Source organism: Cytobacillus purgationiresistens (genome assembly GCF_030813235.1).
Classification (GTDB): domain Bacteria; phylum Bacillota; class Bacilli; order Bacillales; family Cytobacillaceae; genus Cytobacillus; species Cytobacillus purgationiresistens.
Genome location: NZ_JAUSUB010000004.1, coordinates 115,344 through 173,014, shown reverse-complemented (window position 1 = coordinate 173,014; position 57,671 = coordinate 115,344). Strand labels below are relative to the sequence as shown.

Annotated in this window: 61 protein-coding genes, 2 pseudogenes and 1 riboswitch (2 of these 64 cut by a window edge); of the genes and pseudogenes, 48 read left to right on the top strand and 15 right to left on the bottom strand. The window is 38.3% G+C overall.

The window, feature by feature from the left end:
• Positions 1-730, top strand: partial view of a DEAD/DEAH box helicase gene (locus tag J2S17_RS06500; RefSeq protein WP_307473056.1) — the 3' portion only. The gene continues 581 nt to the left of window position 1, outside the view; only the last 730 of its 1,311 coding nucleotides appear in the window; its start codon lies beyond the left edge, outside the window; it ends in the stop codon at positions 728-730.
• Between the two features lie 70 nt (positions 731-800).
• Positions 801-1,694, top strand: a complete 894-nt coding sequence (locus tag J2S17_RS06495; RefSeq protein ID WP_307473054.1) for a deoxyribonuclease IV — start codon at positions 801-803, stop codon at positions 1,692-1,694.
• A gap of 72 nt (positions 1,695-1,766) precedes the next feature.
• On the opposite strand, the gene J2S17_RS06490 is transcribed toward J2S17_RS06495, so the two are convergent.
• On the bottom strand, positions 1,767-2,021 hold the full coding sequence (locus J2S17_RS06490) for a DUF2624 domain-containing protein (RefSeq protein WP_307473052.1): 255 nt from the start codon (positions 2,019-2,021) through the stop codon (positions 1,767-1,769).
• A gap of 262 nt (positions 2,022-2,283) precedes the next feature.
• On the opposite strand from J2S17_RS06490, the gene J2S17_RS06485 reads away from it, so the two are divergent.
• Genes J2S17_RS06485 through J2S17_RS06475 form a run of 3 tightly spaced genes read left to right on the top strand, consistent with a single transcriptional unit; the run spans position 2,284 to position 4,372 of the window.
• On the top strand, positions 2,284-3,072 hold the full coding sequence (locus J2S17_RS06485; protein WP_307473262.1) for a metal ABC transporter ATP-binding protein: 789 nt from the start codon (positions 2,284-2,286) through the stop codon (positions 3,070-3,072).
• On the top strand, positions 3,069-3,920 hold the full coding sequence (locus tag J2S17_RS06480; protein WP_307473050.1) for a metal ABC transporter permease: 852 nt from the start codon (positions 3,069-3,071) through the stop codon (positions 3,918-3,920). The genes J2S17_RS06485 and J2S17_RS06480 overlap by 4 nt, the downstream gene beginning before the upstream one ends.
• Positions 3,921-3,961: 41 nt before the next feature.
• Positions 3,962-4,372, top strand: coding sequence for a Fur family transcriptional regulator (locus J2S17_RS06475; RefSeq protein ID WP_307473048.1), 411 nt, complete (start codon positions 3,962-3,964; stop codon positions 4,370-4,372).
• Positions 4,373-4,443: 71 nt separating this feature from the next.
• On the opposite strand, the gene J2S17_RS06470 is transcribed toward J2S17_RS06475, so the two are convergent.
• A complete protein-coding gene (locus J2S17_RS06470; RefSeq protein ID WP_307473046.1) occupies positions 4,444-5,019 on the bottom strand; it encodes a 5' nucleotidase, NT5C type in 576 nt (191 codons plus the stop codon).
• A 211-nt stretch (positions 5,020-5,230) separates the two neighbouring features.
• Between J2S17_RS06470 and J2S17_RS06465 the strand changes: the two genes are divergently transcribed.
• Entirely contained in the window at positions 5,231-5,608 is a 378-nt protein-coding gene (locus J2S17_RS06465) for a DUF4190 domain-containing protein (RefSeq protein ID WP_307473045.1), read from the top strand.
• Between the two features lie 221 nt (positions 5,609-5,829).
• Here J2S17_RS06465 and ispG read toward each other — a convergent pair whose 3' ends face one another.
• Positions 5,830-6,945 carry a flavodoxin-dependent (E)-4-hydroxy-3-methylbut-2-enyl-diphosphate synthase gene (gene ispG, locus J2S17_RS06460; protein ID WP_307473260.1) on the bottom strand — a complete coding sequence of 372 codons (1,116 nt, stop codon included), beginning with the start codon at positions 6,943-6,945 and terminating at the stop codon, positions 5,830-5,832.
• 124 nt (positions 6,946-7,069) lie between these two features.
• Positions 7,070-7,411 (bottom strand): protein YqfZ, encoded by a 342-nt coding sequence (gene yqfZ, locus J2S17_RS06455; RefSeq protein WP_307473043.1) that lies wholly within the window; start codon positions 7,409-7,411, stop codon positions 7,070-7,072.
• Between the two features lie 190 nt (positions 7,412-7,601).
• Here yqfZ and J2S17_RS06450 point away from each other — a divergent pair, with 190 nt between their 5' ends.
• The gene (locus J2S17_RS06450; protein WP_307473040.1) at positions 7,602-9,290 is read left to right on the top strand and encodes a methyl-accepting chemotaxis protein; all 1,689 of its coding nucleotides are present in this window, start codon (positions 7,602-7,604) and stop codon (positions 9,288-9,290) included.
• 146 nt (positions 9,291-9,436) lie between these two features.
• On the opposite strand, the gene J2S17_RS06445 is transcribed toward J2S17_RS06450, so the two are convergent.
• Entirely contained in the window at positions 9,437-10,204 is a 768-nt protein-coding gene (locus J2S17_RS06445; RefSeq protein WP_307473039.1) for a DUF1189 domain-containing protein, read from the bottom strand.
• A 243-nt stretch (positions 10,205-10,447) separates the two neighbouring features.
• On the opposite strand from J2S17_RS06445, the gene J2S17_RS06440 reads away from it, so the two are divergent.
• The 10 genes from J2S17_RS06440 to phoU all read left to right on the top strand — a co-directional run bounded on the left by J2S17_RS06440 (position 10,448) and on the right by phoU (position 21,902).
• Positions 10,448-12,076 (top strand): Na/Pi cotransporter family protein, encoded by a 1,629-nt coding sequence (locus J2S17_RS06440; protein ID WP_307473037.1) that lies wholly within the window; start codon positions 10,448-10,450, stop codon positions 12,074-12,076.
• A 59-nt stretch (positions 12,077-12,135) separates the two neighbouring features.
• The gene (locus J2S17_RS06435; protein ID WP_307473035.1) at positions 12,136-12,618 is read left to right on the top strand and encodes a DUF456 domain-containing protein; all 483 of its coding nucleotides are present in this window, start codon (positions 12,136-12,138) and stop codon (positions 12,616-12,618) included.
• A 187-nt stretch (positions 12,619-12,805) separates the two neighbouring features.
• Positions 12,806-13,414, top strand: coding sequence for a superoxide dismutase (locus tag J2S17_RS06430; RefSeq protein WP_307473033.1), 609 nt, complete (start codon positions 12,806-12,808; stop codon positions 13,412-13,414).
• A 243-nt stretch (positions 13,415-13,657) separates the two neighbouring features.
• Positions 13,658-14,869 carry an MFS transporter gene (locus J2S17_RS06425; RefSeq protein WP_307473031.1) on the top strand — a complete coding sequence of 404 codons (1,212 nt, stop codon included), beginning with the start codon at positions 13,658-13,660 and terminating at the stop codon, positions 14,867-14,869.
• A 164-nt stretch (positions 14,870-15,033) separates the two neighbouring features.
• A complete protein-coding gene (locus J2S17_RS06420) occupies positions 15,034-17,115 on the top strand; it encodes a peptidoglycan D,D-transpeptidase FtsI family protein (protein WP_307473029.1) in 2,082 nt (693 codons plus the stop codon).
• A gap of 213 nt (positions 17,116-17,328) precedes the next feature.
• On the top strand, positions 17,329-18,321 hold the full coding sequence (locus tag J2S17_RS06415; RefSeq protein WP_307473027.1) for a PstS family phosphate ABC transporter substrate-binding protein: 993 nt from the start codon (positions 17,329-17,331) through the stop codon (positions 18,319-18,321).
• 88 nt (positions 18,322-18,409) lie between these two features.
• On the top strand, positions 18,410-19,360 hold the full coding sequence (pstC, locus tag J2S17_RS06410) for a phosphate ABC transporter permease subunit PstC (RefSeq protein ID WP_307473025.1): 951 nt from the start codon (positions 18,410-18,412) through the stop codon (positions 19,358-19,360).
• A gap of 1 nt (position 19,361) precedes the next feature.
• Complete coding sequence (pstA, locus tag J2S17_RS06405; protein WP_307473023.1) at positions 19,362-20,240, top strand: phosphate ABC transporter permease PstA; 879 nt, start codon at positions 19,362-19,364, stop codon at positions 20,238-20,240.
• Between the two features lie 193 nt (positions 20,241-20,433).
• Complete coding sequence (gene pstB, locus J2S17_RS06400; RefSeq protein WP_307473258.1) at positions 20,434-21,207, top strand: phosphate ABC transporter ATP-binding protein PstB; 774 nt, start codon at positions 20,434-20,436, stop codon at positions 21,205-21,207.
• A gap of 35 nt (positions 21,208-21,242) precedes the next feature.
• Positions 21,243-21,902 (top strand): phosphate signaling complex protein PhoU, encoded by a 660-nt coding sequence (phoU, locus tag J2S17_RS06395; protein ID WP_307473021.1) that lies wholly within the window; start codon positions 21,243-21,245, stop codon positions 21,900-21,902.
• 66 nt (positions 21,903-21,968) lie between these two features.
• On the opposite strand, the gene J2S17_RS06390 is transcribed toward phoU, so the two are convergent.
• The 3 genes from J2S17_RS06390 to J2S17_RS06380 all read right to left on the bottom strand — a co-directional run bounded on the left by J2S17_RS06390 (position 21,969) and on the right by J2S17_RS06380 (position 23,813).
• Entirely contained in the window at positions 21,969-22,478 is a 510-nt protein-coding gene (locus J2S17_RS06390; protein WP_307473019.1) for an LURP-one-related/scramblase family protein, read from the bottom strand.
• 475 nt (positions 22,479-22,953) lie between these two features.
• Entirely contained in the window at positions 22,954-23,418 is a 465-nt protein-coding gene (locus J2S17_RS06385; protein WP_307473017.1) for a hypothetical protein, read from the bottom strand.
• A complete protein-coding gene (locus J2S17_RS06380; RefSeq protein WP_307473015.1) occupies positions 23,415-23,813 on the bottom strand; it encodes a hypothetical protein in 399 nt (132 codons plus the stop codon). The genes J2S17_RS06385 and J2S17_RS06380 overlap by 4 nt, the downstream gene beginning before the upstream one ends.
• 370 nt (positions 23,814-24,183) lie before the next feature.
• Here J2S17_RS06380 and J2S17_RS06375 point away from each other — a divergent pair, with 370 nt between their 5' ends.
• From J2S17_RS06375 to J2S17_RS06310, 14 genes are all read left to right on the top strand, one after another.
• Positions 24,184-24,672 (top strand): DUF4912 domain-containing protein, encoded by a 489-nt coding sequence (locus J2S17_RS06375; protein ID WP_307473013.1) that lies wholly within the window; start codon positions 24,184-24,186, stop codon positions 24,670-24,672.
• On the top strand, positions 24,673-25,869 hold the full coding sequence (locus J2S17_RS06370) for a glycosyltransferase family 4 protein (RefSeq protein WP_307473011.1): 1,197 nt from the start codon (positions 24,673-24,675) through the stop codon (positions 25,867-25,869). It begins immediately after the preceding gene.
• 17 nt (positions 25,870-25,886) lie between these two features.
• Positions 25,887-26,522, top strand: a complete 636-nt coding sequence (locus J2S17_RS06365; protein WP_307473009.1) for a hypothetical protein — start codon at positions 25,887-25,889, stop codon at positions 26,520-26,522.
• Between the two features lie 57 nt (positions 26,523-26,579).
• Positions 26,580-26,729 (top strand): 50S ribosomal protein L33, encoded by a 150-nt coding sequence (rpmG, locus tag J2S17_RS06360; protein ID WP_057771568.1) that lies wholly within the window; start codon positions 26,580-26,582, stop codon positions 26,727-26,729.
• Between the two features lie 89 nt (positions 26,730-26,818).
• Entirely contained in the window at positions 26,819-27,385 is a 567-nt protein-coding gene (locus J2S17_RS06355) for a 5-formyltetrahydrofolate cyclo-ligase (RefSeq protein WP_307473007.1), read from the top strand.
• Positions 27,382-28,173 (top strand): DUF92 domain-containing protein, encoded by a 792-nt coding sequence (locus J2S17_RS06350; protein WP_307473005.1) that lies wholly within the window; start codon positions 27,382-27,384, stop codon positions 28,171-28,173. The genes J2S17_RS06355 and J2S17_RS06350 overlap by 4 nt, the downstream gene beginning before the upstream one ends.
• A 69-nt stretch (positions 28,174-28,242) precedes the next feature.
• A complete protein-coding gene (yqgO, locus tag J2S17_RS06345; protein ID WP_307473003.1) occupies positions 28,243-28,416 on the top strand; it encodes a protein YqgO in 174 nt (57 codons plus the stop codon).
• 152 nt (positions 28,417-28,568) lie between these two features.
• A complete protein-coding gene (locus tag J2S17_RS06340; RefSeq protein WP_307473001.1) occupies positions 28,569-30,113 on the top strand; it encodes a rhomboid family protein in 1,545 nt (514 codons plus the stop codon).
• A 247-nt stretch (positions 30,114-30,360) separates the two neighbouring features.
• On the top strand, positions 30,361-31,821 hold the full coding sequence (locus J2S17_RS06335) for a spore germination protein (RefSeq protein WP_307472999.1): 1,461 nt from the start codon (positions 30,361-30,363) through the stop codon (positions 31,819-31,821).
• 494 nt (positions 31,822-32,315) lie between these two features.
• Complete coding sequence (locus J2S17_RS06330; RefSeq protein WP_307472997.1) at positions 32,316-32,522, top strand: YqgQ family protein; 207 nt, start codon at positions 32,316-32,318, stop codon at positions 32,520-32,522.
• Between the two features lie 60 nt (positions 32,523-32,582).
• Positions 32,583-33,563 (top strand): ROK family glucokinase, encoded by a 981-nt coding sequence (locus J2S17_RS06325; RefSeq protein WP_307473256.1) that lies wholly within the window; start codon positions 32,583-32,585, stop codon positions 33,561-33,563.
• A gap of 117 nt (positions 33,564-33,680) precedes the next feature.
• The gene (locus tag J2S17_RS06320) at positions 33,681-34,865 is read left to right on the top strand and encodes a M14 family metallopeptidase (RefSeq protein WP_307472995.1); all 1,185 of its coding nucleotides are present in this window, start codon (positions 33,681-33,683) and stop codon (positions 34,863-34,865) included.
• Between the two features lie 295 nt (positions 34,866-35,160).
• Positions 35,161-36,291, top strand: a complete 1,131-nt coding sequence (locus J2S17_RS06315; RefSeq protein ID WP_307472993.1) for a YqgU-like beta propeller domain-containing protein — start codon at positions 35,161-35,163, stop codon at positions 36,289-36,291.
• An 85-nt stretch (positions 36,292-36,376) separates the two neighbouring features.
• Positions 36,377-36,697, top strand: coding sequence for an MTH1187 family thiamine-binding protein (locus J2S17_RS06310; RefSeq protein WP_307472991.1), 321 nt, complete (start codon positions 36,377-36,379; stop codon positions 36,695-36,697).
• A gap of 44 nt (positions 36,698-36,741) precedes the next feature.
• Here J2S17_RS06310 and J2S17_RS06305 read toward each other — a convergent pair whose 3' ends face one another.
• On the bottom strand, positions 36,742-36,915 hold the full coding sequence (locus J2S17_RS06305) for a DUF2759 domain-containing protein (protein WP_307472989.1): 174 nt from the start codon (positions 36,913-36,915) through the stop codon (positions 36,742-36,744).
• Between the two features lie 98 nt (positions 36,916-37,013).
• Positions 37,014-37,508 carry a hypothetical protein gene (locus tag J2S17_RS06300; RefSeq protein WP_307472988.1) on the bottom strand — a complete coding sequence of 165 codons (495 nt, stop codon included), beginning with the start codon at positions 37,506-37,508 and terminating at the stop codon, positions 37,014-37,016.
• A gap of 94 nt (positions 37,509-37,602) precedes the next feature.
• Between J2S17_RS06300 and J2S17_RS06295 the strand changes: the two genes are divergently transcribed.
• Complete coding sequence (locus J2S17_RS06295; RefSeq protein WP_307472987.1) at positions 37,603-38,238, top strand: MBL fold metallo-hydrolase; 636 nt, start codon at positions 37,603-37,605, stop codon at positions 38,236-38,238.
• Between the two features lie 10 nt (positions 38,239-38,248).
• Positions 38,249-39,307: a class I SAM-dependent methyltransferase gene (locus J2S17_RS06290; protein WP_307472985.1), complete on the top strand. Its 1,059-nt coding sequence runs from the start codon at positions 38,249-38,251 to the stop codon at positions 39,305-39,307.
• A gap of 87 nt (positions 39,308-39,394) precedes the next feature.
• Here J2S17_RS06290 and J2S17_RS06285 read toward each other — a convergent pair whose 3' ends face one another.
• Both J2S17_RS06285 and J2S17_RS06280 read right to left on the bottom strand, forming a co-directional pair.
• On the bottom strand, positions 39,395-39,640 hold the full coding sequence (locus J2S17_RS06285; protein WP_307472983.1) for a DUF2626 domain-containing protein: 246 nt from the start codon (positions 39,638-39,640) through the stop codon (positions 39,395-39,397).
• Positions 39,641-39,722: 82 nt separating this feature from the next.
• A complete protein-coding gene (locus tag J2S17_RS06280) occupies positions 39,723-40,418 on the bottom strand; it encodes a helix-turn-helix transcriptional regulator (protein ID WP_307472981.1) in 696 nt (231 codons plus the stop codon).
• A 190-nt stretch (positions 40,419-40,608) separates the two neighbouring features.
• Between J2S17_RS06280 and comGA the strand changes: the two genes are divergently transcribed.
• From comGA to J2S17_RS06240, 8 genes are all read left to right on the top strand, one after another.
• The gene (comGA, locus tag J2S17_RS06275) at positions 40,609-41,676 is read left to right on the top strand and encodes a competence type IV pilus ATPase ComGA (RefSeq protein WP_307472979.1); all 1,068 of its coding nucleotides are present in this window, start codon (positions 40,609-40,611) and stop codon (positions 41,674-41,676) included.
• Positions 41,663-42,694 carry a competence type IV pilus assembly protein ComGB gene (gene comGB, locus J2S17_RS06270; RefSeq protein ID WP_307472977.1) on the top strand — a complete coding sequence of 344 codons (1,032 nt, stop codon included), beginning with the start codon at positions 41,663-41,665 and terminating at the stop codon, positions 42,692-42,694. Before comGA ends, comGB begins: the two co-directional genes overlap by 14 nt.
• A gap of 1 nt (position 42,695) precedes the next feature.
• Positions 42,696-43,010, top strand: a complete 315-nt coding sequence (gene comGC, locus J2S17_RS06265; protein ID WP_307472975.1) for a competence type IV pilus major pilin ComGC — start codon at positions 42,696-42,698, stop codon at positions 43,008-43,010.
• Positions 42,947-43,444: a competence type IV pilus minor pilin ComGD gene (gene comGD / locus J2S17_RS06260; protein WP_307472974.1), complete on the top strand. Its 498-nt coding sequence runs from the start codon at positions 42,947-42,949 to the stop codon at positions 43,442-43,444. The genes comGC and comGD overlap by 64 nt, the downstream gene beginning before the upstream one ends.
• Positions 43,428-43,760: a hypothetical protein gene (locus J2S17_RS06255; RefSeq protein ID WP_307472972.1), complete on the top strand. Its 333-nt coding sequence runs from the start codon at positions 43,428-43,430 to the stop codon at positions 43,758-43,760. Before comGD ends, J2S17_RS06255 begins: the two co-directional genes overlap by 17 nt.
• The gene (gene comGF / locus J2S17_RS06250) at positions 43,753-44,196 is read left to right on the top strand and encodes a competence type IV pilus minor pilin ComGF (protein ID WP_307473253.1); all 444 of its coding nucleotides are present in this window, start codon (positions 43,753-43,755) and stop codon (positions 44,194-44,196) included. The genes J2S17_RS06255 and comGF overlap by 8 nt, the downstream gene beginning before the upstream one ends.
• Positions 44,186-44,569: a competence type IV pilus minor pilin ComGG gene (comGG, locus tag J2S17_RS06245; RefSeq protein WP_307472971.1), complete on the top strand. Its 384-nt coding sequence runs from the start codon at positions 44,186-44,188 to the stop codon at positions 44,567-44,569. Before comGF ends, comGG begins: the two co-directional genes overlap by 11 nt.
• Before the next feature lie 69 nt (positions 44,570-44,638).
• Complete coding sequence (locus J2S17_RS06240) at positions 44,639-44,824, top strand: YqzE family protein (protein WP_307472970.1); 186 nt, start codon at positions 44,639-44,641, stop codon at positions 44,822-44,824.
• 433 nt (positions 44,825-45,257) lie between these two features.
• Here J2S17_RS06240 and J2S17_RS06235 read toward each other — a convergent pair whose 3' ends face one another.
• Positions 45,258-46,052, bottom strand: coding sequence for a YqhG family protein (locus tag J2S17_RS06235; RefSeq protein ID WP_307472969.1), 795 nt, complete (start codon positions 46,050-46,052; stop codon positions 45,258-45,260).
• Complete coding sequence (locus J2S17_RS06230) at positions 46,030-47,718, bottom strand: DEAD/DEAH box helicase (protein ID WP_307472968.1); 1,689 nt, start codon at positions 47,716-47,718, stop codon at positions 46,030-46,032. Before J2S17_RS06230 ends, J2S17_RS06235 begins: the two co-directional genes overlap by 23 nt.
• A 325-nt stretch (positions 47,719-48,043) precedes the next feature.
• Positions 48,044-48,141: riboswitch (glycine riboswitch) on the top strand.
• Between the two features lie 181 nt (positions 48,142-48,322).
• On the opposite strand from J2S17_RS06230, the gene gcvT reads away from it, so the two are divergent.
• The 3 genes from gcvT to gcvPB are packed head-to-tail and all read left to right on the top strand — an operon-like array spanning position 48,323 to position 52,243.
• Positions 48,323-49,426: a glycine cleavage system aminomethyltransferase GcvT gene (gcvT, locus tag J2S17_RS06225; protein ID WP_307472967.1), complete on the top strand. Its 1,104-nt coding sequence runs from the start codon at positions 48,323-48,325 to the stop codon at positions 49,424-49,426.
• A 17-nt stretch (positions 49,427-49,443) separates the two neighbouring features.
• Positions 49,444-50,790, top strand: a complete 1,347-nt coding sequence (gcvPA, locus tag J2S17_RS06220; protein ID WP_307472966.1) for an aminomethyl-transferring glycine dehydrogenase subunit GcvPA — start codon at positions 49,444-49,446, stop codon at positions 50,788-50,790.
• On the top strand, positions 50,783-52,243 hold the full coding sequence (gene gcvPB, locus J2S17_RS06215) for an aminomethyl-transferring glycine dehydrogenase subunit GcvPB (RefSeq protein WP_307472965.1): 1,461 nt from the start codon (positions 50,783-50,785) through the stop codon (positions 52,241-52,243). The genes gcvPA and gcvPB overlap by 8 nt, the downstream gene beginning before the upstream one ends.
• Before the next feature lie 197 nt (positions 52,244-52,440).
• On the opposite strand, the gene J2S17_RS06210 is transcribed toward gcvPB, so the two are convergent.
• Positions 52,441-52,824: a rhodanese-like domain-containing protein gene (locus tag J2S17_RS06210; protein ID WP_307472964.1), complete on the bottom strand. Its 384-nt coding sequence runs from the start codon at positions 52,822-52,824 to the stop codon at positions 52,441-52,443.
• A gap of 182 nt (positions 52,825-53,006) precedes the next feature.
• Here J2S17_RS06210 and lipM point away from each other — a divergent pair, with 182 nt between their 5' ends.
• From lipM to J2S17_RS06190, 4 genes and pseudogenes are all read left to right on the top strand, one after another.
• Positions 53,007-53,843: an octanoyltransferase LipM gene (gene lipM, locus J2S17_RS06205; protein ID WP_307472963.1), complete on the top strand. Its 837-nt coding sequence runs from the start codon at positions 53,007-53,009 to the stop codon at positions 53,841-53,843.
• Between the two features lie 458 nt (positions 53,844-54,301).
• A pseudogene (locus tag J2S17_RS06200) lies at positions 54,302-55,120 on the top strand (ribonucleotide reductase barrel domain-containing protein); the annotation flags it as partial.
• Between the two features lie 321 nt (positions 55,121-55,441).
• A pseudogene (locus J2S17_RS06195) lies at positions 55,442-57,181 on the top strand (vitamin B12-dependent ribonucleotide reductase); the annotation flags it as partial.
• Positions 57,182-57,424: 243 nt separating this feature from the next.
• Positions 57,425-57,671: the beginning of a patatin-like phospholipase family protein gene (locus J2S17_RS06190; protein ID WP_307472962.1), read on the top strand. It continues 641 nt past the right edge of the window; 247 of the gene's 888 nt are visible here — the first part of the coding sequence; its start codon is at positions 57,425-57,427; its stop codon lies off the right edge, out of view.

Genomic DNA, 57,671 nt, shown 5'->3' with positions numbered 1-57,671 from the left:
ACTAAAGCCATTCCTTAAGAAATATATGGAAAATCCAAAATATGTTCACATAGAGCCGAGACAAGCAACAGCAGCAAAAATAGATCATCAGTTGCTTCCTTCAAGACATAGAAATAAAGTGAATCTCGTTCATGATGCACTTACTTTATTCAATCCCTATTTAGCTATTGTGTTTACAAATACGAAGAAAAAAGCAGATGAAGTGGCAGATGGATTGATGAGCAAAGGCATGAAGGTTGGTCGTATCCATGGGGATCTAAACCCTCGTGAACGGAAGAAGATGATGAAACAGATCCTGGACTTAGAATTCCAATATATTGTGGCGACTGATCTTGCAGCAAGAGGTATTGATATTCAAGGCATTAGCCATGTCATCAATTATGAGCTGCCTACTGATTTAGATTTCTATATCCATCGTGTTGGAAGAACCGCAAGAGCTGGACATTCAGGTATTGCCTTAACAATTTATGATCCTGCTAATGAAGATGCACTGAATCGTCTGGAGAAGATGGGAATTGAGTTCAACCATGTTGATCTCCATAAAGGTGAATGGTCTGAACTTGATGAGCGTAACAAGCGGAAAAACAGAATAAGACAGACGGATGAAATTGATAAAAAAGCGCAATCACTTGTGCAGAAACCTCGCAAAGTTAAGCCAGGTTATAAAAAGAAGATGAAATGGAAAATGGATAAAATCAAACAAAGAGAAAGAAGAATTAAACGGAAATAATCATGCTGTATAGCCCACTGCGGCTAGCTCGACTTCAGCCTGCTTATTTCTTTAAAAGGGAGAGGGTAATGTGCTTAAAATTGGTTCTCACGTATCAATGAGCGGAAAAAATATGCTGCTAGCGGCAAGTGAAGAAGCAGCATCTTATGGGGCAAACACTTTTATGATATATACAGGTGCACCTCAAAATACGCGCAGAAAGAAAATTGAGGATTTAAATATTGAAGCCGGCATAAAGCATATGCAGGAAAATGGAATGACTGATATAGTTGTCCATGCACCGTATATCATTAATATTGGCAATACAACTAACCCATCCACCTTTGAACTTGGAGTGAATTTCTTAAGATCAGAAATTGATCGTACAGAAGCGATTGGTGCGCGGCAAATTGTTCTTCACCCAGGTGCTCACGTAGGTGCCGGTGCAGATGCAGGTATTGCTAAAATTATTGAAGGATTAAACGAAGTATTAAATGGTGAAGAGCGAGTGCAAATTGCATTGGAGACAATGGCTGGCAAGGGATCTGAATGTGGCAGGACCTTCGAAGAACTTGCAATGATTATCGATGGTGTCCATCATAATGAGCATCTTTCTGTTTGTTTTGATACTTGTCATACAAATGATGCTGGCTATAATATCGTAGAGGATTTTGATGGCGTGTTAGAAAGCTTCGATAAAATGGTTGGTCTAGACCGTCTCAAAGTCTTGCATATTAACGATAGTAAAAATGAGCGGGGAATGAGAAAAGACCGTCATGAGAATATAGGCTACGGCCATATCGGCTTTAAGGCACTTGATTATATTGTGCATCATCCACAGCTGCAGGACGTTCCAAAAATATTGGAAACACCCTATGTGGGAGAAGATAAAAAAAATAAGAAAGCGCCATATAAGCATGAAATCGCGATGCTTCGTTCAAGAGCATTCAATGAAAATCTTTTGGATGAAATTCAAGAAGGATAAAATAAAAGCGAGAAAACAGTTAGGGCTGTTTCTCGCTTTTATTTATGCCTTGTTAACCTAGTAAGTACAATATTACTTAGTAAACATTAAAAATAGCTTATTTACTGATTTAGCTGTATCTGCACCGGCAACCTTCGCGATTTCCTTAATCAGTTTTGTACGCTCGCTATCATTAAATATGTTTACTTTCTTCCCACGAAGATATTGGGCAATTTGTTCTGCCTCTGCTTTTTTAACAGAGATATTGAATTGCTTAGCATACTTCAGTAACTCATCTGCGGTAATATTACTCACCTTATGATTAATGATGTTTTCGAAAATATTCATCTGCATCACTCCTACATCTTACCTTATGATGGGAGGGCTTGGAATGTGACTATTTTATTCCATTAAAATTGCATGATAAAAGGGGGAGCATCGAGCATCGGGTAATCGATTAAGCCCTTAGTGCTGATTTAGTTGCGTTTTGAAAATCCGGCTTTATTTAGCTGACGTCTCTCAATCCACCATTCTTTACAATAAACGTGACATACGGTATACTACCTTTTGTGGTAAATCGTAATGATTCTTAATTTTGAAGGTGAAAGAAATGAAGGAAAGCAATCATCCAATGATTCAAATGCAGGATGTGTCTTATAGATATGAAAAGGAAAATGTGCTTGAGCATATTAACATGACCATTAATGAGGGTGTTTTTTTAGGAATTGTAGGTCCTAATGGCTCTGGGAAATCAACGATGCTTAAATTAATGTTAGGTTTATTAAAAGTTCAGTCGGGTCAAATTAAGCTCTTTGGTCAAGAAATAGGTAAATTTAAAGATTGGCAAAAAATTGGCTTTGTTTCGCAAAAAGCGAATTCTTTTAACACAGGTTTCCCAGCCACTGTATTTGAAGTTGTTGCAAGTGGATTAACAAAAAAAATTGGCCTGTTTAAATTCATGAAAAAAGAAGATAAACAGAAGGTTCTAGAGGCGATTGGATCTGTAGGACTGATTCAATTTAAAAACCGAAATATCGGGGAACTGTCAGGTGGTCAGCAGCAGCGTGTCTTTATTGCGAGGGCGTTAGTAAGTGATCCCAAGCTACTAATACTCGACGAACCAACAGTTGGTGTAGATGCCAGACACGTTCTATCATTCTATGGCATGCTTGAAAACTTGAATAAAGAACGTGGCATCACATTATTATTAGTTACTCATGATATTGGGACGATTTCGGACAAAGTTACACATGTGGCCTGCATGAATAAATCGCTTCATTTTCATGGAGAAACTGCAGAGTTTGAGAATCTTGATACAAATGAAATGTCGGCATTTTATGGCCATGATGTCCATATCTTATCGCATGAGCATCATCATCATGGAGGTACAGGGCAATGATATCAGCCATATTTCAATATGAATTTTTACAAAACGCTTTTTTAACAGGAATGATTATCGGTGTTGTTGCGCCATTATTAGGCGTATATATTGTGGTTCGAAGGTTATCATTGATCGCTGACGCACTCAGTCATGTCACTTTAGCAGGAATAGCTGCTAGCCTTTTGCTTGAAAAGAAGATTCTAGGATTAAGCGGGTTAAACCCAATTTATTTAGGAATGGCCTTCTCTGTAACAGGGTCATTGTTTATTGAAAAGTTGCGAAGCGTATATAAGCATTATCAAGAACTGGCTATTCCGATTATATTATCGGGAGGAACAGGCTTAAGTGTAATCTTTATCTCTTTGGCAGACGGATTCAATACAGACCTCTTTGGCTACTTATTTGGCAGTGTGAGTGCGGTGAGCCGCGCGGATTTATGGTTAATATTAATTATTAGTATCATTATTATCGCTACAATCATTATCTTATATAAGGAATTATTTTTATTATCATTTGATGAAGAACATGCAAAAGCTTCAGGTATAGCTGCTAGAAGCGTTCATTTTATTTTTATCGTAATGGTTGCGCTTGTGATCGCAGCTTCGATGCGAATAGTTGGAATTCTCCTTGTCTCAGCACTTATGACTTTGCCGGTTGCAGCGAGCATGCGGATAGCGAAAGGTTTTAAACAAACGATTTTTTATTCGATTGTATTCGGTGAGGTTTCTGTCTTAGGCGGTTTAATGCTTGCATACTATCTTGATCTTGCGCCTGGTGGAACCATTGTTTTGATAGCTGTGTTAATATTAATAATAACGATTCTAATTAAAAAGTTAACTTCATCAAGACCAGCAAGAGCACATTAGTCATTTTTTGTAAAAACGCAAAAGGCAAAGGGTGGGTAAAAATGAATGTAAGTGAAGCATTGGTATTATTGAAAGATCAAGGCTACAAACATACAGGAAAGAGAGAGGAATTGCTTGAATTATTTGCGGACAGCAATAAATATTTAACTGCAAGAGATGTCCTTGAAAAGATGAAAGGCAATTATCCAGGTTTAAGCTTTGATACGATTTATCGGAATCTTTCCTTGTTTGTAGACTTAAATATATTTGAGATGACAGAGTTGTCTGGAGAAAAGCATTTCCGTTTTACTTGTTCTCATGAACATCATCACCATCATTTCATTTGTCTTGATTGCGGAAAGACAAAGGAAATTGGCACTTGCCCAATGAACAGTTTAAAAGAAAATTTATTAGGCTATGATGTATCTGGTCATAAATTTGAAATATACGGTAAATGTCCAGAATGTTGTTAAAGTATTGAAAAAGTCCCAGCTATTGTTAGCTGGGACTTTTAATGATGCTCGCTACATATTATTTGCGTTAGTTACTTACTTTTAACCTTTAGCCAATCTTCAACCCATGCGGACGCTTCAGACCAATTGCTTACACGAATGACACCTTCTGGAATCGGGTCACGATTATATGGCGTATCAAATAGTATGACTGGAATTTGGCATTCCTCATGGATCATCACGGCATTATCATGCTTGTCCTCGAAGAAAATATCGACTTTATAGTCTTTCGCGGCCTGGACTTTATGATGGGTGCCAATTAGATCGATGTGGTGGAATCCGAGCGTATGTTCTAAGAACCACTTTTCTGTTACTTCCATTAGCTCCGCATTTCGTGCACTAATAAAAAATAATTCATGTTCTTGTTCCCATCTATTCAATACAGCTTTTGCTCCTTCAGCTATCGTAGATTCACGATAGATAGATGGTTCATTTTCTTTAAACCATTTATCAAAATCTGAGGGTGTTAAGTCTACAAGTGGATATAAGTCGTATTGCTTTACGTCATTAAGTGTTAATTCCAATTGAAAGGCTTTATTTAAAAAAGGAATCATCGAGGTGGGGCTCGTTACAGTTCCATCAATGTCTATTCCAAATCGTTTCTTCATATGATGTTCGCTCCTTTTATGACAAAATAAAAACGACGATTAAAAATCATGCGCCTCAATTAATTTTAGCGTATATGGTGAAGCAGATAAACCCTTTCATGTTAATACATTGTAAAATAAAGATGTTAAACATTAACATCTTTAAATCAGTAAAAGTCGTAAACAATAATAAATGCTCCAATACAGTAGTTGAAAATGAAAGCGAGGGATCATGATGGCAGATCAAGAGCGAAGATATGATGAAGATTATGATCTTCTTCATAATAAGCAAATTGACGAAAACCAATATGAAGTCTCAAGCGATTATTCAGAGGAAACTGCGGCAGAAATTGCCCCTCCTGTCTCTTATGATGATGATAGGGGAAGAGAGGGTGTAAGGGAAAATCAGGGGGAAGGCAGAGGGATAGGTATTACGGCTCTCGTTTTATCTATTATTTCTCTCTTTGTCATGCCGATTATACTTGGTGCTGCAGGAATTATACTCGGATTCATAGCCAACCGCAGAGGAGCAACAGGCTTTGGCAGTTGGGCGATTGGTATAGGTGCCATCTCCATAATTGTCGGTTTGTTTATATTGCCATTCTTTTAAAAGAGGGCAAAAAGAAAAGCCTGGCATCATTGCCAGGCTTTTTTTGAAAGATAAGAAAGTATAAATTTTCAAAAAGAAAGATGTCTAGCGCAAGCGTCCTACCCCCTCGAGGTCTTAAGTCACACAGGAATTGAAGGTAAAGATCGGCCTTCATTTCTCCTGTGCGACTTAAGCTATGCCTGAGGGTGAGCAAGGCGCCCCGTGCTTTTCTTATATAATCATTAGACAGTCTCTGCTGCTTCAGCTGCTTTCTTTTCTTCTTCCTGTTTTGCAAAATATTCTTCTGCAATCTTATCTATTTCAATTTTTAACTCCTCAACCATCGTGTCTTCAGGGACTTTTCTTACGATTTTTCCTTTGCGGAATAATAATCCCTCACCGCGTGCTCCAGCAATCCCAATATCAGCTTCACGGGCTTCTCCTGGTCCATTTACAGCACACCCTAACACGGCAACCTTGATAGGTGCTTTAATTGTTGAAATATATTCTTCGACTTCATTAGCAATGCTTATTAAATCAATCTCTATTCGACCGCATGTAGGGCAAGAAATTAATGTAGCAGCATTGGAAGAAAGGCCAAATACTTTTAACATTTCACGGGCAACTTTAATTTCTTCTACTGGATCAGCGCTTAAGGAGATCCTTAAGGTATTGCCGATTCCTTTGCTGAGAATCGCGCCTAAGCCTGCAGCACTTTTAACTGTTCCGGCAAATAATGTACCAGACTCTGTAATACCTAAGTGCAACGGATAATCGAATGCTTTTGATGCCTTTTCATAGGCCTCAATCGCAAGGTTTACATCAGAAGCTTTCATGGATACGATAATATCGTGAAAGTCCAGATCTTCAAGTATTTTTATGTGATGAAGTGCACTTTCAACCATCCCGTCAGCCGTAGGGTAGCCGTATTTTTCCAATATGCGTTTTTCTAATGAACCGGCATTAACCCCGATTCGAATCGGAATGCCTTTTTCCTTTGCTGCTTTAACGACAGCTTCAACTTTTTCGCGTCGGCCGATATTTCCAGGGTTAATCCTGATTTTATCTGCGCCGCCTTCAATTGCTTTAAGGGCAAGCTTATAATCAAAATGGATATCGACAACAAGCGGAATGTTTATTTGCTTTTTAATATCAGCAATGGCGTCGGCTGCTCGTTCATCTGGACAAGCAACACGGACAATTTGACAGCCTGCTTCTTCAAGACGTTTGATTTGGGCAACAGTCGCTTCAACATCATGCGTTTTTGTTGTTGTCATACTTTGGATAAACAACTCATTGCTCCCACCGATAGTTAACGGTCCAACCTTAACTGGACGAGTTTTCGTGCGATGTATAATTTCACTCAATGGAGATTCGCTCCTTTTTTCGTGTTTAGAATCTATATGGAACTTTTTTTAAAAGCTCGCTTTAATCATTGTATCAATGAAATGCTGTAGTTGACAAGAATGTTGATGGCAAACTTTAGTTTTCCACAGTGTAAGTTGGGAATTTATAGACTTTCCCGTATTTTATTTCCTCAGGTTTAATTCCTTCATTTAATTTAATAAAGTCAGAGACAATCTCATTCATTGGTATATTTTCTAATCCTTTATTCTGCTTCTCAACAATAGATAAAACAGTTTCACCAGGACTTACTTCTTTTTCAATAAAAGGCGAGGCAAATTGCGCAACCTCAGCAGAAGTTTGTACGGCAGGTTTTTCATTTGTGGTTTCTTGTGCTGTGGGTAGAGTGCCATTTGCTAAGTCGAAATAAATGGCGTAAGCAACAACAATTAATAGGATAAAGGCTGCGAATCTTCTCATAAAGGCTACCCCCTGTAATAATTAGGTCGATTACCAAATATTTATGCTTGACCATTTGCAATCAGAACAATTAAAGAAAATAAATCATTAATAGGTAATTATTCGTGGGTATAAAGAATTAATTGGAATTTAACCCAATCTTTATACTTTCTTTACAATGAGCCTTCATAATTTTTTTAGGGGGGATATTTTGAGAGTTAGAGCAGAAACAAAGCGATTAACTAGTCATTTATCATTACAAACACGGATATTAGTGCCGGTCATCATTATTTTTCTCATTACTGTTTCTTTTGTTGCTTTGATCTCATTTGGTAAATACAAGGAAACTGTCACTAATTTGATGGAGCAGCGATTGGAAAAGGAAGCAGAATTTATTTATGAAATGTCGCAAAGCTTGATGCTCATCTTTGTTGGTAATGAGGATGGTTTTAGTAAGAAAATAAATCAAGTAATAAAAAGGCAAGATGCAAAGCTGTCTCAAGATGGTTTTAAAGCGGATTTCTTTTTGATAACTGAAAAAGGGCCGCAGCCGTTTGATGTCAGCAAACATTCAGACATCATCATCGATCCATTGGTTTTACAAGAAATACAGAAGAAGCAAAATGGACTGATACATAGTGAAATGAATGGGAATTTATATACAATTTCGTTCCGGAACGTTCAGGAGTTGAGAGGAATATATACGATTGCTATCCCTCAAACTCAATATTTAAGTAATATAAAGCAAATTGCTCAATATATGGTCATTGCCGTGCTTCTCAGTTTGATCACCACGGTAGGGATTATCATTTTATTAGTTCGCAATTTAACTAATCCATTATCAAAGCTTATCGCAATAATGAAGGATGCGAGAAAGGGTAATTTGCAGGGACAGGCAGAAGAGACTTCGACAACACCAGAAATCATTTCATTGGTTAGAAGCTATAATGCAATGATTTCTCATATGCGAAATTTGTTATCGAATATGTCCAGCATGACTAAGGATTTATCAGCAACTGGTGAAGAGCTTACAGGTATATCTGGAAAAGTAATAGAAGATAATGAGGCTTTGATGGAATCCATTGCAATTGTTAAGCAGGGAGCGGAAGAAACGTCATTTAGTTCAGAAGAAAGTATTAGTAAAATTCATGAGATGAAAGAATCATTGAAACACATTATCACAAGTATGGAAAATATGATGTTAAAAGCAACAGAAATGGAAGCAGCAGCAAATGGGGGAGAAAAAGGACTAGGTAATTTAATAGCTGTTATTGATTCTTTTGCAGTTGAATTTGCTAATGTTTCAAATACAGTAAGAGAAGTAAAACAACATTCCACCTTAATTGAAGAAGTTGTTTCCATCATTCAGCAAATAGCTGGTCAGACAAAACTGCTTGCTTTAAATGCTGCCATTGAAGCAGCCAGGGCTGGTGAAGCTGGAAAAGGTTTTGCGGTTGTGGCAAACGAGGTAGGACTCCTTGCAGAAAAATCAGGAAATGCAGCTGAAGAAATTAAAGCAACGATTGGACAAATGAAATCCATTTCAACGAAAGCGGCAAATCAATTTGATCAAATAGGTACGCATTTTCAAGAGCAAATGAAAACCGTAATCGAGAGTAGAACCGGCTTTGACATTTTGATGAGGGAAGTAGCCAATGTGTCTCTTCTAATAGAACTGTCACAAGAAGAGCTTGCTGAATTAATCAGCATCGTTCCACTTATAGAAAAAAACGCGGATCATTACGTATCCATATCTCAAGAGACGCTTGCGAGCACAGAACAGATGGATGCAGCTTCTAAAGTATTGAAGAATAAAATGCTGCAAAGTCACCATGCTGGGGAAAGGTTACATAGCATATCGAAAGTATTAGATGAGCTTCATGGTGAATATAAAGTGTAAAGCAAGTTATATGAGGAAAGGCAATCTAGGTCAAAACCTTTATTTTTACATAGGTGAGCAGTTTCTTGTCTCTTTAGAATGAAATAAACAAAAAAAGCTCCTAAATTAGGGAAGCTTTTTTTGTTTATTTCTATTTAATATAGTTGTTATTCCTTATTATGAGGTATTTCTTTAATAGAAAGCATGAGTATAATTACTCCAACGAGCCAGCTGATAAATGCCCCGTTTGGTACAATCGTTTGCAATGCCCCCATAATCGTAAAGAAAACAGTAGGTAGCGTAACGCTATAGGCTGACATTCTCCATAAGTAACGGTATTCGAGCTTTCTTTGCATTATTTTCATTAATAAGAGACCAAGAAGAGCAAGAATAGATATTTCAATAAATCTTATCGCTGCTGTAAAAATATAAATAACTACAGCCATGATTGAGATAATAATAACTAGCCAAGAGTCTGCTGATGAGAGGAGATCGCTAATCATCGCTTTATCGATAGACTTGTCACCTAATAAGGAATAAGCATAAGTCTGCTGTTGTCCGCCTGCATTAAAAACAAATTCATCTTGCAGAAAGGCGATTGTATTTTCTGAATTCAGCAGTTCATCTTTTTTTACAATGCCATTTGAGTCAAAAACAATTGAAAGGTCCTCATGATTGATTGTAAGAGGGACTTCGTCCTCAGAGATGAGTTCACCATCTTTTATTTCAAAGGCAGGAAAGTCATTTTTTATTGTTGTTTCTAAAGTGTTTAAACTGCCAAAAATGGTAGAGCCTAGCAAGTAAATTGTTGGTATGACTGAAAGAAGAGTAAGAAGAAAAACATATAAAATTGTTTTTCCAATTCCTTGTGTTCTATAGGAAGCAATGTCCTTCGGTGAATACAAACTTTTTATTAATTGTTTAAATACATTCATTATTTACATAACACACCCTTAAATGTTTTCAGCATCTATTTTAACTTGATTACAAATGATGTACAAGTCGTGCGATTGAACGACTTTTCTGAAAGTTTTTGTAATCAAATTGTAATATAAAAGACTTTTGTTAAGGCTTTGTAAATTTATGCGGAGAAACGTTTACTTTTAAAACAAAAATCATTAATAATTGTGTGGGGTTTTAAAAATAATGTCGAAATATATTTTTAGGGGTTGAATAGTTTGGAACTGAATGTTCAGCAAATTATTTTTGAATTTATCGGTGGTCTCGGTATTTTCCTATATGGTATTAAAACCATGGGAGAAGGACTGCAAAGGTCAGCAGGGGATCGTCTTAGAGATATATTAGATCGTTTTACAACGAATCCGTTTATGGGTGTTTTAGCTGGTATCCTCGTTACAGTGTTAATCCAAAGTAGTACAGCAACTACAGTTATTACTGTAGGCTTGGTAAGCGCTGGCTTTATGACGCTTAGACAAGCAATTGGTGTTATTATGGGTGCAAACATTGGTACAACCTTCACTGCTTTTATCATTGGACTTAATGTAGGTGAGTACGCATTACCGATGATTGCTGTCGGTGTAGTATTATTAATATTCGTTAAAAATGCGAAAGTAAATAATATAGGTTCAATCGTGTTCGGACTAGGTGCATTATTCTTCGGACTTGGATTGATGACTGGTGCAATGAAACCACTAAGCGGTTTACAATCGTTCCATGACTTAACACTTAGCATGAGTGATAATCCTATTTTAGGTCTTGTAGTAGGTACTGTGCTAACCGTTGTTGTCCAAAGTTCAACTGCGACAATTGGAATTTTACAAGGTTTATATGCTGGAGGTTTAGTTGATTTAAATGCTGCATTACCTATTCTTTTTGGGGATAATGTCGGTACTACAATCACAGCTGTTTTAGCTGCAATTGGAGCGTCTGTTGCTGCGAAAAGAGCTGCTGCAGTCCATGTTGTATTTAATGTCATTGGGGCTACAATTTTCCTTATCCTATTGAAACCTTTTACATTTGTTATAAGTTATCTTGAGCAAAGCTTAGCGTTAAATCCTGAAATGACAGTCGCGTTTGCCCATGGGATTTACAATGTGTCAAACACCATTATTCAATTTCCATTCATTGCGGTACTAGCATGGATTGTTACTAAGCTGGTTCCAGGTGAAGACTCGATTAAGGATTATAAGGCTAAGCATCTTGATCCTATGTTTATTCAACAATCACCATCGATAGCATTAGGACAAGCGAAAGAAGAAGTATTAAGAATGGGCCAATTCGCACTCGATGGTCTAGAGGATACAAATAAGTTCTTAAAAACAGGGGATCAGAAATATTCTGAAAATGCCTACCAACTAGAGGATGCAATTAATGGTTTAGATCGAAATATAACAGAGTATTTAATAAGCCTTTCAAGAAGCTCACTATCCAATCATGAATCAGAAGAGCATACGGTGCTAATGGACACGATTAGAGATATTGAGAGAATCGGTGACCATTTTGAAAATATCATTGAGCTAATGGATTATAAGAAAGCAAATAAAGTGAGTATTACTGAATCGGCTATGGATGATTTAGATGAAATGTTCAAGCTGACCATCTCTACTGTAAAAGAGGCACTCGAGTCACTTGATCATGGAGATAAAGAAGCGGCTATTCATGTCGTGCAAAAAGAAGAACAAATCGATAAAATGGAAAGAAAACTGCGTAAACAGCATATACTTCGTTTAAGTGAAGGAGTTTGCTCCGGACAAGCGGGAATCGTTTATGTAGATATACTCAGCAATCTAGAAAGAATTGGTGACCATGCTGTGAATATTGCAGAGGCGGTTTTAGGAGAAGAATAAGCGGGAAAAGCAAGGGGGGATCCCTTGCTTTTTTCATATACTAAGGAGTGGTGATTATATTGGATATTTTATATTGGAGTATGATCATAATCTTGTTTGTCATTGCTTTTATCGGCTTAGTTTACCCGATTATTCCAAGCGTTTTATTTATTGCTGCTGCTTTTATTCTATACGGCGTATTTTATTCATTTGAGACATTTACTTGGCTATTTTGGTCAGTTCAAGTCTTATTTGTTATCTTACTATTTGGCGCAGATTATATCGCTAACATGATTGGCGTGAAGAAGTATGGCGGCTCTAAAGCGGGTATTTGGGGCAGCACAATCGGCATCATCGTTGGACCGTTTGTTATTCCTGTCTTGGGTATTATTGCAGGTCCATTTATTGGAGCGGTTGTGGCCGAGCTTCTTGTTCATCGAACCAATATAAAAGATGCAATAAAAATTGGTTTTGGTTCAGTTATCGGCTTTATTAGCAGCGTGATTACTAAAGGCATCATTCAAGCCATTATGATTATCTATTTTCTTATCGCTGTTTTTTAACTAGATGTTTGTGTTTTATCAAAAAGGGTATAAGAATATATATAGAGGGAATTTTAAATCTGTTAACAGAGCATATCATTTGCTGGTTGAAGAGATGTTTGATAATGTTAACGTAAAGACCTTTTATATTTAGAATTTTCTATTAAAAAGGTTAAAAATAATCATTTACATAGGGAGGAATTTTATCATGGCTTTTGAATTACCGCAATTACCTTACGCGTACGATGCATTGGAACCTCATGTTGACAAAGAAACTATGAATATTCATCACACAAAGCATCATAACACTTACGTGACTAATTTAAACAATGCTCTAGAGGGTAATGCTGAATTATCATCTAAATCAGTTGAAGAAGTCATCGCTAACCTAGATGCAGTTCCGGAATCTGCACGTACAGCGGTTCGTAATAATGGTGGTGGACATGCTAATCACTCACTATTCTGGCAAATCATTTCACCAAATGGTGGCGGTGCACCTACAGGTGAGCTTGCTGATGCCATTTCAAGCAAATTTGGCAGCTTTGATAGCTTCAAGGAAGAATTTGCTAAAGCAGCAACGACTCGTTTTGGGTCAGGTTGGGCTTGGCTATCTGTAAACAACGGAGAATTAGAACTATCAAGCACACCTAACCAGGACTCTCCAGTAATGGAAGGTAAGACACCAATCCTTGGTCTTGATGTGTGGGAGCATGCTTACTATTTGAATTACCAAAACCGTCGTCCTGATTATATCAGTGCATTCTGGAATGTAGTTAACTGGGAAGAAGTAGCAAAGCGTTATAGCGCAGCGAAATAAGATGAAATCAAAGCATGTGAGCGGACTTTTGCTCACATGTTTTTTACTTTAAGATGCAGATTAAATACATTTAATAAAAGTAGGAAGTTAATTTAAGTGATGAAGGGGATTTTTCATAGTTTTTCAAAGCCCTTTAGTCCAGGAAGCTGCTTTTTTGTACCTGAAGAATTATCCTTTATAAAATTGCATAAGTGAATAGACTTTGTTAGAAACTACCCTTTAGAACCAAAGGGGAGTTTTTTTATGAGTAAAATACAAAAATTCATTGGTGATGTAGAATTAACGAGAGATTTAACATTGCTGCTTGTTATAGGTGGCTTATATTCCTTAAGTATTGCGTTATCAAATACTTTTGTGAATATTTTTTTGTGGAAACAATCGGGCGAGTATTTGGACTTAGGCTTATATAATTTAGCCATTGTTGTTCTTCAGCCTATTACTTTCATCCTTGCAGGAAGATGGGCTAAGAAGGTTGATCGCGTGATCGTTTTCCGTATTGGGGTCATTTTCTTATCGTTCTTTTATGTGATGGTTTTAGTTGCCGGGAGCAGCGCTGCCAAATACCTTCTTTTGCTTGGTGCATTATTAGGAGTGGGGTCGGGATTTTATTGGCTTGCCTTTAATGTACTTACATTTGAAATTACGGAACCAGAAAACCGCGATTTTTTCAATGGATTCCTTGGTTTATTATCTTCAATTGGTGGAATGATTGGACCGATTACTGCTGGATTTGTTATTTCCAGAATGGAACAGTTTACGGGATATACAGTTATTTTTGGTCTTTCATTGGTGTTATTTGCGATTGCTGTTTTTTTAAGTTTTTTCATTAAAAGACGACCAGCAAATGGACGATACTGGTTTAAACAAATAATGAAGGAGCGACAGCGGAATCTTAATTGGAGAAGAATCACGAATGCTCATTTTTTTCAAGGCCTCAGAGAAGGTACCTTTGCATTTGTAGTATCGGTGTTTGTATTTATTTCAACAGGAAGCGAACTTGCATTAGGAACTTTTGGATTGGTTAACTCAGGTATTTCATTTGTTAGTTATTTTCTTGTCTCTAGACTATTGAAAAAGGAGCAACGGAAAGCAGCGATTCTAATTGGTGGCATTCTGCTTTATGCATCCATCTTTTTAATCATTTTTGATGTAACCTATCCAAAGCTTCTTGTTTATGCGGCCATCATTGCCATTGCTTACCCATTAATGCTTGTACCATATGTATCGATGACATATGATGTGATTGGCACTGCCTGGAAGGCTGCTGAAATGAGGATTGAGTATATTGTTGTCAGAGAGCTATTTTTAAATATAGGGCGAATCGTTTCCATTCTGAGTTTTATAATAGCTGTCGTATTTTTTGATGAAAAATATAGTATTCCTCTTCTCTTGCTTATTCTAGGAATTGGGCATAGTGTTATTTACTTTTATATAAGAAAAGTTGACCTTTCTTAATATTGTTAAATGTTTCCTCTACACGACAAATGGTTCCTAATAGAATTATTTGTCGTTTTCTTTTAAAATAGAAATAAGAGACTTTAAAGGAAGTGTGGTTATTACTATTGAATAAGAAGAAAAAGAGGAATCATGTATCGTTGCGGTTAAACATGCTCTTCTTAATGGTTTTTTTACTTTTTTCCGTCCTTATTTTTCGTTTAGGCTTTGTTCAAATTGTTTATGGAGATGATTATAAGCGTGAAATAGAAAGAACAGAGGATATAACGGTCAACAATCCCGTACCCCGTGGGAAGATTTATGATAGCACAGGTAAAATCATCGTTGACAATATGCCGCAAAATGCAATTACATATACGAATAGTGGGGCAAGCCAAGAAGAAATGCTTGAGACTGCAGCAAAACTTGCAAAGCTTATAGATAAAGATACGAGTAAAGTTCGGGAAAGAGATATGAAGGATTACTGGATTATGACAAATCCTGAACGTGCAGAAGAAAAAGTACCTCAAAAAGAACAAGATGTCATGAAAGAAGAATTAGAGGGATCTGTGTTTGATAAGGAAATTTACCAGCTTACTCTCGATCGCATCACAGAAGAAGAATTGGCTGAACTGACAGATGATGATCTTGAAATTTTAGCGATTTATAGCGACTTTACGAGTGGGTATGCACTAACGCCACAAATTGTTAAAAATAAAGAAGTATCAGATGAAGAATTTGCGGTTGTCAGTGAAAACCTGCAGCATCTTCCTGGAGTCGATACAACGACTGACTGGGAACGCCACTATACTTTCAATAGTACGCTGAAATCCGTTCTTGGTTCTGTTTCGAGTTCGGAGGAAGGGATTCCTGCTGAACAGCTGGATTATTATCTAGCACGAGACTACAGCCGTAATGACAGGGTAGGTAAAAGCTATATTGAACTCCAATATGAAGAAGTGCTGCATGGTCAAAAGGCCAAGGTAAAGAATGTAACAAACAAGGCTGGCAGTGTGCTTGAAACGATCCCGATTTCCGAAGGGCAGAGAGGGAAGGATTTAGTATTAAGCGTTGACATGGATCTGCAGCTTGCCACAGAGAAAATCCTAGAAGAAGAATTACGCTCTGCAAAAGGTTCTCCGGGAACAGGGCTGTTAGATCGCGCGTATGTCGTTTTATCTGATCCGTATAGCGGTGAAGTGCTGACGATGGCCGGTCGAAAAATTGTAAAGGATGAAGAAACAGGCGGGAGCAAGATGACGGACGATGCACTTGGGAACATTACTTCTACTTATAATGTAGGATCTGCAGTTAAGGGGGCGACAATCTTAACTGGTTATAATGAAGGTGTAATCAGTCCAGGTACTGTATTTAATGACAGGCCTCTACAAATCAAGGGAACGCCTCCGAAAAAGTCATGGAAGAATTTTGGTCCAATTAACGATGTGAATGCACTGAAGGTTTCCTCAAACGTGTATATGTTTGAAACGGCTATTCGAATTGGCGGAGGAAGGTATGAGCATAATAAATCTTTGCCGCTTAACAAACAAGGTTTTTCTACGATTCGTGATTCGTTTGCCCAATTTGGCTTAGGGGTCAGAACAGGTATCGATTTGCCAAATGAACAAACAGGCTTTAAAGGAGAAAGTACACTGCCAGGTTTCATGCTTGACCTTGTGATTGGCCAATATGATACGTATTCGAATATGCAGCTTGCTCAATATGTCTCAACCATCGCAAATGGCGGGAACCGGATGGAGCCGCATCTTGTAAAGGAAATGCGCGAACCGTTGTTAGATAATGAGCAGCTTGGACCGATTGTTCAAGAAATCGCGCCGAAAGTATTAAATAAAGTGGACGGAAAAGACGAATGGATGGATCGTGTGCAAGAAGGCTTCAGGAAAGTAACACAAGAAACAGGTGGAACAGGCGTTGTTTATTTTGGCAAGAAGGATTATAAGCCGGCTGGTAAAACAGGAACTGCGGAAGCATTTTACGATGGTCCTGAACGCAGTAAATATGATGAGCCGCCAGAAGTGATGAATTTAAGCTTTGTCGGTTATGCACCTCATAAAAACCCTGAAGTCGCTATTTCAGTTCTCGTTCCATGGGCTTTCCAAGGAAGTGTTGATCATAAAGCAAATATGAAGATTGCAGAAAGAGTTCTTGATGCTTATTTTGAAATTAAGAAAGAGCGTCAAGCAGAACAAAAAGATGAGGATATTACTAAACAAGAAGCAATAGATGTGACCAATGACGAAGAGTAAATAGTAAAAGAAGCTAACACATGCAGTTGTTAGCTTCTTTTTTTTTCCTTCTAATAGTAATGGGTATCTCTTAAATCAATCTTATCATTAATGAATTTACATTTCTTCACACTAATTTACAAAATATTCACAACGTATTAAAACCGTGTTAACCTTTCACCTTTATTCTAAACACATAGGACAAAACAACTAATTCTTAGGGGGAATAAAGAAATGAAAAGATTTAAATACATTGCAACAACAGCAATGATTGGAACAGTCTTAACTTTCACTTCAGCTTGTGGCTCTTCAGAAGAAGGAACTGCTAAAGGATCCCAAGCGAATGGATCATCAAACTCGGAGCAACCGGCAAGTGAAGAAAATAAGCAGCTTCAAGGAGAAATTAATATCGATGGTTCTTCAACGGTTTACCCAATTATGGAAGCAGTTGTTGAAGAATTCGGCATGGCACACCCTGGAGTAAGAGTTTCTGTTGCATCCTCTGGTACAGGTGGTGGATTCAAGCAATTTATTGCTGGTACAACAGATATAAGCAATGCATCAAGAGAGATTAAAGATGAAGAAAAAGCCCAGTTGGAAGAAGCTGGAATTGAATATACAGAATTAAAGTTAGCGAATGATGGCTTATCAATTGTTGTAAATAAGGATAATGATTGGATTGATCATTTAACAGTTGAAGAGTTGAAAGAAATGTGGGTTGAGGATGGAGAATCAAAAAAATGGTCTGATATTCGACCTGAATGGCCAGATGAAGAGATCAAGTTTTATTCGCCAGGAACAGACTCAGGTACTTACGATTACTTCAATGAAATTATCTTAGAAGATACGCCTATTGTTGAAAAAGCGACACTATCGGAAGATGATAATATTCTTGTTCAAGGGGTTGCAGGTGATAAAAACGCCATTGGATTCTTTGGATTTGCCTACTACGTTGAAAATAAAGACAAGTTGAAAGTAGTTCCTATCGATGGTGGTGATGGACCGGTTGAACCTACCCATGACACCGTAGAAAGTGGAGAATATGCTCCGCTATCAAGACCGCTGTACATCTATGTGAAGAATGAATCTATAAAAAAGGAAGAAACGGCTGAATTTGTGAAGTTCGTAATGGAGAATGGAGGCACTCTTTCTGAAGATGTCGGCTATGTAAAACTTGTGGATGAAGATTATCAAGATGGACTTAAAACCATCGAGGGGTTAAAGTAACGAGCTCTTAAAAGGTCATAAGCTCTCACAAAGCAACATGGGGTAGAGACTTATGACCTTTATTAAGAGGATTAAGGGGGTTTTCAACATGGCTATACAAGAAACTAGCAAACATGTCTCTATTAAGGAGTTAATAGAAAAAAAGAAGCAAAGCAAGAATAAATATATTCGATCAGAAAAAATAGTTCCATTTATTTTATTGTTAACCGCCATTATTTCTGTTTTAACAACAATAGGGATTGTCGCAACATTATTAGCAGAAACCTTTACATTCTTTACCCATGTATCAATAACAGAATTCTTTACATCGCAGAAGTGGTATCCATTTTCTGAGACGCAAGGGTCATTCGGGATCTTACCTCTTATATCAGGTACATTGAAAGTGGCGTTAATTGCAGCGATTGTTGCTGTTCCAATCGGATTAGCTTCAGCTGTTTTCTTGAGTGAGTACGCGTCAGATCGGACGAGGCGAATTGTAAAGCCAATTTTAGAAGTGCTTGCAGGGATTCCGACGATCGTTTATGGTTTCTTCGCATTAACTTTTGTTACACCAATATTAAGGGATATCATTCCTGCTCTAGAAATTTTTAATGCTTTAAGTCCAGGGATTGTCATTGGCATTATGATCACTCCGATGATTGCTTCATTATCAGAAGATGCGATGTCTTCTGTCCCTAAAGCAATGAGAGAAGGCGCTTATGCATTAGGAGCAACTAAGCTGGAGGTAGCGATGAAGATTGTCATTCCTGCTGCTATTTCAGGCATCATTGCCTCCATCGTCCTTGCAGTATCGAGGGCAATAGGAGAAACGATGATTGTCGCTGTTGCTGGCGGATCTACACCTAATTTAAGCTGGGATGTAACGAGCTCCATTCAAACAATGACAGCTTATATTGTTCAGGTGAGCCAGGGGGATGCTGGTTATGGAACAACGATTTATTACAGCATCTATGCAGTTGGATTCACATTATTCATTTTCACTTTACTCATGAACTTGCTTGCCCAATTCATCTCTAAACGTTTTAGGGAGGAATATTAATATGAAATTCATAGACCATACAAAAGTATTGCAGAAAATGAAACCGCGGTTAGCAGCAAATTTAGTATTCAAATTTGTATTTATGGCCGCTACAGCCTTCGCACTTCTTGTGCTGGGAATATTATTGTACCGTGTCATCACTCAAGGAATTGGCTATCTTGATTGGCAATTCCTTCAAGGGCTGCCTTCCCGTAATCCAGAGCAAGCAGGTGTCAAAACGGCACTCATCGGAACAATCTGGCTGATGGGGGTTGTTACACCTGTTACCTTGCTGTTAGGAGTAGGGACGGCCATTTATTTAGAGGAATATGCTAAGAAAAACAAGTTTACCAGCTTCATTCAAGTGAATATATCCAACCTAGCTGGTGTACCTTCAATTGTATTTGGTTTATTAGGATTAACAGTCTTTGTAAGAGCATTGTCGCTCGGTACCAGTGTTCTTGCTGCTGGATTGACAATGAGTTTGCTCGTCCTTCCGATTATCATCGTATCAGCACAAGAAGCGATTAGAGCAGTTCCTAAAGAGCTGCGGGAAGCTTCGTATGGCATGGGTGCAACAAAATGGCAAACCATCTTAAGAGTAGTTATGCCGGCGGCAATCCCTGGTATTTTAACAGGTGGGATTCTTGCTTTATCCAGAGCGATCGGTGAGACTGCTCCATTAGTAGTACTCGGTTTGCCGCTATTTCTCGCATTTTTGCCAAAGTCAGTGTTTGATATGTTTACAGTATTGCCCATGCAAATTTATAACTGGACTGGAAGACCGCAAGAAGAATTTCACGCAGTCGCAGCAGCCGGTATTATGGTTTTACTGACGATGCTAATCATCATGAACTCTATTGCAGTGTTTATCCGTAATAAATTTACAAGACGCTATTAAATATACACTTTCTAGCTGCGGCGCTTAGCCCCTCGAGGTCATCAGTCAAATCGCCATAAAGGAAAAGAACAACCTTCCTGCCGATTTGCCTTATGCTTGTCGGGGCTGAACAAGGCGCCTCCGCATTTTAAGGAGGAATTGGAAGATGAACACAACGATTGTGAAACCTGAAAATCTAGCTGCAGTTAATGGAATGGGTAATCAAGATGCGAAGGGAATTGTCTACCGCACAAAAGAGTTGAATTTATGGTACGGTGATAATCATGCATTGAAGAATATCAATTTAGATATTAATGAAAATGAAGTGACTGCCATTATTGGACCATCTGGCTGTGGTAAATCCACTTATATTAAGACATTAAATCGTATGATTGAGTTAGTGCCTGATGTGAAAACTTCCGGTGAGATTGAATATCGCGGTCGTAATATCTTTCAAAAGGGTTATGGAGTGGAAGAGTTAAGGACGAAGGTGGGAATGGTGTTCCAAAAACCGAATCCTTTTCCTAAGTCTATCTATGAAAATGTAGCTTATGGTCCTAAAATTCATGGAATTAAAGATAAAAAAATTCTAAATCAGATTGTTGAGAAAAGCTTAAAGGGAGCAGCTATTTGGGATGAAGTTAAGGATCGTCTTCACGAAAATGCTTATGGTCTGTCAGGAGGTCAGCAGCAACGTCTTTGTATTGCGAGATGTCTTGCGATTGAACCAGACGTGATTTTAATGGATGAACCGACTTCAGCACTTGATCCTATATCTACTTTGAAGGTAGAAGAGCTTGTCCAAGAACTTAAAAAAGAATATAGTATTATTATCGTAACGCATAATATGCAGCAAGCAGCGAGAATATCTGATAAAACAGCGTTCTTTCTAAATGGAGAAGTCATTGAGTATACAGAAACTGATAAAATTTTCTCCAATCCAACAGATAAACGTACTGAAGACTATATTACTGGAAGATTCGGCTAAACTTCTCTTAACTGAGAAAGGGGACTATCAAAAAAATGGCTGTTAGGGAAAAATTCGATGAAGAATTAATGGAGCTGCGAGGAAAGTTGTTGGAATTAGGGCACTTTGCTGAAGCAGCACTATCTAAAGCAATCGATGCTTTAGAAAATCATGATATTGATTTGGCTCTAAAGATTATGGACGATGATACTGAGGCAGATATTCTTTATGAGGAAATTAATGACTTTGCCATTCTTCTCATAGCTAAGCAACAGCCTGTTGCCATTGATTTGCGGAGAATTATCGTAGCAATAAAAATTGCAACAGATATAGAAAGAATCGCAGATTTTGCTGTGAATATTGCTAAATCTACGATTAGAATCGGTGCACAAGAGCATGTTAAGCCAATTGTCCATATAAAGCAAATGCATGCAATTACATTGGAAATGCTTAATCTATCATTGGAAGCATTCAATGAAGAAGACATCATGAAAGCGAAAAAAGCAGCGGAAATGGATGATCAGGTCGATGATTTATATGGGCAAACAATTTTGGATTTATTGCAAATAAGCAGAGAAAAGCCTGAGCATCTATCTCAGATTACCCAACTATCTTTTACCTGCCGATATCTTGAAAGAGCGGCAGATCATGTAACAAATATCTCTGAACATATTTTTTATCTCGTAAAGGGTAAGCAATTTGATTTGAATACTTGAGTTATTAAAAGCTAAAGGACGGTGTCCTTTAGCTTTTTGTGTTTCACCCGATTTAGCTCCCTATTTTTAAGTGCTTGAGGCTGCTCCATTATTATTATTTTTTTGAATCGCGTTGACTCCCATAATGACAATGATTAATTCTGCAGTATTTAATGAGTTTGAATGATTTTCTAACTTGAATGCAGGTACTGATAAGAAAGAGCTTACCCGATAGAATCGAGCAATTATTTGATCTGTATCATCATAAATTGTATATTCACGAGAGAAAATGGGGGACTCAATTCGATAATGCTGGCCGTTTGCCTTATGATAATCGAATGCTTTCGAAAAGGTAAACAGCTTTTGCTGAACAAGACCTTGTTCAGTACCATGAGGGTCAACAACCCTCCATTTTCTTGACAAAAAATGAAGGAACATTCCTTTCATTGTTTCCTTGCTTTCTAAATCAAGTACGGATACTTTTCTAGAAAAAGCTGTTTTTAAATCTAGTAATCCTACTTTTATATAATCCTTATTATGAATGTCTGTTAATCCTGATGAGAAAAAATTATCTTGGAAATATATTGTTTTGTCCATATAATTCACCTTTGTTTTTTATTTCCTACGTTTACGTGTTTGATTAGTAAAAAGTTTCAGTAAAAGTTTCCAAAAAATGAAATGTCCCAACTTACGTGTTTTTTACGAAAAGAGAGAGGTTCATAAAAGTGATTAATCTAAGTGAAGCAGATGAAAAGAGATATGGTTTTCTATATCCTGTACAAAAAAAGCTTTGAACTTTATGTTCAAGGCTTCTTCTTTTGGTGGGCCAAGCATGGGTGCAGTCTAAAGGGTTCAAGTCCCGAAATGTGAAGGCAGAGGTAACAGTAGCTACGCAATAATGTCTGCAGTGACTGAAGCAAGCAGGCGGAAACCTGACCCATATGTACGGTGGTGTGAGAGGTCGGGGGTTAATCCCTCACTTTGTACATTAGTCAGTCAGGCGTACTTCAAACTTACTGCACTAAAAGAGGCACTCATTCGAACTTTAGAATAAAAAGCTTTGATACAGAACTTACCTGCTGATTAATTCTGCTATTTCTTTATAAGTCATATCTGCTGATAATTGAAAGGAACCTATCTGTATTTTTTTGCTATATCCAAATTCATCAATATAGGTTTCTAGCGCATGAGCATCTTCGACGATATCAGCCTCGTGGAGCTGGTTAGCGATATCTTGGGGCGTCATGCCGACTTCAATAGTCAATTCATAGACAGCTGGCTTCTGTTCCTGCTCATTTTTCGCTTCCTTGGTTGTTGAATCATCACTGGCTTCAGTTTTATGTGTTTCGAGTGGCTTTGACAGCTGATCATACTCCTCTTGTGTAAGGATGATATATCCGTCTTTTTCAATGCTTGCTGCAGCAGCCTCCAAGTCAATGTTTGTCTTTTTGGAATCCAACTGGACATATGCAATCGCTATAATAAGGACGGATATTAAAACACCTGCAGCAAAGGCTCGTGTATTTCGTTTATTCATAATGATTCGCCTCTAAACATTTTTTCTGTCAAAATTCTTTTAACATCCTCAACAGTTAAAGAGGATTGCACAGCAATTTGTTCCACTGTGCGCCCTTGTTTTGCAAGGAGCAGCACTTGATTCTTAATAATGGCATGCACTTCTTTTTTGTTTGGCTCATTATGAGTGCTTACGGAAGTTGGCAGGGGTGTATCATCTGTGAGAAGCTCTTCCTCAATTATTTTTATCTTTTTCTTTATTCCATACATTTCTTGGATATGTAAAATTGACATTTGTTCAAGTTCGTCCTGCAAAGCTTTATAGGGATCTTTAAGAAATATCGATAATAACAACAATGAAATGGAAAATAAAAGTAAACCTCCTAAAACATATAACAATTTGATCACCTCAATCATTTTTAGTCAACATCAGATATTTTACCATAAAAAAGCGACAATTTTCGTACAGAGGTAATCGTTGGAAAAAGATTTTGTCGTATAACAAAGAAGGAAGGATGTCGAACTTCGTATTTTTTAACGGTTGCTCATCTCTGCTGATTTTTTTACATTGAATTTCCCATATGAAGTATGGGTTTCACAATAACCGACAAAATCCGTTCATTGTGAGACTGGCTATTCAGTGCTAACATTAAAGTAAGAATTATCAGATAAAAAAGCGAGGTGTCGCTGTGTATAAAAATAAAAAAAAGCAAGTTTCTATGAATAGAGGTTCTAGTCACTTGAGAGACTTCAGGCGAATGTTTGTATTCGCTAATGGCAGTAATCTATGAAAAATGTCCTTCATTCATCTTTGGAAAAGAAAGACGGAAATGATTATATAGTGGCCAGTTATCCAAATGAACAGCAGCTTGTAGTTACCTGGGCTGTATCTGAACAAAAATGCACCCTTGTTTCTTCTTATTTCAATCATGCTTTTGCCGAGTTTATAAAAGCTCTAAGAATATATGATGTAACCTCCATAGTATTTAATGGAGCCAATGCTCATACCTGCCATGAAGTATTTGTTCGCGAAGATAGTAAGCAATGGACGATTACAGGATTAAACAAGCATCGCTCTTACTGTGTTGAGTGGGGAATCAAGCTAAATGAAAATAAGTTCTTCCCTATATTGCGATCAAATATTGTACAAGCATTGTTTCCTGAGCATATGAAACCATCTGATAGTGGAGGTCGTTCAGATGGTCAGTCACCTGAATGGAAAGAGTATGTAAGCAGTTATAGTTATTATACAAAAGAAAGTAAAGGAGAAGCATAAATGGGGCGCATCATTCTATTGATATCCTGGGAGTATCCTCCTCATGTGGTAGGCGGCTTAGCGAGACATGTCCATGGTCTGGCTAAAGGATTATTCAAAAGAGGCCATGAGGTCCATGTCCTAACCGCGAATTCAGATGAAGACTTTGGCGAAGATAAGTCTGATAGCATCCATATACACCGTGTAGAGCCCTTAAATGAAAATGATGGACATTTCTTCCATTGGATAGCCGGATTGAATCTAGCGATGGAGGAACGAGCAAGGGAGCTGCACCATATTTATTGCTTTGACATCATTCATGCACATGACTGGCTGGTTGGTGCTTCTGCGATTACTTTGCATAAGTACCTCTATATTCCATTTATCACGACTATCCATGCAACGGAATATGGAAGAAATAATGGAATATTTACCGAACTGCAGAGGTTTGTTCATCATCAAGAGAAAATGCTTGCCGAAAGGTCAAATCACTTAATCGTTTGCAGCCAATCTATGAAGGAAGAATTGTTTCATTTATTCACTCAAAATAGCGATAAAATGACTGTGATTCCTAATGGTACAGAAAAAAACAACCTTCCAGTAAAGGCTCACTACGTTCTTGATTCATTGCCAATCAATTTTGGAAAAAGACTTATTTTTTCTATTGGCAGGATGGTTGAGGAAAAGGGATTTACAACACTTATTGAAGCTGCTGAAACATTAATTGAACAGAATGATCAAGTATATTTTATTGTAGCCGGTAAAGGCCCATTGCTTGAACCATATCGCCAAAAGGTGAGAGAGCGATTATTAGATCATGTATTTTTCTTTCCTGGGTTTATAACCGATCAACAAAGAACTGCACTGCTAAACATCTGTGAAATAGCGGTGTTCCCGAGCAAATATGAACCATTTGGCATTGTAGCACTAGAAGCGATGGCAGCGGAAAGGCCAGTGATTGTTTCAAGAACAGGTGGATTAAAAGGATTGGTTCAGCACCGTCAGACAGGCATGCTTATGGATCCAGGAAACGTGTGTAGCTTGATTGAACAGACCCAATACCTATTAAATCATCCCTTGCACGCAAAAGAAATGGGGAAGAAAGCAAGGCGGATTGTGGACGATATGTATAACTGGGATCGAGTGGCTGAGGAAACTGAAAGTGTTTATGAAGCAGCCCTTTTACAATCGAATTTAACAGAGATAAAAAAAATATAAGAAAATAGGTGTAAAAAATGAAAATAATTGAACCAGCACAATCATTCTCTGAGCAGTTCTCTAATCCAATTCAAAATAGTAAGCTCATCCTTACACCAGGGTTATGGATAGATGGACACACCCATTGGCTTGATTCAGGCATGGAAAAAATCTTTGCGGAAAAAGGAATATCAATCCGAATAAAAGAAATGGATATTCATTCAAAGGTCCGATTTTATAAACTGTATGTTACAAATCACGATCAGAATAATAGAAAGGTCAAGCTTCTTATGGCTCACCGCTATATTTTTCCTGTCAGGGAGCATGTATCATTCATTTCTCCTTCAGAAAACGTAATTTATCATGTAGCAGATAAGAAAACCTTTTTAATCAACGGACATCTTCGTGGTAATATTAAGCAGGAATGTACAGTTCAACCCTATTGGAATGTTTATAATGACCAAATTTGGTCACATAATGATAAAAGTGTGCTTAAATATCATCCGATGGTGAAAGGACATGCTGTTAGCATCTATGCTCATAACGTTGATTTTCAAGGAAAAGAATCGATTGAAGGAGAAGCATGGGTGATAAGTGATATGGATAAAAACGAACTTATAGACATAAATCATGCTCTTTTAAAAAACATACTAGCAATTCAAACTGAAAAGTGATATTATATAAAAGTCGTATGAAACGAACTAGTGCCTAATAGTTTGGAGGGAAATGACATGCGTGTAAATATTACGTTAGCGTGCACAGAATGCGGAGATCGTAACTATATTTCTAAAAAAAATAAACGAAACAATCCAGATCGTCTTGAGCTTAAGAAATATTGCCCAAGAGAAAAGCGTTCTACAACACATCGTGAGACAAAATAAGCAGTAGGTAGATTCCTGCTGCTTTTTTTGTTGCATTTTTTTATAAAATTAAATATGTTTTCATATATGAATATATAGGGGTGAAGCATATGAAAAATCGTAAAGCAGCACTTCGAAAACAAATTGTCACAAATTTGTCAACAATCCCAAAGCATCACTATGAACAATTATCTCAGGATATATCAAACCGGCTATTTCGTGAAGCGGATTGGATTGAAGCAGCAACTATAGGTATAACGATTTCTAAATTCCCTGAGGTGGATACATATCCCATTATTGAAGAAGCATGGAGATTAGGTAAACAGGTGGCTATCCCTAAGTGCTTACCAGCAGCAAGGGATATGGATTTTCGCATTTTTACGGATTTTCAACAACTAGAATCTGTTTATTCAGGGCTTTTGGAACCCATAATTGAGAAAACAAGCGAAACTAGGCCAGAGAAAATCGATTTGCTGATTGTTCCAGGGGTTGCTTTTAATGCAAGAGGGCACCGTCTTGGTTTCGGAGGCGGTTATTATGATCGCTATTTAAACAAGTTTCATGGACAAACAACTTCTCTAGCCTTTCATATGCAGATGATAGACGAATTACCTATTCAAACACATGATCTCCCTGTTAATAAGATTATCACTGATAAAGGAGTCCTTTATTCATGATTGGTTCTATCCTTCTGGTGATCTTTGTCGCGAGTATTTCTTTGGCTGGATATTATTTGCGTCTTTTAACTAAATCAGGAAGCATCGCTGCTTTTTTTGTCGGTGTTTCCGTTAGTTTAGGATTTGGCCTTCAAGGACTGCTCTTACTTGGTTTCTTTTTTGCAAGTTCGAGCTTTTGGTCGAAATTTAAGAGTAAAAAGAAGGAATCAATAGAAGATCGTCATGAAAAGGGTTCAACAAGGGATTGGCAGCAAGTTGTAGCGAACGGGGGACTGGCAGCACTATTTAGCCTATTATATGCTATTCATCCGAGTGATGTATTTCTGCTGGGCTTTCTTATTTCTCTAGCGAGTGCGAATGCTGATACTTGGGCTTCAGAACTCGGTTCATTAAGCAAGAAACCCCCATTATTCATTCGGACCTTAAAACCTATTGAAACAGGAACTTCAGGCGCGGTCAGCCTTTTAGGTACAGCTGCAGCCTTGGCAGGTTCTTTCACACTGGTGCTTTTAGCATGCTTGCTAATGTCCCTTTCACTATCAATTGGATTCATCGTCTTTATTTTTGGTTTTCTCGGAAATATCGTGGATTCATTTTTGGGTGCGTATAGTCAAGTCATCTATCGTTGCCTCGAATGTGGTAAAGATGTAGAGGGCTGGGAGCATTGTGGACAGAGAACAAGCAGGATTAGAGGGATTTCTTTCATGAATAATGATGCGGTGAATTTTTTATCTGCATTGATCGCTGTGATCATAGGGGTTACCTATTATCAATTTCTTCTTTTGTGATTTTTTATCCGTGTGATGGATAAATGCTTCTGTTTTTATTCATAATAAATGTGGACAGGAGGTTAGAAAATGGGAAAATTGATAACTGCATTGATGTTTGTATTAGGTGGCTTTTTCATTTATCAATATCGCTACCGTCTAGTAAGCGTCTTCTTAAATCGGAATCTATTCGTTTCTTCTGTAATGGGATGTCCGTTCCTTAGAGATCGCATGCTTCAAATGGTATTTCCTCGTACTAACTAACACCAGGAAAAGATAAATATGGTTTGCATTTATACATTTTGTGGTAAAAGGCCTCTAAAAGGCCTTTTTGTTTTTGAATCTAAAAAGGTTTGTCTATAATGGAGAGAGAAGATAAACGGTAGAAAGGCTTTGTCTGGGGAGTGGGGGAAACATTGAGTATCAAAGAGGAATATTTGTTCTGGGAATTAGCACATGAATTCATTATTAATCAAGATTATCGAGTGATACAACTTTCTGAAAGCCAAGATGAATTGTGGCTGGAGAAAATGGAGAATAAAGAAGCGCGTATGATTCGGCTGCTTTGTCGGGATATAGATTGGAGCAACTGGATACAGAGAGATATAGAGAACATAGCTGCAAATGGAGAGAGAATCCGAAAACAAACGGCCGGCAGAGATATGAAGATGTTAAATATTTATGTTTCCGGTTATCCGCCAGTGGATGATTATACTGATAAGGTATATCAGCCATACCAACATCCGAAAAATGATAAAACAACCGTAAAAACGATATTAATGGACCGTGCAAAAAGCAACCAGGGTCTGGAAGAAATCAACATGCTTTTTCATAATCAAATCAATATACAACTACATAACAAAGATGCTTACTATGAGAGTGATGTTGCTTCGTTAAAGAATCACGCATTGAAATCCGCATCTGATAAGGCAAAAGAAGAGCAAGCGTTATTTGATCACGGAAAACCATTGTTTACTTATCTTTTTATAGTTATTCAAATCGCAGCTTTTCTTTGGTTAGAATGGAAAGGCGGCAGTACAAATACAGCCATATTAATAGAATATGGCGCCAAGTTTAATCCGCTGATACTTGATGGTGAGTGGTGGAGGTTTTTCACTCCAATCTTTCTTCATATCGGGTTTCTTCACCTCTTAATGAATACACTTGCACTCTTTTATTTAGGCACTGCGGTAGAAAAAATATTTGGGAAAGTAAGATTCCTCTTTATTTATTTACTTGCCGGCTTTGGAGGGACGCTAGCAAGCTTCATTTTTAGTCCAAGTGTTTCAGCAGGTGCGAGCGGAGCGATTTTCGGCTGTTTTGGCGCACTTTTATTTTTCGGTCTCATTTTTCCTAAGCTTTTTTTTAGAACAATTGGATTTAATATATTGGTTGTATTAGGAATTAATTTAGTGTTTGGTTTCACAGTGCCGGGGATAGATAATGCAGGCCATATTGGCGGTTTAATCGGTGGCTTTCTTGCGACTGGTATAGTGTTTTTTCCAAATAAGAAACGCTTGCCTGTTCAATTGCTTTTCTTTGCAGGAACGCTTTGTTTGATTGCAGGGGGACTAATATATGGATTTAGCGGTCCCGAAAGACAAATGAACGAGCAAACTGCAGTAATGATGGCACAAGAATATGTGCAGTCAGAGCAATATGATAAGACGATTGCGATTCTCTCCGATTATGCAGATAACGAGGAAGGGACTCCAGAAACCTATTTCCTTTTATCTTTTGCGGAAATTAAGAAAGGAAAGATGGAAGAGGCGAAGGAGCATTTGCATCTGGTCATAGAAAAGAATGATACATTTCATGAGGCCCATTATAATTTAGCACTCTTATATTTAGATGATTATAATCTCCTTGAAGCGAAGAAACATGCTAGCAGGGCAGCGGAAATTGATCCAGATAGAAAAGAGTATCAGGAATTATTAGACCAAGTAAATTCACTTGAATAGGTGAACGGCGTGAAATCAATACTTATTCCATTCGACAGATAGCGACTATTTCCTAGGAAATTCTGCTCTGGCAATAAGAAAAATAGGGGTATTTTTACTAAGAATCATACTAGAGATAGTATGATTCTTTTTTTGTATGTCTAAGATGTTAGTTAGAAAGATAATAGAACCATTTTATTAAACATATTAGAATTGTTTTCTTATATTAAAATCGTATAAATATGGAAGTTAAGTGGAGGTGAGGAGTATGGAGCAGAAAGAACCAAGAAAAGTGTCTCAAAAACTTGAAGTGAATTCATCCTATTTAAAAGAAGCTTTAGCTGTTGAAAAAAACTTTGATATCTTACAAATTGATGTAGTCTATGCGGAAAGAAAAATGGCCTTATTTATGGTGGATGGCTTTGCTAAAGACGAGGTCATGAATAGACTGATGGAGTTTTTAGCAAGGATTAAGCCGGAACATTTGGAAGATGACGTTCTTTCTAAGTTAGTAAAAAGATATATTCCTTATATAGAAATTGAAACTTCAGATAATCTAGAAGATGTGATTGGTTCTGTGCTATCAGGTCAAACAGCATTAGTAGTGGACGGTATCTCAGATGTCATCTTAATTGATACACGTGAATACCCAGCTAGAGGGCCAGAAGAACCTGATATGGAAAGAGTAGTAAGAGGGTCAAGGGATGGGTATGTTGAAACGCTCGTATTCAACACAGCTTTAACGAGAAGGAGAATCAGAGATCGAACCTTACGAATGGAGTACTTGCAAGTAGGCAGAAGATCGAAAACAGACATCGTTGTTACATATATTGAAGATATTGCTGATCCAAAGCTTGTGGAACAAATAAAGGAAAGCATTTCGAAAATTGATACAGACGGCTTGCCAATGGCCGAGAAAACGATTGAAGAATTTGTCGCCGGCCAGCATTGGAATCCCTATCCAATGGTCAGATACACAGAACGTCCAGATACAGCTGCAGTCCATTTGTATGAAGGTCATGTGTGTATTATTGTCGATGGTTCACCAAGTGTTATCATTACTCCAACAACATTTTGGCATCATCTTCAGCATGCAGAAGAGTATCGCAATAAACCAGTGATTGGTGCTTACTTGAGATTTGTAAGATTTGTCGCAGTTTGGGCTTCTATTTTTTTACTGCCTATGTGGTATTTATTGGTAGTTAATCCTGAATTTCTTCCAGACTCACTTTTCTTTATAGGTCTGAATGAAATGGGCGCTCTTCCACTTATTTTACAATTATTGATCATTGAGGTTGGTTTGGATATGTTAAGGATGGCCTCCATTCATACACCAACCTCCTTGGGAACTGCACTCGGTTTAGTTGCTGCATTAATGATTGGAGAAGTAGCTGTTGAAGTGGGTCTGTTTACAAGTGAAGTAGTTCTGTACTTTGCAATCGTTGCTATTGGAACCTTTGCTACACCAAGCTATGAGATGAGTTTAGCCAATCGATTAATGAGAATGATGCTATTAATCCTAACGAGCATATTCCATGTTTATGGGCTAATAATAGGAACAGCCTTATTGATTATATGGCTTGCAAGTATGAAGTCTTTTGGTGTCCCATATCTATGGCCTTTCATTCCGTTTAATCTAAGAGCCTTTAGAGATGTGGTTTTACGATCGCCAATCCCATTAAAAAATCGCCGGCCTCGCATATTGCATCCAAAAGATCCTGATCGCTAAGAATGGAAGCTAATGACCTCTTGGTTGTTGGCTTTTTTTGTTGTGGCGACGATTGATGACATGCTTGTACTCTGATATCAGACTTGGAAAAGCAGATGAGATCATAAGCTAAATTGGATGAGTGCCATCCAACTCAGCCTTACGCTTGTCCGGGCTGAGCGAGGCGGCTCCACCTTTCTTTGTCTAGCTGCAGGGGCTAGGGGCTCGAGGTCTTAAGTCAAAATAAGCCAAAAGGCAAAGTGCGCCTTTTCTCTTATTTCGCCTTAAGCTTGTCGCCCCTGGGCAAGCCCCTTCCGCATTTCTTTGTCCAGCTGCAGGGGCTAGGGGCTCGAGGTCTTAAGTCAAAATAAGCCAAAAGGCAAAGTGCGCCTTTTCTCTTATTTCGTCTTAAGCTTGTCGCCCCTGAGCAAGCGCCTTCCGCATTTCTTTGTTGAGCATCATTTTTTTTTGATTTATACTTTATTTAAATTCATTTGAAGAAATAGGGGTTATTTATGAAGACGGTATATGATGTACAACAGTTGTTAAAGAGATTTGGTGCGATTATTTATATGGGAAATCGGCTACTTGACCTTGAAATGATGGAAAAAGAAATCATTGAGATTTATCAGGCTCGGCTAATTGAACCAACCGTATACAGAGATGCGATTCTCCTGTTAAGAAGCGAAATGCAAAGGGAGAAAGAAAAGAAAAAACAATAGAGATCATGATGTTCTATATATCTGCTTCATATGATACTGATAAATGGGGGAGTGGATATGATGAATGGGGAGGAAAAATGGGTTGTAGGGATAGACATCGGTGGAACAGCTATAAAGTTGGCGTTTATACGGCCGCAAGGTGAAATGATATATAAATGGGAAATAGAGACAAATCATTTGAATCATGGGGAAGAAATCCCTAATTGCATTGCTAAAGAGATTGAGAAGAAAAGGTTAGAGTTAGGGCTTATTAAAGGGAAGATATTGGCAGTTGGCGCCGGTGCCCCAGGTTCAGTGGATGTAGTTACCGGTATCGTCAATGAAGCAATAAATCTAAGATGGAGCCATCGATATCCATTACAGCAGAAGCTGGAGGATGCATGCCAGCTGCCTGTTGTCATAGATAATGATGCTAATTGTGCTGCGCTAGGAGAAATGTGGCAAGGGGCGGGAATCAGTTCAAGAAATCTCGTTTTTGTCACGATTGGTACAGGTATTGGCAGCGGAATCATTATTAATGGACATATTGTTCATGGTGCAGGTGGAGCGGCCGGAGAAATTGGACATGTTACAGTCATTCCTGTTGGCGGAGCACTGTGTAATTGCGGGAAAATGGGATGCCTAGAAACGGTTGCTTCAGCAACAGGGATTGTTCGCCAAGCGACTGCTCTTGTAAGTGAAGCTAGCGCCAGTGATGATGGACTTTCAACTTTATATAAACAAAATGGAGTATTTTCAGCTCGAGATATCTTTGAATTAGCAAAAACAGGGGATTATAAGGCGAATACTGTCGTTCAGACATCTCTCTCCCATCTAGGTATTGCGCTTGCAAATGTTGCTAACACACTCAATCCTGAGACCATCGTTATTGGCGGGGGTGTTTCTAGGGCTGGAGACTTCCTTCTTAGCCAATTGAATTTGATCTTTCATCAACATGCTTTTCAAAGTGTGAAAGAAACTACCGTTTTAACGCTCGCTTCAAAAGGGAATGATGCGGGTGTATTAGGTGCAGCCTGGTTGGCAAAACAGCAATATATGTAAACGGATGAAAAAGAGCTTGTAAAAGCTCTTTTTTAGTTTGGAGTGATCAGGGCCTTAATCGGTTATCTTTTTCCTTCTTTCATCATATGAATGGAATGATGGAGAGGAGGATGGAAATTGAGAATCCAAGTTCGATCAGGCGATTCCTTATGGTACTATAGCCAGCTTTTCATGGTTCCTGTCAATTTGCTGGTTGATTCAAATCCCAATGTAAATCCAACAGCCCTACAAATCGGTCAGGATGTCCAGATTCCAGGCTTTGATGTACAAAGTTATACAATTAAACAAGGGGACACGCTTTGGAAGCTGGCTACAGCGAGAAATATTACCGTAGACGTTCTTTTGTTAGTTAATCCACAGGTTAACCCTCAAGCATTAATGATAGGTACGAATATATTATTACCAACAAGGATTATCACTCCTTTGATGGATAGAAAAAGGAGTTATAGCTACCAAACGTTATTAAGTGATATTAAAGGCCTGCAGAATATATATTCATTTATTAGAGTGAATGAAATTGGTCAGAGTGTTCTTGGTGTTCCAATCTATGAATTGCGAATAGGAAAGGGCGATAGAAAGGTTCATATGAATGCCTCATTCCATGCAAATGAGTGGATCACCTCGAGTATATTAATGGCTTTAGTTAATAGTTATTTGCTATCCTTAACAAATGAGAGACCTTTAAGAGGGTTAGCGACAATGCCGTTTTATAATGAAACGGAGCTTTCGATTGTTCCAATGGTCAATCCGGATGGAGTCGATTTAGTTCTAGGTGGACCACCATCCGAAGTAAGCGAGCAAGTCTTGGCAATCAATAATGGCAGTGATGAATTTTCTGGTTGGAAAGCGAATATTAGAGGTGTAGATTTAAATAATCAATATCCAGCCAACTGGGAAGTGGAGCAAGCGAGAAAGCCAGTTGTTCCATCTCCGCGTGACTATCCAGGTGAACAGCCACTAACAGAGCCAGAAGCGATTGCCATGGCTGAGCTGGCATCTGACAATCAATTTGATCGCCTTCTTGCTTTTCATACCCAAGGAGAAGAATTCTATTGGGGTTATGAAGGGTTAGAGCCGCCTGAATCAGCGGTGATTGCTGAAGAGTTTGCAAGGGTGAGCGGTTATCGTTCGGTGCAATATGTAGATAGCTATGCTGGTTATAAAGATTGGTTCATACAAGAATTCCGGAAACCTGGATTTACAATGGAGCTAGGAAAGGGAGTCAATCCTCTTCCTTTATCACAGTTTGAAGATATATATGAAGAGATGTTGGGTGTGTTTTTAGCTTCTTTATATATGTAGTTTTTTTTTAACTTCCTAATCATGTCTAATGAATTTACTTTTTCCAATAAAATATTTGATTATCTTAGACTTGTTGCTTGTATTTCAAGGTTTTTCAGTTTAAAATGAACTATTGATTACAATGTTTTTGGTAATTAAATAGGAAAATATATTTATCATTTTCGATAAAGCCGGAAACGGCTTTTTCGTTTGTCAAACATAGCAACAGAAAGCTTGAAACTATTTCAAACAAATAAACGTATAAAATAAACGTATAGATATGGAAATTGGCCGTGGGGGGTGTGGAGAAAAGCTTATGAAGATTCATCAAAAACCAAATAAGCGAGTATTATTATTCATTTTTCTTGTTGTTTTTTCCACACTAGTTTTATTGGGCTGCCAGCCGAAGGACAATGATGATAAAAACAAGCAATCGAATCATCAAACGGCTGCTTCTACTGAAAAGAATATAAAAGCGGAGAAGATTCTCCCGCTCCCAACTGAAGAAGGCGAATTCTCAGATATCCACGGTTGGTTAGATGAACAAACCATTGTATATACAGAAACGAAAGGTTTATCCTCACAAATCTTTACATATAAAATTTTCACCGGCGAAAGAAAGATGATTTTTGACAGTGAGCTTGCTATTAGCAGTCTTACTATAAGCCCTGATCAAAAGTGGATGGTCGTTCAAGCGGCTAATTCGACTAATAAAGGTTTAATTACAGTAATTAACGAAGAAGGCAAGAGTATGTGGAGTGAAAGTTTACCGGGAACTGAACAGTTTATTTCCTGGAACCTCTACCATCCGGAAGAAATGACGATATCATCCTTTTCAGAAGATTGGACTTACAATTCCTATTTATTATCGATTGAAAATGGTTCACTAAAAGAAGTCCAGTTACCGGAACCTTTCGTTCATTGGATCAATAGGGAGGAATTTGTGTTTTTGGATTGGAATGAAGAATCACCATCCCTCTTAGCCTCTCTTAACCAATCATCGTTAGATGGGAATGGAAGTGAACAACTGTTCGAACTCTTTCAAGTCGATACTTTTCAAGATGTGATTATGACGATCGGTGTTAACCCTCAAAATAGGGAAGAGGCAATTTATACCTTTATGACAAATGATTATCAAGAAATGTCCTCATTTGTTATTCCACACTTATCAAGGTTCTCTGATTGGCTCATTCCGCAATATGATTTGGTCCATGACAATCGATTTTTAACTTTTAAACCTCAATATAGTGCCGATGCAGATTCGTATAATGGTACATTCGATTTAATCTCCACTGATGTATCCAGCGGGCAACAAGAAGTATTATTTGAGAACTTGGATAATGAACCTATCTCTTGTGCACCTGAAGGAGAGTATTGCTTATATGGCCATTATCTAGAAAAGCTTCTTCTGTTGGATTCTAAGGAAATAATAACTCTTAAGAAATAAGCTTGATCAGGCAAAATGATTTTGTAAAGCACTGCAATCGGTCATAATAAGAAACGTAGTATTTATACAGAAGGAGATGGACATCTTGGCAATCGTAGACGTAACAGTAATCCCAATTGGAACAGATTCACCCAGCGTATCCAGCTATGTGGCAGACATACAAAAGGTATTAAAACATTTTGAGGCTGATGGAAAAATTCGTTTTCAACTCACCCCAATGAATACGATAATTGAAGGCGAGCTTCCAGTATTATTTGAAGTGATTCAAGCAATGCACGAGGTTCCTTTTGAAAAAGGGCTTGCTCGTGTAGCGACAAATATTCGCATCGATGATCGTCGTGATGTGCATAAAAAAATGGAAGACAAAGTGAAAAGAGTAGAAGATGTGTTAAATGGAGAAAAATAAAAAGACTGCCTGTAGGCAGTCTTTTTATTTTGGCAGTCTCACTTTTAGTGAACTGCTGGATAGCCGCTTTTAAGTAAAGTCATGACAGCGAACCAACCAAAAATAGCTGCTGTACCAAAAGCAAACATAACCCCAAGGAAGTTTTTGTTCTTCAGTGCACTAATTAGACCGAAAATTGCTAAAATAGCTGATAGACCAAAGATAATTACCAGTCCCATTATAATAGCCCCCTTTATATTTTTAATCAGCAGGCAATTGCCTTTTTACGAAGGTTTGGAACCATATGTAATACTTATTTTTACATTCGAATCCTATTTTATACTTTTTTATTGCATTTGTCGAGGTCTAAAAATTCAACTTCGATGTGATAAGCATGGGCAATTCCAGACATCAATTCTTGTAAATGGGATTCTGTATAATATATTGTACCCGACGCTTCAGTCTTATATGTAAATACTAAATGCTCTGAGAGTTGAATCTCAGCCATTTGTCTGTCTATGGCATCTCCTTTTACGATGATAAATGTACAAAGTGCACTCATATCAAGGATGATTCCTTGATCACATTCTACCCCATAATCATAAAAGTTCTCTCCCTTTACGCCGCCTTGCAATAATACACATTGTGTAGCATTTTCAAACAAGCCTACCTCTAGAAGCAGTTTTTCAAGCTCCTTTGCCTCTTGTTGCTGAAGGAAAAAGTATTGCTGTTCTATACAAAGATGCGGATTCATTTCATGATGGATGATTGTCTTCAATTCTGGAACAGAGTCAATGATTGAATTGGCTTCTATGCAAAATAATCGTTTCATTTTACCTCCATATGTCCTGAGCGGCTTTTATTTAATTACGTACTCTTATAGTGTAAGATAAAAGGAAGTTATATATCAAATGGGGGTGCTGTCCGTGAAATATGCCCAAATTCCATTGGGACCACTGCAGACTAATTGTTATGTTTTAACAAAAGAAAATGGCACTTGTTTAATTATTGATCCGGGTGGAGATGGTGAAAAGCTTATTCAAGCTATTAAAGAGAATCAGTTAAAGCCGATTGCTCTCATCTTAACTCATGCGCATTTTGACCATATCGGTGCAGTGGATGAAGTCAGAGAGGAATTTGCAATACCTGTATATATTCATGAGAAGGAAGCTGCATGGCTGCTTGACCCCATTTTAAATGGCTCTCAGTCGTTTCAAATGGGTCAGATGATTCGTGTGAAGCCGGCAGACAAAATCATTGTCAATGAAGAGCAAATGCAAATAGGCGAATTCAAGTTTCAAGTTTTTGAGACACCGGGACACTCGCCAGGAAGCCTTTCCTTTTACTTTAAAGAAGAAGGAATGGTTGTGGCAGGTGATGCTTTGTTTAATGGCAGCATTGGTCGTACAGATTTGCGAGGAGGAAATCATGAGCAGCTTTTAAAAAGCATCCACGAAAAGCTTTTAACACTTCCAGAGGAAACAGTTGTGCTCCCTGGGCATGGTCCTGAAACGACGATTGGTCATGAAATGGACGGGAATCCATTTTTAAATGGGTTTTAAGGGTTAAAAAGTGCTCAAGTTCTTACAAGAGTATATAAATGTAAATAAAGAGAAAATGATTGATTTTGCTGATTTTATGAGTCAGGCCCTCTATCATCCGATATATGGATACTATATGAGGAGCGACGAAAAGATTGGTGCTAAGGGAGATTTTATCACATCCAGCAATATTGCAGATATTTATGGAAGAATAGTTGCAAAATGGTATCAAAGAGAAGCAGAGGAGCATAATCTGCCAGCCTCTGTTTGTGAAATAGGTGCAGGAAATGGCCGGTTTGCAAAAGCGTTTATTGAAGAATGGAATGCCATTTCTAATAAGACGCTTTACTATTATTTAATCGATGAAAGCAAAGACCATCGAAAGCTTCAATCACAGCTACTCCCACAGACAGAACATATTCAACAGATGAATCAGTTAGAAGAGCTGTCTTCATTTTCGGGGCTAATCTTTTCAAACGAGCTGTTTGATGCTTTTCCAGTTCATGTAATTGAAAGGGTCGATGGAGAGCTTGTTGAAGTGATGGTAGCATTCGATAATGGGAAGCTGATCGAGAAAAAAATGCCGGTTAAAAATGTACGTATGATAAATTTTCTAAAGCAAAGCAGTATTCATTTAGTGGATGGACAAAGAATCGAAATTCCGCTTGAAATGGAACCCATGTTAATCAGAATGGCGGGCGTACTTGAACGGGGATTCATTTTGACGGTTGATTATGGCTATAGTGACCAGGAATGGCAAGAGCCTGCGAGAAAGAATGGGAGCCTGCGAGGTTATCGGAAACATCAAATGATTAGCGATGTTCTGCAATATCCTGGTGAAATGGACCTAACTAGTCATGTGCATTTTGATTCGCTTATACGAATAGGTGAAACAGCGGGTCTCAGCTTTGTGAAAAAATGGCGTCAAGATGAGTTTCTATTGGATGCAGGCATATTAGAGGAATTGACAAATCATGCTGACATAGATCCGTTTTCAGAAGCGAGTAAAAGAAACCGTGCGATACGCAGTCTTCTTATGACATCAGGAATCAGCCAGACTTTTCATGTAATCCTGCAGCAAAAACAGTAGTGCTATTCTTTTATAACGGAAAATAAAAAAGCGATGAAGTCATCGCTTTTTTATTACTTATAAAACATCATAATTGCAAGTGATTTCTTAGTGGCCGCCCATTCCTGGTGTCATCATAAATGTTGTCCAGTAAGTGAAACCAACAAAGAAAACGGTTAAGTATGCTCCAAAAACATAAATATACATACGTTCGGAAAGCTTTAAATAGCTAAGAAGCATGAAAAATCCTGTTTGACCCAAGAAGATTAAGGCCGGTGTATACATGTCACCTATATAAAACATGATGGCGAATATGCCCGTCCAGAATCCCATAACTCTGTACATACGATCCATATGTATCCCTCCTTTAACGCATACAAGTCCATTACTACAATATTATAAGGTAAGACTTGGTTAAAAGTAAACAGCATGTTAATTATTTTGCATAGGTAGCTTCGTAGGAACAAGAAGAACATCCATTTAACATATTGCCCAATTCCCGCAATTCTATGTTATTAAATACAGATTCAAACATTCCTCTTAAAAATTCAAAATGCATTTGGCAAACTGTTTCTTGATGATTTTTGGCAGTTTCTTTAAAAGGGCAATTAAACATCTGGAAGAGGATTTTTTCTCCTTCTACCTCGAACTCAGGCTGCAATCCAGACATTTGGGCTGCTTGGATAATCATAGTCACTCTGTGATCAAATGATTGCTCCTCATTCATATAGCCCTCTTTTACCTTTTGCTCATCCATTAATCGTTCACCGTACCTTTTACCGGTGATATAAAGCGCTTTTTGCCCTTCTACTCCAAGGGAAACCATTGTCTCCAGTGCAATGTCTGATAGAAGCTGATAATTTCGATAAGGAAAATGAAGCTGAATGACTGTATCAGACATGCGATATTGCCGGCTTGGTCTGCCGCCTTTTCCTGTTTTGATCGTTTCTGAAATAATCATGTTTACGTCTTCTAGTTTTGAAAGATGAAGTCTGGCAACATTAGGGTGAATCGTAAACAAATCAGCAATCTCTTGAACGGACACTGTCCCGTGCTTATTGGAGATGAATTGGTATATATAGTATCGGGTAGGGTCAGCTAATGTATTCGTGATCTTTAATGTTTCTTCCACTGTTGTTCACCTCAATTCCCCTTTTAATTATATTATAAGCATTTGTTTATCCATTATTAACAATTTTTTAGCAATTTTATAAAATATTCATACTCCCTAGATATTAATGGAATTTTCTAAAAATAAAAAAGGGTTTTTAAAAACATTGTCGAATATGTCTTTATCAAAAGAAAGGTGGTGAAATATAAGTTTGATATCAATCGAAAGACTCGCATTTACCATCATAAAGGATGCAGTCCGAAATCAAGCAACAGATATTCACATTGTCCCCCGCAAGAAAGATACGGTCATTCTATTCCGTTTTGCAAATTATTTATTTCCAAGAAACACCCTTCCAATTGATGAATGTGACAGACTAATCTCCCATTTTAAATTTATTGCATCCATGGACATAGGCGAAAAAAGACGACCGCAGAGCGGAGCTTACTCCTATACAATTAATGGTCAATCAATTGGATTAAGATTCTCTACTTTGCCCTCGCACCATAATGAAAGCCTTGTTATAAGAATTCTCCCTCAAGCTGAACAAATTCCCTTCTACCAAATTTCCTTATTTTCGGACATGACACGAAAAATGCTTGCGCTTTTGAAACATGCACACGGTTTAATTATCTTTACTGGACCAACGGGCAGCGGCAAAACAACCACGCTTTATTCCCTGCTGAATGCGACCTCCCATATTTATCAACGAAGTGTGATCACCCTCGAGGATCCAATTGAAAAAGAAACCGATACCGTTTTGCAAGTACAAGTAAATGAAAAGGCCGGTGTCACCTATGCTTCCGGTTTAAAGGCGATATTGAGACATGACCCGGATATTATTATGGTGGGGGAAATTCGGGATGCCGAGACAGCAAAAATTGCGGTACGTGCGGCGCTCACCGGTCACCTTGTTTTAAGCACGATGCACTCGCGTGATGCCAAAGGGGCTATTTACAGGCTGGCTGAATTCGGTGTGAATTGGCTTGAAATCGAACAAACACTTGTGGCGGTTACGGCTCAAAGACTCGTTGAGTTGACCTGTCCATTTTGTGGTAATGAATGTTCTTTATATTGTTTTGGCTCTGGCAGATGGAAGAGGGCGAGCGTGTTTGAACTTTTATCAGGTAAAGCTCTTCAAGCCTCGATGAAAGCAGCAAAGGGGGTAGGGGCGGTGGGGAAGCATCGAACATTAAAAGAGGTGATAGCGAAGGGGATTGCTTTAGGGTTTATTAAGGAAGCTGAGTTCGAACGGTGGATATTAGATGAAGAAGGTTAATTGGAAGATCGAGGAGCAAAGTCACTTTTTAAAGCGGATTGGCGAACTATTATCAAGAGGTTATCCATTGTCTGAGGCAATTGAATCGGTTATTCTCCATCTTCCAATCGAAAAGAAATTACAAGTAAACAGCATTCTTTTTGATTTAAAGGAAGGGTATCCATTCTACCAAGCGTTAACGACAATGGAGTTTAATAACTATTTAATTGGCTACGTTTTTTTTGCTGAACAGCATGGGGGACTGGAAAAAGCATTTCAAGAGGGCAGCGAAATGATGCTTAAGAGAGGAAGTGATGTGAAAAAATTAAAAAAACTACTTGTCTATCCCTGCTTTTTAATTGGGCTTACAGCCATTCTTTTTTTGTTTGTGGAAGGAGTGTTACTGCCGCGTTTTTCTTCTTTGTTCACCTCGATGAATCTACAGGAAAATTTATTTACTAAATTGATTCGCATGGCCGGTGAATACTTGCCATATCTTCTTATCACCTTCATGGTTATCTCTATTTTCATCGGCGTATTTTATTTATTTCATTTCAAAAAACTTCCTCATATTAAACAAGCATCCACGTTGGCAGCTGTCCCAATTGCAGGTCCATTTTTCCGCTTGTTCTATACCCACTATTTCACTATTCAGCTTCATTACCTTTTGACTGGAGGTCTCTCTGTTTTATCTGCATTTAGTTTGTTTGAAAAAAATGAAAAACAGCCGCTTTATAAAGAAATTGGCGAAGAGATGAAAATTAATTTGCGCAATGGTGAGAAGTTTGAAGAAATGCTCACCCGTTATCACTTTTTTGACCGTGAATTATTTCGAGTGATTAAGCATGGGCAGAACAATGGAAAACTCGATCAAGAGCTGTACTATTTTAGTAAGCATTGTTTAAGGCAATTGGAAGAAAGGACGGATAAAGCGTTGAAAATAGTCCAGCCAGTAATGTATGGTCTGATTGGTTTTCTAATTGTTTCCATGTATTTAGCTGTTTTACTACCAATGTTTCATTTATTGGAGGGAATTTAAATTGAAGAAAAGCAATGAAAAAGGTTTCACGTTAATTGAAATGATGATCGTTTTACTCGTTATCTCGGTACTGCTCATCATTACTATTCCAAATATAACGAAAAACAACTCAGAAATTAATAATAAGGGATGTGAAGCATTTATTAAAATGGTTCAAGGGCAAGTCCAAGCTTATGAGATTGAAAATAATAAATTGCCGCAGAATATCCAAGATCTTGTTGAAGAGGATTATTTAAATGAAGGTGAGAATTCATGTCCCAATGGACAACCAATAATCATTTCGAATGGAAAAGTAGTTCTAGGAGCAGCCTCATAAAGCTAGAATCAGAAAAAGGCTTTACACTAATTGAATCATTAATCGTTTTAAGTATGTTTCTGCTGATTGTTTCCCTATCCGTCCTAATGATTCAACCTAAGATGCAATCTTTGGATGAGAATATGTTCTTTACAAAGTTTAAGGCGGATATTCTATTCGCTCAGCAGTATGCATTAGCGAATCAAACATATGTTAATGTTTTTATACCACAAGGAAGCCATCGATATATGCTTGCTGATGGTTATACTATGATCCTCGATCATGAATTTTCTGAGCGATATTCTATTATTGAAAGGACGATGCCGAGAACATTTCAGTTTCACCCGAATGGAAATATTAATATGTTCGGATACTTTTATGTGCAAACAGATAATAGCAAATATAAGGTCATGTTCCAAATTGGCCGTGGAAGGTTCTATGTTACAGAGGAGTAAAGGCTTTTTACTTGCAGAGCTGATAATAACTTTGGCAGGCTGGCTTATGATCGCTGGGATTATGATTCCGCTGGTCATAAGAATCATTACTTCTTCTATAGATACAAAGATGGAGTTCGAAGCGAGCCAGTATTTGTATGAATATCTAATCCGGGCAAACCAAGAAGGGTTTAATCCTTCACCGTTCTTTGTTCCTGAAAGACACAAAGTATTTGATCTTACTATTAGAGGCGGGCTGAAGGACGTTTTGGAGATTTGTGTAGTGTATGAAGATCCGTATAAGAAAAGGCGGGAAATATGTGAAATTTATGAATGATAGAGGGTTTACGTTACTTGAGATGATATTTGCCTTTTCCGTCTTTTTTATCATCGTATCCTTTTTGCCGTTAGGTTTGAAATTTATCTTTCAAAATCAGGTATTTGATAGCAGAATGCAACATTTTGAGTGGCAGGTTTTTACCAATCAATTAAAAAAGGAGATGCGTATGTCTGATGGTTTCGAGGTGGCAGTGAATCGCCTCACCCTTTTAAAAGATGGGTCATCGATTAGTTATGAGCCATATGGCAGCAATATTCGCAGACAAGTCAATCTGCAAGGTCATGAAATCGTTTTACAGCAAGTAGATATTATTCAATATGAACGTCTCTCAACTGGTGTGAAAATGACTGTTCAAGATCGCTTTAAACAAATCCATCAAGTAGAAATGCATTTAATTGTTAATCAACGGGGGCCATTCACTGATGCTCAGTAATGAAAAGGGGCTGGTCTATCCGCTCGCACTCATTATGATGGTCATCCTTTCACTTTTGTTATCGATTCACCTTGAGCTTTATATAAGCGAAAAGCGAATACTGCATGAGGGAAAGAAGCTGTTGCAGCAAGAATATTATTTTTTTAATTCCTTAAAAAGAGTGGAGGATGAATTATTAATCAATTCCTTTGCCCTTTTATCAGGCAAATATCAGTACAATGGGGGTAGAGTTGAATACACGGTAAAGGAAATAGCTCATAGCTTGCTTGAAGTAAAGCTAGTCATCAAGATGGATAGCAGCAAGGATATTGTCGGGTACGGGTACTATGACAGGGATTTGCAGAGGGTGATTAAATGGATTGAAAAGGTCTGATTAAGTTGGAAGAATAGGCTGCAGCTAACTGGACATACTGTAAGTAACTATTTAAAAGCAGGTGTGTCTATGAACTCGAATGAGTATGTAAAATATATTACTCAAACAGTTGTCAAATATATCGACCAGCCAAAAGATGAGCGGAAAAAAAATCGAGAGGATAAAAAGGAAGAAAAAGCCTCTGTGCTGTTTAGATGGTTCGGCATCATCCCTTATATTTTTTACTATGGGATGAAAAGGAGTGGGAAGAAATAAGATTGTTTAAGCAAGGGTTCATTTTCATGCGACCCTTGTTTTTTTTATGTTTTTTTTTAAGGGCTGTTTTCGTATACCTTGTTGCTTTTCGCAGGTAGTGGTTGAATTCCTCTCCAGCTGCTCGCTTTCCGCGGGGCGGGCGGTGAGCCTCCTCGCTTCACTCCTGCGGGGTCTCACCTGGCCCGCTGCTCCCGCAGGAGTCTCGCACACCCGTTCCAATCAACTTTTTTATCAATGGTTTGTCTTATCAAAACCTATGAAAAAACAACGATTTTTTAGAAAAGACCTTTTTGAAATAGGGTTAGCCAAATCAGTGATCCAATTAAACCTAGCGCAAGTAAACAGGGACTCGAGCTTATACATTAGATAACAGTTGAGTGAGAAAGGGGCTATTTTGTATAAAGCTTAGCCCCTGAACTTTGTGTGCTTGGTTTTAAATGGCTCTATCTGTTAAGTAATATAAGCCTCCGTTTACAATGGAGATGTTTACATGAGGTTCATATTGATCTTGCAGTGCAGCTTTTTCGTTGACATAACTCTCACTTTTCTCCTCAGTCTCTTCGTAAAAATGTTCGAGTAACTGTAAATCCTTTTGCCAGCGCTCTCTCGCCTCAATTGCCCATGCATGCTCTTCTTGATTAATGGCGTCTGTCAAAAAGTTTGCCACTCTTGTAATCCCGCTTTTTGGCATGATAAAAGGTGAGAGCGTAAACGAATAGTCAGGGATTTTTGGCGTTAAATCAATATTCAAGAGCTTATCATGAAAATGCTCAACCATTTGCCCATTGATTAAATGAAGACCGATTGATTTAAGGATATCCTTTTTCCGGTCACATTGATAAGATATCCGTAGATTCATGCCTAGCCATGGCCGCAATGGTATTTGTTGACCAGGAGCTGTTTGATGGTTCTCGTATAGCCGGATATAGCCAGCTAAATTCCTCGATGATTGAAAAATCTGGTGCAGTCGTGGCGATCCGAAATGGATAATCTCTCCTTTTAAGTCATTTGGAGCAATATCAGGATCCGTAATAAAGGTAAGCTGCATTGGATTAGGTATGCCGCCAGTCTTTTCTAAGTAATGCCAATAGAAAGGGCGGTTCATTAATTCCTTATCGAGTTCGATTGTGAGCTGCACGGTCATATACCCCGGCTTATTGTCAACAATTTCACAATTGTTGGCATGAAAATACCTTTCCAAAAAATCATGAATTTCCTGTTGCTGCATGTCCTTCACCACCCTTCATTGATTCTGCAAATTCGATCATCGATGTCAGGTTATCCATTTTTATTCGCATTTCTCCCTCAGAAGAAGAACGGCCAAAAATATCAGTAAGGTGATCATCGATATTTCCAAACTCCAGCTTTGTTAAAATATCATCTAAATCGCCAATGACCTTTTCAAACAAATGGATCTTTTCATAAAGAAGTTTTAATACATGTTCTTCAACGGTATCCTTAGTAGCAAAGTTGAAAATATGCACATCGTTTTTCTGGCCTAACCGATGAATCCGGCCAATTCTTTGTTCAAGACGCATTGGGTTCCATGGAAGGTCAAAATTTATGATATGACTGCAAAACTGCAAGTTAATTCCTTCTCCTCCAGCCTCAGTAGCAATCAAAACTTGGGCGTTGTTTTGAAAAAGCTCGCGCATCCAGTCCTTTTTGCCGCGCTTAAATCCGCCTCTAAAAGGAACAGAGGTAATGCCATGCTGTTTTAAAAACCATTGCAAGTACATCTGGGTTGCACGATATTCAGTGAAAATAATCACTTTATCATTGATTTGCTGGATATACTCCAATGCTTTCTCAGCTTTTGAATTACGCCCAACTGCTTCCACTTTGCTTACAAGAAATTTGATTTTCTCTTGGAAAGCTTCAGATGGCTCTTCTTGTTTTTTTAACATATTTCTTAAAGTATAGAATACGGCTTCTCTGCTGCTGCAAGCTTCACGCTGTAAGGTCATAATTGAAAATTGACTCGAGCTGGCCCAGTCCCCTTCACTATGCATATTTGTAACAGCATCATAAAGGTCTCTTTCGGCTTCGGAAAACTCAATTGCGATTGTTTCCACATGGCGTTTGGTCCATTCAATTCCTGTGTCTTGACGGCGATTGCGTATCATCACTTTGTTCACAAGTTGCTTTAAGTGTTCATCATCATCAAGTGATCGGGAATTCTTGTGATACTTTTCATAGAAGGCTGTTTCCGTTCCTAAATGTCCCGGCTTTAGCAATGAAACAAGATTAAAAATTTCACTTACGCGATTTTGAATCGGTGTAGCGGTTAAGAGAAGACAAAACTTCTTTTTTAAAGACTGCACAAATTCATAGTTTTTAGTTTTATTATTTTTTAATTTATGCGCTTCATCAATAATGATTAAGTCATAGTCCTGTTGAAAAATGATGTCACGATGAGGGTTTCTTTTTGCTGTATCTATCGACGAAACAACCACATCATACTGTTCCCATACATAGCTTTTCTTTTGAGCAACAGCAGGTATGTAGAATTTGGAATTTAATTCAATTGCCCATTGTGTGACGAGCGAAGCTGGAACGAGGATTAATACTTTCTTAACCAGTCCTCTAATCATATATTCTTTTAAGACTAATCCTGCTTCAATCGTTTTTCCGAGTCCGACTTCATCTGCTAATATCGCTTTACCATTCATATTTTCCACGACTTGCTTCGCTACTTCCAGCTGATGGGGAAGCGGTGTTAAGTTCGGTAAACGTTCAGGCGCTTGTAATCCCGCGAACTCTGGAATAACCGTTTGATGTTCAACTTCAATTGCCAGTTTATAAAGCTCCCAATTGCCCCATGGACCATCCTCGTCTATTCTTCGTAGAAATTCTTCCTGCCAAGATGAATCGAATTTTATTTGTACAGACATTTGTCATTAGCCCCTCTCAGTAAAGATTCTTGCAATAAAGGTTAAATACAATTTTTTCTATATAAGCGAGTTGACCACATGTTAATGTAAGCCAAAAATATCCTTTTTTATAACAGTGAAAAACCTTGGAAATTATGCAATAAAATGATTGCCCAATAACTTAACAGATGGTAGGATGAAAGTGAGCTTGAAAGTTTAGAATTTTCGACAATTCATTTAAAGTGTAAAAGTAATATTGCGCTCTTTTTGAATGAATTTTAAATCATTAAAGCAATTAGATTACTTAATCTAGTATGTGCTAAATTGGAAAAAATTATAAATGCGAATGATTTCAAGAGGAGAGACTACGCTTTTTGTAGCGCCGAAGGAGCAAGCAAATATATCATTTGTGAATCTCTCAGGCAAAAGAACTCTTGTTTGACGCATCTCTGGAGAGAGCCCATGTTAATCTGGGCCACCCAAGGGGAAAGCTGTGAATACAGTAAACTCTCAGGTGAAAGGACAGAGGTCTTCTCAGGTTTTTGAGGGGATTTTCTGTCTTTTTTTTGCGTATTATTTCAAGTCATCTAAGAATTTTCGACAATGAATAAAGGGGGATGAGTAAATGTCGCAGTTAAAGAGTACACCTTTACATGACGTTTATAAAGAATATGGTGGAAAAACCATTGACTTCGGTGGCTGGGATTTGCCAGTACAGTTTTCAAGCATTAAAGAAGAACACGAAGCCGTGCGCACAAAAGCGGGTCTTTTCGATGTCTCGCATATGGGAGAAATTGAGGTAAAGGGCCCTGATAGTTTGCAGTTTCTTCAGAAAATGATGACAAATGACGTCTCCAAACTGAAAGATCTTGGTGCTCAATATACAGCAATGTGCTATGAAAATGGTGGTACTGTTGATGATTTACTTGTTTATAAAATACATGATGCGAATTATTTGCTTGTAGTCAATGCAGCGAATATTGTTAAAGACTTCTCATGGCTTGAAGACCATTTAGAAGGGGATGTACAAATTAAAAACCTTTCAGAAGAAATGTCACAACTTGCCTTGCAAGGACCGCTTGCACAATCTGTCCTGCAAAAATTAACTGATACTGACTTAAGTGAAATTGGATTTTTTAAGTTTCGTCAGGAATTAAGCCTTAATGGAAAAAGCGCACTTGTATCAAGAACTGGTTATACAGGCGAAGATGGATTTGAAATTTATTGCAACAACGAAGATGCAGTCCCATTATGGAATGAAATATTAGCTGCAGGAAAAGAAGAAGGTGTCCTCCCGTGCGGATTGGGTGCTAGAGATACTCTTCGTTTTGAAGCGAATCTTGTCCTTTATGGACAAGAATTATCTGCAGACATTTCCCCATTAGAAGCAGGGATTGGGTTTGCAGTTAAAGTTAATAAGGAAGCGGACTTTATTGGTAAAGAAGTATTAAAGGGGCAGAAAGAGCATGGCGTACCAAGAAAATTGGTTGGAATTGAGATGATTGATCGAGGAATTCCACGCCATGGCTATTCTGTGTATATTGGAGAAGAAATGATTGGAGAAGTTACTACAGGTACTCAATCTCCAACATTGAAAAAGAATATCGGCTTAGTGCTTATTAAAGCGGATTATTCTGCTCTTGATACCGAAGTGGAAGTGGAAATTCGCGGCAAGCGTTTAAAAGCACAAGTAGCATCTACACCATTTTATAAAAAAGAAAAGAAGTAACCGGGGGGAGAAAACCAATGAAACATCGCTATTTACCGATGACCGAATCAGACAAAGAACAAATGCTGGAGGCGGTCGGAGTACAGTCAATTGATGAGCTTTTCAGTGATATACCTGAGAGTGTTCGATTTAAAGGCGAATATAATATTAAACCGGCGAAAACAGAATCAGCTTTATTGAAGGAAATGACACTTCTTTCACAAAAAAATGCCGATTTAAGAACAAATACTTCTTTCCTAGGAGCTGGCGTTTATGATCACTATATGCCAGTAATTGTAGATCATGTTTTATCACGTTCTGAATTTTATACGGCCTACACTCCGTATCAACCAGAAATATCTCAAGGAGAATTACAAGCGATCTTTGAATTCCAAACGATGATTTGCGAGTTAACTGGTATGGATGTAGCGAACTCCTCCATGTATGACGGCGGAACGGCTTTGGCTGAAGCTGCGATGTTAAGCGCAGGTCAAACCAAACGTAAAAAAGTATTAATCTCAAGTGCAGTTCATCCTGAATCTAAGGAAGTTGTAAAAGCTTATGCAAAAGGTCAATACATTGATGTGGTTGAAATTCCACATGAAGATGGTGTGACAGACATAGCGGCTTTGAACGACATGATTAGTGATGATATCGCTGCTGTTGTCATTCAATATCCAAACTTTTTCGGGCGCATTGAGCCGCTCGCTGAATTAGAAAAAGTAATTCACGCAAATAAATCATTGTTTGTCGTATCCAGTAATCCACTTTCCCTTGGGGCACTTACTCCTCCAGGTAAGTTCGGTGCAGATATCGTTGCTGGAGATGCACAAGTATTTGGTATCCCAACAGCATTTGGCGGTCCTCACTGCGGTTATTTTGCTGTGACAAATAAATTGATGAGAAAAGTGCCAGGCCGTCTTGTTGGACAAACGGTTGATGAGAACGGAAAGCGTGGCTTTGTTCTTACACTTCAAGCGCGTGAGCAGCATATTCGCCGCGATAAAGCGACTTCTAATATTTGCTCCAACCAAGCTTTGAATGCTCTAGCAGCATCTGTCGCTATGACAGCATTAGGTAAACAAGGTGTAAAGGAAATGGCAGCCGCTAATATGCAAAAAGCCTATTATACGAAACAGCAATTCAAGAAAAATGGATTTGAAATTGCTTTTGATGGAGCCTCATTCAATGAGTTCGTCATCAAATTAAATACACCAGTTAAAGAAGTAAACCAAGCTCTTCTTAAGAAAAACATCATCGGCGGATATGACTTAGGCAGAGATGATGAAGCTTTAGGCAATCATATGCTTGTTGCTGTAACAGAGCTTAGATCAAAAGAAGAAATCGATACATTTGTTGCAGAAATGGGGGATTACCGTGCATAACGAAGATCAGTCTCTTATATTTGAACTAAGCAGGCCAGGAAGAATCGGCTATAGCTTGCCGGAAATGGATGTTCCAGAAGTAGATTTAAGTGAGCTTATTCCAGAAGGCTATCAACGTGAAGAAGAAGCTGAGCTGCCTGAACTGTCTGAGCTGGATATCATGCGTCACTACACTGCACTTTCAAAAAGAAATCATGGAGTGGATTCAGGGTTCTATCCATTAGGTTCATGTACGATGAAATATAATCCAAAGATTAACGAGAATGTTGCTCGTTTTAACGGTTTTGCCCATCTTCACCCGCTGCAGGATGAAAGTTCTGTCCAAGGTGCATTAGAGCTCATGTATGATTTACAAGAGCATCTTGTTGAAATTACTGGCATGGATGAAGTGACTTTGCAGCCAGCAGCAGGTGCACATGGTGAATGGACAGGGTTAATGATGATCCGTGCATACCATGAAGCAAACGGTGATCATAAGCGAACTAAAGTAATCGTACCTGACTCTGCGCATGGTACAAACCCAGCTTCAGCGACTGTAGCAGGCTTTGAAACATTGACTGTCAAATCCAATGAGCATGGATTAGTGGATTTAGAGGATCTAAAACGTGTTGTCGGGGACGATACAGCTGCATTAATGTTAACTAATCCGAATACGCTTGGATTATTTGAAGAGAACATTCTTGAAATGGCGGAAATCATCCATGGTGCAGGAGGGAAGCTTTATTATGACGGAGCAAACCTAAATGCAGTGCTATCAAAAGCTCGCCCGGGAGATATGGGATTTGATGTCGTTCACCTTAACCTTCATAAAACTTTCACTGGTCCTCATGGCGGCGGCGGCCCTGGTTCAGGTCCTGTTGGGGTTAAAAAGGATTTAATTCCATACTTGCCGAAACCGGTCCTTGTTAAAAATGAAGAAGGCTACAGCTTTGACTATAATCGTCCTCGCTCCATTGGCCGTGTGAAGCCTTATTACGGAAACTTTGGTATTAATGTCCGTGCTTACACATATATTCGTTCAATGGGTCCTGATGGTTTAAAAGCAGTGACTGAAAATGCAGTGTTAAATGCAAACTATATGATGAGAAAACTGGCGCCTGCCTTTGATTTGCCTTATGACAGACATTGTAAACATGAATTTGTCCTAAGCGGCAGACGTCAAAAAAAGCTGGGCGTACGTACGCTTGATATCGCTAAGCGCCTGCTTGACTTTGGCTATCATCCGCCAACAATCTACTTCCCATTAAATGTAGAAGAATGTATGATGATTGAGCCAACCGAAACGGAATCCAAAGAAACGCTCGATTCATTTATCGAGGCAATGCTGCAAATTGCCAAAGAAACAGAAGAGAACCCGGAAATCGTTCAGGAAGCACCTCATACAACAGTGATCAGCCGCTTAGATGAAACTCTGGCAGCTAGAAAACCTGTATTACGCTATCAAAAACAATAATAGATAAAAGCTGATTCAAATTCTGTCATGAAGAATTTGAATCAGCTTTTTTTGTTTCGAGTGTAAGACCAGAGAAAACAGCTGTAGATGATAGAAAAGGGAGAACAGACTGCACATTAAATAATATATAAATTTCAAACCTTATCAGCAAATAACCAAACAAAAGAGGTCCCCGTAATGAGAACCTCATAATCAGCTTATTTTTTAGCTTTTATCTTTCCGTTCCATTTCTTAAATCCACCTTGCAGATGTGAAAGGTTTCTGTACCCTTTTCGGTGCAGAAATTGGGCAGCTCTTCCACTTCTCATACCGCTTTGGCAATATAAGTAAACTGGCTTGTCTTGGCGCAATTCTTTCATCCGCGTTTTCATTTGTGATAATGGAATATTTCGAGCACCAAGGATATGGCCAGCATCGAATTCATTCGGTTCCCGGACATCAATAAGCTGTGCTTTTCTATAGCCTTCGATAAACTCTTGTTCAGATAAAGTTTTAACAATTCTCTTTTGATATAACCATGTAATGACCGAATAAACGATAATCGCACCAATAATTATTAGAAGGAAATAAAGTGTAGTCAATAGATATTTCTCCTTTCACACTTTGCTTAAGCCAAGATATATTATATAAGGTTTTCCTAGGTTCCGTAAAGGAAAACGTGGAAATTTATTTTGAAATGAATTTGCTTTTTTTTTACATGGAATTTTGGTAGACTAGGAGACGCTTATCATTTTCGTAAAACATTTCGTAAAAGAGGGTTATTATGAAGAAAGAAGTATGGCGGTTTATTGATTCAGGAATGGGTTCACCATCCTTTAATATGGCTTTAGATGAAGCCTTACTGGATTGGAATAGTGAAGGGAAAATGCCACCTGTTATTAGGTTTTATGGTTGGAATCCCGGTACGCTTTCTATCGGCTATTTCCAAAAAGCAGAGAAAGAAATCGATTTGGCAGCAGTGAAACGGCATGGTCTAGGATTTGTGCGCCGGCCAACCGGTGGCAGAGGAGTCTTGCATGAGCAGGAACTTACATATAGTGTCATTGTCCCTGAAGAGCATCCAGAAATGCCAAAAACGGTTACAGAGGCTTATAGAGTTATTTCCGAAGGGGTTTTAAAAGGTTTCCATAACTTAGGCTTGGAAGCATATTTCGCTGTGCCAAGAACAGACGAAGAAAAAGATTCGCTAAAGAATCCCAGGTCATCTGTTTGTTTTGATGCACCGAGCTGGTACGAACTCGTTGTGGAAGGCAGGAAGGTAGCAGGAAGTGCCCAGACGAGGCAAAAAGGCGTGATCCTGCAGCATGGTGCTATTCTGCTTGATATTGATGAGGACAAACTTTTCAGCCTATTTAAATACTCTAGCGATCGCGTGAAAGAGAGGATGCAGCGTGCTTTCAAAAGTAAGGCTGTTGCAATCAATGCGATAACGTGCGAAAAAGTCACATATGATCAAGCGAAAATTGCATTCAAAAAAGGATTTGAAGAAGGTCTGAATATTGAATTAGTTCCCTATGAACTTACGGAAGAGGAACTTTCTTATGTTGAGAAATTAGCACGAGAACGATATGAAAGTGATGAATGGAATTTTAAAAGATAAAAACAAATTTTTTTAACCAGATATGGAGATTATAGGATACACGGTCTGGGTGATGATAGAGTCTCGCTTTTGAAAAGATAGAATAGCTCAGCCTAAGTATTTGATCGACTTGGTTTATTTAGCCAGCACATCTTCTATGCATTTTCTGATATTCTAGTAATTCTATGAGAGAAAAAAGTGCAAACCGCAAAATTGGTTAAAATTAAATAGAATATCCCATAAATCCAATCAAAACTCTCATTTTCTCTAGATTATCCTTTTTTTTATGTTTGACAAATTTATTTTCTTTCGAACTAAACACAATATATAGTGGTGTCGAAAATAATCGGAACACTATATATTGATTTTTTATGTTTGAATATGATAACGTAAGGGTATTCTCTAAAACATCGGCAGAATACATTTATATAATTATTTTATAGAGAAATCAGATTTTATTTATTGAAGGAGTTGTCATAATGTCTGTTGCTACTGGACAAAAAATGAACCTAAATATTGAGAGATTAAATGAGGACATCCGCTTATTCCCACAGGTGCACCCAATTACTCCGGAGATGAAATTAACTCACAAAGGCGTTTCCCGTCTTGTTATGTTGGACAGATATACATTCAAAGATACTGAAAAAGTCACTTTAACAGCAGGAGATTTCGTAGTTTTAACTATCAAGGAGGATCCTAAGTTTCCAGCTCGCGGATTAGGCTATATCGTTGAAATTGACTGGGAAGACAAGTCTGCAACGGTAATGGTTGAAGAGGATTACCGAGGTGTGCTTGATGATCCAGAGGAAGCTAAAACAGGGATAATTAAGAAATCACTTGATGTAATCGAGAAACCGCTTGAAATTTATTACGAGCAAATTGCTAAACGGAATGCAACTGGCCTCGCATCAGTTGAAAAAACAGAAGAAAAGCAAAAGGAATGGTTCGAGAAGTTTTACCAAGAGCTTGCAAGCCTAAACTTTATTCCTGCTGGTCGAGTATTATACGGGGCGGGAGCAGATACAGAAGTTACTTACTTTAACTGCTATGTTATGCCGTATGTACAAGACTCTCGAGAAGGTATTTCTGAACACCGCAAACAAGTAATGGAAATCATGTCACGCGGCGGTGGTGTTGGCACAAACGGTTCTACTTTGAGACCTCGTAACACATTGGCAAAAGGTGTTAATGGCAAGTCATCAGGATCGGTTTCATGGCTTGATGATATTGCAAAGCTAACGCACTTAGTTGAGCAAGGCGGCTCAAGACGAGGTGCGCAAATGATAATGCTAGCGGATTAAATAGATGCAGTAGTCCGCGTCATTCAGATAATGAATGACAAGAAAATCGGGTGAATTGCAGGGAAATCCTTAGAGGCTGACATGCGACAACGTGACTGGAAACGGTGAGCGTGAACGCTTAAAAAATGTCAAGCATTGGACAATCTGCAGCCAAGCGTCATTGGGCAAAGGTAATGGCGAAGGTTCAACGACTAGAGAGTGAGTCCCAACAATAAACTCTCATTAGCGCCCGGCCCCTACAGACTTTTCTGAGGGTGATGATATAGTCTAGTCCGGCTGCAAAGCAGCGTAAATATCCTGAAAGGGACGGTATGTACGTGGCATCCTGATATTATTGAATTTATTATTTCTAAAATGCAAAACCCAAGAATCCTGCGATTCCTTATTGAGAATACGAAGGATGAAACGATCAAAAAGTATGCGAAAGAAAAATTAAAATTCACTCCGTTCACAGAGCAAGAAATTGCGATGTACCAAGGGATTATGAACTATCAATCCATTCCAGGATCTGGCGGATTTAATGATAAAATCTTTAAAGATGCAGAAGAAAAGCTGCAAATGGGCGGCACTTATTCCGTTCATAACTCAGAATTTTTAACAGGTGCGAATATTTCAGTGTGTTTAACGAAAGAATTCATGGCTGCTGTTGAAAATGATGCAGAATATGAGCTGCGTTTCCCTGATGTGGAGAGCTATGATGCCGACAGCATGAAAGTCTATAATGAAGAATGGCATGAAGTTGGCGACGTGCGTGAGTGGAAAAAGCTTGGTCACCCAGTACGTGTTTACCGAAAAATCAAGGCAAAAGAGCTTTGGAACTTAATTAATATCTGTGCCACTTATTCTGCAGAGCCGGGTATTTTCTTTATAGATAATGCTAACGATATGACAAATGCTAAGAGTTATGGCCAAAAAGTTGTTGCAACAAACCCTTGTGGAGAACAACCTTTAGCACCTTATAGCGTATGTAACCTAGCAGCAGTTAATTTAGCAGAAATGGCAGATAAAGACACCAAAACAGTTGACTTTGAAAAGCTAGCAAAAACAGTAGAAATCGGTGTGCGTATGCAAGATAACGTCATTGATGCCACTCCATATTTCCTTGCAGAAAATAAAAAACAAGCACTTGGTGAGCGTCGTGTTGGCCTGGGTGTTATGGGTCTTCATGATTTGCTCATTTACTGTGAAACAGAATATGGCTCAGAAGAAGGCAATCAATTGATAGATAAAGTGTTTGAAACGATTGCGACAACAGCTTATCGTGCATCTGTTGAAATTGCGAAAGAAAAGGGAAGTTTCCCGTTCTTAACAGGTGAAACAGAAGAAGAGACGAATCAGCTCCGTGAAGCATTTACGAAAACTGGGTTTATGGGAAAAATGCCTGAAGACATTAGGACGTCCATTCTAGAAAATGGTATTCGTAATTCTCATTTATTAACGGTGGCGCCTACTGGATCAACTGGTACAATGGTCGGTGTTTCAACCGGGCTTGAGCCGTACTTCTCTTTCTCTTACTTCAGAAGCGGCCGTCTTGGTAAGTTTATTGAAGTAAAAGCGGATATCGTTCAAGAATACCTGGATAGAAATCCGGGAGCAGATGCAGAGAATCTTCCTGAATGGTTTATTGCTGCAATGGACCTTGCGCCTGAGGCACATGCGGATGTTCAGTGTGTAATCCAGCGCTGGATTGACAGTTCAATCAGCAAAACGGTTAATGCACCAAAAGGTTATAGCGTTGAGCAGGTTCAAAAAGTGTATGAGCGTCTGTATCGCGGCGGAGCAAAAGGCGGAACGGTCTATGTTGATGGTTCACGCGACTCTCAAGTGCTCACTCTAAAAGCGGAAGAAAATACATTTGAGGACGCGTTGGAGAATAAAGGAAAGAATAAGCAACATGTAGTACTCGTAGATACAATCAGTGATCTTCGTTCCACTGATGTAACGATTGGTTCTGAGGTTGGAAACACATGTCCAGTTTGCCGCAAGGGACAAGTAAAGGAAATTGGCGGCTGTAATACATGTACAAACTGTAACGCACAATTGAAATGTGGTTTATAATTTCAATTGTAAATAGGCAATATTTTTTAAGCTTGTTGAGAATCCTTTTTCTCAACAAGCTTTTTTAATTGTACTTTTGGTACATCCTTGATCTCTATTAATCGTCCCCACAGAACTCTGACTGCTAAAAACTTAAATCGAATCGCAAGAAGACTATGTGATGATCCAGAAAAAAAATCGGACTATATACGAGCTATCCTGATTATGAATGTATAAGTAAGTTCATTGATAGGGGTGGCTTGCATGGAAATAGATGGTGTGTTTTCTGGAGGAGGCATTAAAGGATTTGCTTTGATTGGTGCCTATGAGGAAATAGAAAAGCAAGGATTTCGCTTTAAGCGGGTGGCAGGAACAAGCGCGGGTTCACTCATTGCAGCGTTAATTGCTGCTGATTACTCTAGCGAAGAAATCACTCGAATGATGGACGAATTAGATTTGAAGAAGTTTTTAGACTCTCGTAAAACATTCATTCCATTAGCTGTCGCTAAGT

What these genes read in the sequence shown, in the direction of transcription:
- J2S17_RS06375 (WP_307473013.1), top strand. Translation starts at nt 24,184, where the DNA reads ATGAAAAATGTCCTTCATTCATCTTTGGAAAAGAAAGACGGAAATGAT.
- J2S17_RS06235 (WP_307472969.1), bottom strand. Translation starts at nt 46,052, where the DNA reads ATGCAGCAACAGGAAATTCATGATTTTTTGGAAAGGTATTTTCATGCC.
- J2S17_RS06385 (WP_307473017.1), bottom strand. Translation starts at nt 23,418, where the DNA reads ATGAATAAACGAAATACACGAGCCTTTGCTGCAGGTGTTTTAATATCC.
- J2S17_RS06355 (WP_307473007.1), top strand. Translation starts at nt 26,819, where the DNA reads ATGAAAAATCGTAAAGCAGCACTTCGAAAACAAATTGTCACAAATTTG.
- pstA (WP_307473023.1), top strand. Translation starts at nt 19,362, where the DNA reads ATGAAATTCATAGACCATACAAAAGTATTGCAGAAAATGAAACCGCGG.
- comGD (WP_307472974.1), top strand. Translation starts at nt 42,947, where the DNA reads ATGTCCCAATGGACAACCAATAATCATTTCGAATGGAAAAGTAGTTCT.
- J2S17_RS06430 (WP_307473033.1), top strand. Translation starts at nt 12,806, where the DNA reads ATGGCTTTTGAATTACCGCAATTACCTTACGCGTACGATGCATTGGAA.
- J2S17_RS06465 (WP_307473045.1), top strand. Translation starts at nt 5,231, where the DNA reads ATGATGGCAGATCAAGAGCGAAGATATGATGAAGATTATGATCTTCTT.
- J2S17_RS06365 (WP_307473009.1), top strand. Translation starts at nt 25,887, where the DNA reads ATGAAAATAATTGAACCAGCACAATCATTCTCTGAGCAGTTCTCTAAT.
- comGB (WP_307472977.1), top strand. Translation starts at nt 41,663, where the DNA reads ATGAAGAAGGTTAATTGGAAGATCGAGGAGCAAAGTCACTTTTTAAAG.
- J2S17_RS06335 (WP_307472999.1), top strand. Translation starts at nt 30,361, where the DNA reads ATGGAGCAGAAAGAACCAAGAAAAGTGTCTCAAAAACTTGAAGTGAAT.
- J2S17_RS06330 (WP_307472997.1), top strand. Translation starts at nt 32,316, where the DNA reads ATGAAGACGGTATATGATGTACAACAGTTGTTAAAGAGATTTGGTGCG.
- J2S17_RS06300 (WP_307472988.1), bottom strand. Translation starts at nt 37,508, where the DNA reads ATGAAACGATTATTTTGCATAGAAGCCAATTCAATCATTGACTCTGTT.
- J2S17_RS06315 (WP_307472993.1), top strand. Translation starts at nt 35,161, where the DNA reads ATGAAGATTCATCAAAAACCAAATAAGCGAGTATTATTATTCATTTTT.
- pstC (WP_307473025.1), top strand. Translation starts at nt 18,410, where the DNA reads ATGGCTATACAAGAAACTAGCAAACATGTCTCTATTAAGGAGTTAATA.
- J2S17_RS06350 (WP_307473005.1), top strand. Translation starts at nt 27,382, where the DNA reads ATGATTGGTTCTATCCTTCTGGTGATCTTTGTCGCGAGTATTTCTTTG.
- J2S17_RS06255 (WP_307472972.1), top strand. Translation starts at nt 43,428, where the DNA reads ATGTTACAGAGGAGTAAAGGCTTTTTACTTGCAGAGCTGATAATAACT.
- gcvPA (WP_307472966.1), top strand. Translation starts at nt 49,444, where the DNA reads ATGAAACATCGCTATTTACCGATGACCGAATCAGACAAAGAACAAATG.
- J2S17_RS06470 (WP_307473046.1), bottom strand. Translation starts at nt 5,019, where the DNA reads ATGAAGAAACGATTTGGAATAGACATTGATGGAACTGTAACGAGCCCC.
- J2S17_RS06475 (WP_307473048.1), top strand. Translation starts at nt 3,962, where the DNA reads ATGAATGTAAGTGAAGCATTGGTATTATTGAAAGATCAAGGCTACAAA.
- J2S17_RS06490 (WP_307473052.1), bottom strand. Translation starts at nt 2,021, where the DNA reads ATGAATATTTTCGAAAACATCATTAATCATAAGGTGAGTAATATTACC.
- J2S17_RS06390 (WP_307473019.1), bottom strand. Translation starts at nt 22,478, where the DNA reads ATGGACAAAACAATATATTTCCAAGATAATTTTTTCTCATCAGGATTA.
- J2S17_RS06325 (WP_307473256.1), top strand. Translation starts at nt 32,583, where the DNA reads ATGAATGGGGAGGAAAAATGGGTTGTAGGGATAGACATCGGTGGAACA.
- J2S17_RS06230 (WP_307472968.1), bottom strand. Translation starts at nt 47,718, where the DNA reads ATGTCTGTACAAATAAAATTCGATTCATCTTGGCAGGAAGAATTTCTA.
- yqgO (WP_307473003.1), top strand. Translation starts at nt 28,243, where the DNA reads ATGGGAAAATTGATAACTGCATTGATGTTTGTATTAGGTGGCTTTTTC.
- J2S17_RS06305 (WP_307472989.1), bottom strand. Translation starts at nt 36,915, where the DNA reads ATGGGACTGGTAATTATCTTTGGTCTATCAGCTATTTTAGCAATTTTC.
- phoU (WP_307473021.1), top strand. Translation starts at nt 21,243, where the DNA reads ATGGCTGTTAGGGAAAAATTCGATGAAGAATTAATGGAGCTGCGAGGA.
- comGF (WP_307473253.1), top strand. Translation starts at nt 43,753, where the DNA reads ATGAATGATAGAGGGTTTACGTTACTTGAGATGATATTTGCCTTTTCC.
- J2S17_RS06485 (WP_307473262.1), top strand. Translation starts at nt 2,284, where the DNA reads ATGAAGGAAAGCAATCATCCAATGATTCAAATGCAGGATGTGTCTTAT.
- J2S17_RS06480 (WP_307473050.1), top strand. Translation starts at nt 3,069, where the DNA reads ATGATATCAGCCATATTTCAATATGAATTTTTACAAAACGCTTTTTTA.
- J2S17_RS06285 (WP_307472983.1), bottom strand. Translation starts at nt 39,640, where the DNA reads ATGGATCGTATGTACAGAGTTATGGGATTCTGGACGGGCATATTCGCC.
- yqfZ (WP_307473043.1), bottom strand. Translation starts at nt 7,411, where the DNA reads ATGAGAAGATTCGCAGCCTTTATCCTATTAATTGTTGTTGCTTACGCC.
- rpmG (WP_057771568.1), top strand. Translation starts at nt 26,580, where the DNA reads ATGCGTGTAAATATTACGTTAGCGTGCACAGAATGCGGAGATCGTAAC.
- J2S17_RS06425 (WP_307473031.1), top strand. Translation starts at nt 13,658, where the DNA reads ATGAGTAAAATACAAAAATTCATTGGTGATGTAGAATTAACGAGAGAT.
- pstB (WP_307473258.1), top strand. Translation starts at nt 20,434, where the DNA reads ATGGGTAATCAAGATGCGAAGGGAATTGTCTACCGCACAAAAGAGTTG.
- lipM (WP_307472963.1), top strand. Translation starts at nt 53,007, where the DNA reads ATGAAGAAAGAAGTATGGCGGTTTATTGATTCAGGAATGGGTTCACCA.
- J2S17_RS06240 (WP_307472970.1), top strand. Translation starts at nt 44,639, where the DNA reads ATGAACTCGAATGAGTATGTAAAATATATTACTCAAACAGTTGTCAAA.
- comGG (WP_307472971.1), top strand. Translation starts at nt 44,186, where the DNA reads ATGCTCAGTAATGAAAAGGGGCTGGTCTATCCGCTCGCACTCATTATG.
- J2S17_RS06370 (WP_307473011.1), top strand. Translation starts at nt 24,673, where the DNA reads ATGGGGCGCATCATTCTATTGATATCCTGGGAGTATCCTCCTCATGTG.
- gcvT (WP_307472967.1), top strand. Translation starts at nt 48,323, where the DNA reads ATGTCGCAGTTAAAGAGTACACCTTTACATGACGTTTATAAAGAATAT.
- J2S17_RS06380 (WP_307473015.1), bottom strand. Translation starts at nt 23,813, where the DNA reads ATGATTGAGGTGATCAAATTGTTATATGTTTTAGGAGGTTTACTTTTA.
- J2S17_RS06420 (WP_307473029.1), top strand. Translation starts at nt 15,034, where the DNA reads ATGGTTTTTTTACTTTTTTCCGTCCTTATTTTTCGTTTAGGCTTTGTT.
- J2S17_RS06415 (WP_307473027.1), top strand. Translation starts at nt 17,329, where the DNA reads ATGAAAAGATTTAAATACATTGCAACAACAGCAATGATTGGAACAGTC.
- J2S17_RS06445 (WP_307473039.1), bottom strand. Translation starts at nt 10,204, where the DNA reads ATGAATGTATTTAAACAATTAATAAAAAGTTTGTATTCACCGAAGGAC.